The sequence below is a fragment of the Pedobacter alluvionis genome, assembly GCF_003664035.1.
Lineage (GTDB): Bacteria > Bacteroidota > Bacteroidia > Sphingobacteriales > Sphingobacteriaceae > Pedobacter > Pedobacter alluvionis.
Map to the genome: position 1 here is coordinate 1,672,475 of NZ_RCCK01000010.1, position 57,671 is coordinate 1,730,145.

Annotated in this window: 48 protein-coding genes and 1 pseudogene (1 of these 49 cut by a window edge); 27 read left to right on the plus strand and 22 right to left on the minus strand. The window is 38.6% G+C overall.

Annotated elements, in window-relative coordinates; translation table 11 throughout:
* Nucleotides 1-1,514, plus strand: partial view of an AAA domain-containing protein gene (locus tag BCL90_RS07330; protein ID WP_121283322.1) — the 3' portion only. The gene continues 400 nt to the left of window position 1, outside the view; 1,514 of the gene's 1,914 nt are visible here — the last part of the coding sequence; the start codon falls outside the window, past its left edge; it ends in the stop codon at nucleotides 1,512-1,514.
* A 1-nt stretch (nucleotide 1,515) separates the two neighbouring features.
* Here the strand turns inward: BCL90_RS07330 and BCL90_RS07335 are convergent, their stop codons facing one another.
* The gene (locus tag BCL90_RS07335; protein ID WP_121283323.1) at nucleotides 1,516-3,369 is read right to left on the minus strand and encodes a DNA topoisomerase 3; all 1,854 of its coding nucleotides are present in this window, start codon (nucleotides 3,367-3,369) and stop codon (nucleotides 1,516-1,518) included.
* 202 nt (nucleotides 3,370-3,571) lie between these two features.
* Here BCL90_RS07335 and BCL90_RS07340 point away from each other — a divergent pair, with 202 nt between their 5' ends.
* Nucleotides 3,572-4,024, plus strand: coding sequence for a hypothetical protein (locus BCL90_RS07340; protein ID WP_121283324.1), 453 nt, complete (start codon nucleotides 3,572-3,574; stop codon nucleotides 4,022-4,024).
* Here the strand turns inward: BCL90_RS07340 and BCL90_RS07345 are convergent.
* Nucleotides 4,021-4,806: a murein L,D-transpeptidase catalytic domain family protein gene (locus BCL90_RS07345; protein WP_121283325.1), complete on the minus strand. Its 786-nt coding sequence runs from the start codon at nucleotides 4,804-4,806 to the stop codon at nucleotides 4,021-4,023. The two genes, BCL90_RS07340 and BCL90_RS07345, sit on opposite strands and share 4 nt — an antisense overlap.
* 212 nt (nucleotides 4,807-5,018) lie before the next feature.
* Between BCL90_RS07345 and BCL90_RS07350 the strand changes: the two genes are divergently transcribed.
* Together BCL90_RS07350 and BCL90_RS26110 are read left to right on the plus strand one after the other, a co-directional pair.
* The gene (locus BCL90_RS07350; RefSeq protein WP_121283326.1) at nucleotides 5,019-6,467 is read left to right on the plus strand and encodes an SDR family oxidoreductase; all 1,449 of its coding nucleotides are present in this window, start codon (nucleotides 5,019-5,021) and stop codon (nucleotides 6,465-6,467) included.
* A gap of 37 nt (nucleotides 6,468-6,504) precedes the next feature.
* Nucleotides 6,505-6,627 carry a hypothetical protein gene (locus tag BCL90_RS26110; protein WP_255512125.1) on the plus strand — a complete coding sequence of 41 codons (123 nt, stop codon included), beginning with the start codon at nucleotides 6,505-6,507 and terminating at the stop codon, nucleotides 6,625-6,627.
* A gap of 37 nt (nucleotides 6,628-6,664) precedes the next feature.
* Here BCL90_RS26110 and BCL90_RS07355 read toward each other — a convergent pair whose 3' ends face one another.
* Together BCL90_RS07355 and BCL90_RS07360 are read right to left on the minus strand one after the other, a co-directional pair.
* Nucleotides 6,665-8,572 carry a DUF3857 domain-containing transglutaminase family protein gene (locus BCL90_RS07355; RefSeq protein ID WP_121283327.1) on the minus strand — a complete coding sequence of 636 codons (1,908 nt, stop codon included), beginning with the start codon at nucleotides 8,570-8,572 and terminating at the stop codon, nucleotides 6,665-6,667.
* A complete protein-coding gene (locus BCL90_RS07360) occupies nucleotides 8,573-10,534 on the minus strand; it encodes a DUF3857 domain-containing protein (protein ID WP_121283328.1) in 1,962 nt (653 codons plus the stop codon). It lies immediately after the preceding gene.
* 182 nt (nucleotides 10,535-10,716) lie between these two features.
* On the opposite strand from BCL90_RS07360, the gene BCL90_RS07365 reads away from it, so the two are divergent.
* The 3 genes from BCL90_RS07365 to BCL90_RS07375 all read left to right on the plus strand — a co-directional run bounded on the left by BCL90_RS07365 (nucleotide 10,717) and on the right by BCL90_RS07375 (nucleotide 14,004).
* Complete coding sequence (locus BCL90_RS07365; RefSeq protein ID WP_121283329.1) at nucleotides 10,717-11,670, plus strand: exonuclease domain-containing protein; 954 nt, start codon at nucleotides 10,717-10,719, stop codon at nucleotides 11,668-11,670.
* 48 nt (nucleotides 11,671-11,718) lie between these two features.
* Nucleotides 11,719-12,021 carry a GxxExxY protein gene (locus BCL90_RS07370; protein WP_121283330.1) on the plus strand — a complete coding sequence of 101 codons (303 nt, stop codon included), beginning with the start codon at nucleotides 11,719-11,721 and terminating at the stop codon, nucleotides 12,019-12,021.
* A 123-nt stretch (nucleotides 12,022-12,144) separates the two neighbouring features.
* Nucleotides 12,145-14,004, plus strand: coding sequence for a M1 family metallopeptidase (locus tag BCL90_RS07375; protein ID WP_121283478.1), 1,860 nt, complete (start codon nucleotides 12,145-12,147; stop codon nucleotides 14,002-14,004).
* Between the two features lie 476 nt (nucleotides 14,005-14,480).
* Here BCL90_RS07375 and queG read toward each other — a convergent pair whose 3' ends face one another.
* A complete protein-coding gene (gene queG, locus BCL90_RS07380; RefSeq protein ID WP_121283479.1) occupies nucleotides 14,481-15,416 on the minus strand; it encodes a tRNA epoxyqueuosine(34) reductase QueG in 936 nt (311 codons plus the stop codon).
* Between the two features lie 134 nt (nucleotides 15,417-15,550).
* On the opposite strand from queG, the gene BCL90_RS07385 reads away from it, so the two are divergent.
* Nucleotides 15,551-15,757, plus strand: coding sequence for a hypothetical protein (locus BCL90_RS07385; RefSeq protein WP_086545979.1), 207 nt, complete (start codon nucleotides 15,551-15,553; stop codon nucleotides 15,755-15,757).
* Nucleotides 15,758-15,820: 63 nt separating this feature from the next.
* Here the strand turns inward: BCL90_RS07385 and BCL90_RS07390 are convergent, their stop codons facing one another.
* On the minus strand, nucleotides 15,821-17,329 hold the full coding sequence (locus BCL90_RS07390) for a bifunctional GNAT family N-acetyltransferase/carbon-nitrogen hydrolase family protein (protein ID WP_121283331.1): 1,509 nt from the start codon (nucleotides 17,327-17,329) through the stop codon (nucleotides 15,821-15,823).
* Nucleotides 17,330-17,450: 121 nt separating this feature from the next.
* Here BCL90_RS07390 and BCL90_RS07395 point away from each other — a divergent pair, with 121 nt between their 5' ends.
* On the plus strand, nucleotides 17,451-17,834 hold the full coding sequence (locus tag BCL90_RS07395; protein ID WP_121283332.1) for a GxxExxY protein: 384 nt from the start codon (nucleotides 17,451-17,453) through the stop codon (nucleotides 17,832-17,834).
* A 144-nt stretch (nucleotides 17,835-17,978) separates the two neighbouring features.
* On the opposite strand, the gene ruvB is transcribed toward BCL90_RS07395, so the two are convergent.
* From ruvB to pdxH, 3 genes are all read right to left on the minus strand, one after another.
* Nucleotides 17,979-19,001: a Holliday junction branch migration DNA helicase RuvB gene (ruvB, locus tag BCL90_RS07400; protein WP_121283333.1), complete on the minus strand. Its 1,023-nt coding sequence runs from the start codon at nucleotides 18,999-19,001 to the stop codon at nucleotides 17,979-17,981.
* A 31-nt stretch (nucleotides 19,002-19,032) separates the two neighbouring features.
* The gene (locus BCL90_RS07405) at nucleotides 19,033-19,926 is read right to left on the minus strand and encodes a 3-hydroxyacyl-CoA dehydrogenase family protein (RefSeq protein ID WP_121283334.1); all 894 of its coding nucleotides are present in this window, start codon (nucleotides 19,924-19,926) and stop codon (nucleotides 19,033-19,035) included.
* A gap of 98 nt (nucleotides 19,927-20,024) precedes the next feature.
* On the minus strand, nucleotides 20,025-20,675 hold the full coding sequence (gene pdxH / locus BCL90_RS07410; protein ID WP_121283335.1) for a pyridoxamine 5'-phosphate oxidase: 651 nt from the start codon (nucleotides 20,673-20,675) through the stop codon (nucleotides 20,025-20,027).
* A 46-nt stretch (nucleotides 20,676-20,721) separates the two neighbouring features.
* Between pdxH and BCL90_RS07415 the strand changes: the two genes are divergently transcribed.
* Complete coding sequence (locus tag BCL90_RS07415; protein WP_121283480.1) at nucleotides 20,722-21,285, plus strand: YqgE/AlgH family protein; 564 nt, start codon at nucleotides 20,722-20,724, stop codon at nucleotides 21,283-21,285.
* 179 nt (nucleotides 21,286-21,464) lie between these two features.
* Here the strand turns inward: BCL90_RS07415 and purE are convergent, their stop codons facing one another.
* Both purE and BCL90_RS07425 read right to left on the minus strand, forming a co-directional pair.
* On the minus strand, nucleotides 21,465-21,971 hold the full coding sequence (gene purE, locus BCL90_RS07420; RefSeq protein WP_108198968.1) for a 5-(carboxyamino)imidazole ribonucleotide mutase: 507 nt from the start codon (nucleotides 21,969-21,971) through the stop codon (nucleotides 21,465-21,467).
* A gap of 85 nt (nucleotides 21,972-22,056) precedes the next feature.
* Entirely contained in the window at nucleotides 22,057-23,196 is a 1,140-nt protein-coding gene (locus tag BCL90_RS07425; protein ID WP_121283336.1) for a 5-(carboxyamino)imidazole ribonucleotide synthase, read from the minus strand.
* Between the two features lie 54 nt (nucleotides 23,197-23,250).
* On the opposite strand from BCL90_RS07425, the gene BCL90_RS07430 reads away from it, so the two are divergent.
* A complete protein-coding gene (locus tag BCL90_RS07430) occupies nucleotides 23,251-24,441 on the plus strand; it encodes a BaiN/RdsA family NAD(P)/FAD-dependent oxidoreductase (RefSeq protein WP_121283337.1) in 1,191 nt (396 codons plus the stop codon).
* A 245-nt stretch (nucleotides 24,442-24,686) separates the two neighbouring features.
* On the opposite strand, the gene BCL90_RS07435 is transcribed toward BCL90_RS07430, so the two are convergent.
* Nucleotides 24,687-25,403, minus strand: a complete 717-nt coding sequence (locus tag BCL90_RS07435) for a hypothetical protein (protein ID WP_121283338.1) — start codon at nucleotides 25,401-25,403, stop codon at nucleotides 24,687-24,689.
* 205 nt (nucleotides 25,404-25,608) lie between these two features.
* Between BCL90_RS07435 and BCL90_RS07440 the strand changes: the two genes are divergently transcribed.
* Nucleotides 25,609-27,804, plus strand: a complete 2,196-nt coding sequence (locus BCL90_RS07440) for a B12-binding domain-containing radical SAM protein (RefSeq protein WP_121283339.1) — start codon at nucleotides 25,609-25,611, stop codon at nucleotides 27,802-27,804.
* Nucleotides 27,805-27,957: 153 nt separating this feature from the next.
* Here the strand turns inward: BCL90_RS07440 and BCL90_RS25395 are convergent, their stop codons facing one another.
* The 4 genes and pseudogenes from BCL90_RS25395 to BCL90_RS26220 all read right to left on the minus strand — a co-directional run.
* Nucleotides 27,958-28,221 carry a hypothetical protein gene (locus tag BCL90_RS25395; protein WP_134380605.1) on the minus strand — a complete coding sequence of 88 codons (264 nt, stop codon included), beginning with the start codon at nucleotides 28,219-28,221 and terminating at the stop codon, nucleotides 27,958-27,960.
* Nucleotides 28,222-28,512: 291 nt separating this feature from the next.
* The gene (locus BCL90_RS07445; protein WP_166792192.1) at nucleotides 28,513-31,740 is read right to left on the minus strand and encodes an amidohydrolase family protein; all 3,228 of its coding nucleotides are present in this window, start codon (nucleotides 31,738-31,740) and stop codon (nucleotides 28,513-28,515) included.
* 15 nt (nucleotides 31,741-31,755) lie between these two features.
* On the minus strand, nucleotides 31,756-32,286 hold the full coding sequence (locus tag BCL90_RS26215) for a PDDEXK nuclease domain-containing protein (RefSeq protein WP_394341703.1): 531 nt from the start codon (nucleotides 32,284-32,286) through the stop codon (nucleotides 31,756-31,758).
* Nucleotides 32,287-32,352: 66 nt separating this feature from the next.
* Nucleotides 32,353-32,723 (minus strand): annotated as a pseudogene (locus tag BCL90_RS26220) (DUF1016 N-terminal domain-containing protein); the annotation flags it as partial.
* A 116-nt stretch (nucleotides 32,724-32,839) separates the two neighbouring features.
* Between BCL90_RS26220 and BCL90_RS07455 the strand changes: the two are divergent.
* The 10 genes from BCL90_RS07455 (at nucleotide 32,840) to rplT (ending at nucleotide 43,352) form a co-directional block, all read left to right on the plus strand.
* A complete protein-coding gene (locus BCL90_RS07455; RefSeq protein ID WP_121283340.1) occupies nucleotides 32,840-34,732 on the plus strand; it encodes a RecQ family ATP-dependent DNA helicase in 1,893 nt (630 codons plus the stop codon).
* A 110-nt stretch (nucleotides 34,733-34,842) separates the two neighbouring features.
* The gene (locus tag BCL90_RS07460; protein WP_121283341.1) at nucleotides 34,843-36,150 is read left to right on the plus strand and encodes an MFS transporter; all 1,308 of its coding nucleotides are present in this window, start codon (nucleotides 34,843-34,845) and stop codon (nucleotides 36,148-36,150) included.
* A 24-nt stretch (nucleotides 36,151-36,174) separates the two neighbouring features.
* Nucleotides 36,175-36,912, plus strand: coding sequence for a (Fe-S)-binding protein (locus BCL90_RS07465; RefSeq protein WP_121283342.1), 738 nt, complete (start codon nucleotides 36,175-36,177; stop codon nucleotides 36,910-36,912).
* A gap of 421 nt (nucleotides 36,913-37,333) precedes the next feature.
* Nucleotides 37,334-38,221 carry a hypothetical protein gene (locus BCL90_RS07470; RefSeq protein ID WP_134380608.1) on the plus strand — a complete coding sequence of 296 codons (888 nt, stop codon included), beginning with the start codon at nucleotides 37,334-37,336 and terminating at the stop codon, nucleotides 38,219-38,221.
* Nucleotides 38,222-38,410: 189 nt separating this feature from the next.
* A complete protein-coding gene (locus BCL90_RS07475) occupies nucleotides 38,411-39,502 on the plus strand; it encodes an acyltransferase family protein (RefSeq protein WP_121283344.1) in 1,092 nt (363 codons plus the stop codon).
* A 76-nt stretch (nucleotides 39,503-39,578) separates the two neighbouring features.
* Nucleotides 39,579-40,073, plus strand: coding sequence for a hypothetical protein (locus BCL90_RS07480; RefSeq protein WP_121283345.1), 495 nt, complete (start codon nucleotides 39,579-39,581; stop codon nucleotides 40,071-40,073).
* A 116-nt stretch (nucleotides 40,074-40,189) separates the two neighbouring features.
* Nucleotides 40,190-42,115: a threonine--tRNA ligase gene (gene thrS / locus BCL90_RS07485; RefSeq protein ID WP_121283346.1), complete on the plus strand. Its 1,926-nt coding sequence runs from the start codon at nucleotides 40,190-40,192 to the stop codon at nucleotides 42,113-42,115.
* A gap of 17 nt (nucleotides 42,116-42,132) precedes the next feature.
* Nucleotides 42,133-42,702: a translation initiation factor IF-3 gene (infC, locus tag BCL90_RS07490; RefSeq protein WP_056872808.1), complete on the plus strand. Its 570-nt coding sequence runs from the start codon at nucleotides 42,133-42,135 to the stop codon at nucleotides 42,700-42,702.
* Between the two features lie 29 nt (nucleotides 42,703-42,731).
* Complete coding sequence (gene rpmI, locus BCL90_RS07495; RefSeq protein WP_108198956.1) at nucleotides 42,732-42,932, plus strand: 50S ribosomal protein L35; 201 nt, start codon at nucleotides 42,732-42,734, stop codon at nucleotides 42,930-42,932.
* A 75-nt stretch (nucleotides 42,933-43,007) separates the two neighbouring features.
* Complete coding sequence (gene rplT, locus BCL90_RS07500) at nucleotides 43,008-43,352, plus strand: 50S ribosomal protein L20 (RefSeq protein ID WP_025144714.1); 345 nt, start codon at nucleotides 43,008-43,010, stop codon at nucleotides 43,350-43,352.
* A gap of 355 nt (nucleotides 43,353-43,707) precedes the next feature.
* Here rplT and BCL90_RS07505 read toward each other — a convergent pair whose 3' ends face one another.
* From BCL90_RS07505 to BCL90_RS07525, 5 genes are all read right to left on the minus strand, one after another.
* Nucleotides 43,708-45,159: a DUF294 nucleotidyltransferase-like domain-containing protein gene (locus tag BCL90_RS07505; protein ID WP_121283347.1), complete on the minus strand. Its 1,452-nt coding sequence runs from the start codon at nucleotides 45,157-45,159 to the stop codon at nucleotides 43,708-43,710.
* Entirely contained in the window at nucleotides 45,149-45,826 is a 678-nt protein-coding gene (locus BCL90_RS07510) for a 3'-5' exonuclease (RefSeq protein WP_166792193.1), read from the minus strand. Before BCL90_RS07510 ends, BCL90_RS07505 begins: the two co-directional genes overlap by 11 nt.
* 534 nt (nucleotides 45,827-46,360) lie before the next feature.
* A complete protein-coding gene (locus tag BCL90_RS07515; RefSeq protein ID WP_121283349.1) occupies nucleotides 46,361-47,101 on the minus strand; it encodes an MIP/aquaporin family protein in 741 nt (246 codons plus the stop codon).
* Between the two features lie 197 nt (nucleotides 47,102-47,298).
* Nucleotides 47,299-48,789 carry a glycerol kinase GlpK gene (gene glpK, locus BCL90_RS07520; protein WP_121283350.1) on the minus strand — a complete coding sequence of 497 codons (1,491 nt, stop codon included), beginning with the start codon at nucleotides 48,787-48,789 and terminating at the stop codon, nucleotides 47,299-47,301.
* A 14-nt stretch (nucleotides 48,790-48,803) separates the two neighbouring features.
* Complete coding sequence (locus BCL90_RS07525; RefSeq protein ID WP_121283351.1) at nucleotides 48,804-50,396, minus strand: glycerol-3-phosphate dehydrogenase/oxidase; 1,593 nt, start codon at nucleotides 50,394-50,396, stop codon at nucleotides 48,804-48,806.
* Nucleotides 50,397-50,554: 158 nt separating this feature from the next.
* On the opposite strand from BCL90_RS07525, the gene BCL90_RS07530 reads away from it, so the two are divergent.
* Together BCL90_RS07530 and BCL90_RS07535 are read left to right on the plus strand one after the other, a co-directional pair.
* Nucleotides 50,555-51,319 (plus strand): DeoR/GlpR family DNA-binding transcription regulator, encoded by a 765-nt coding sequence (locus tag BCL90_RS07530; protein WP_121283352.1) that lies wholly within the window; start codon nucleotides 50,555-50,557, stop codon nucleotides 51,317-51,319.
* A gap of 43 nt (nucleotides 51,320-51,362) precedes the next feature.
* A complete protein-coding gene (locus BCL90_RS07535) occupies nucleotides 51,363-51,752 on the plus strand; it encodes a response regulator transcription factor (RefSeq protein WP_025144721.1) in 390 nt (129 codons plus the stop codon).
* 66 nt (nucleotides 51,753-51,818) lie between these two features.
* Here the strand turns inward: BCL90_RS07535 and BCL90_RS07540 are convergent, their stop codons facing one another.
* Entirely contained in the window at nucleotides 51,819-52,832 is a 1,014-nt protein-coding gene (locus BCL90_RS07540; protein ID WP_121283353.1) for a zinc-binding alcohol dehydrogenase family protein, read from the minus strand.
* 297 nt (nucleotides 52,833-53,129) lie between these two features.
* Between BCL90_RS07540 and BCL90_RS07545 the strand changes: the two genes are divergently transcribed.
* Genes BCL90_RS07545 through BCL90_RS07555 form a run of 3 tightly spaced genes read left to right on the plus strand, consistent with a single transcriptional unit; the run spans nucleotide 53,130 to nucleotide 57,211 of the window.
* Nucleotides 53,130-54,911, plus strand: coding sequence for a hypothetical protein (locus BCL90_RS07545; protein WP_121283354.1), 1,782 nt, complete (start codon nucleotides 53,130-53,132; stop codon nucleotides 54,909-54,911).
* Nucleotides 54,912-54,966: 55 nt separating this feature from the next.
* A complete protein-coding gene (locus tag BCL90_RS07550; RefSeq protein WP_121283355.1) occupies nucleotides 54,967-56,169 on the plus strand; it encodes a PAS domain-containing sensor histidine kinase in 1,203 nt (400 codons plus the stop codon).
* Between the two features lie 10 nt (nucleotides 56,170-56,179).
* Complete coding sequence (locus BCL90_RS07555; protein ID WP_121283356.1) at nucleotides 56,180-57,211, plus strand: response regulator; 1,032 nt, start codon at nucleotides 56,180-56,182, stop codon at nucleotides 57,209-57,211.
* Nucleotides 57,212-57,671 lie beyond the last annotated feature (460 nt).

Here is a 57,671-nt window from a genome sequence, read left to right on the forward strand (position 1 = left end):
GTTACGACGAAATGCAGAGCGCCCTTAAACAGGCTACGCATCTGGCGGAGAATGAATCAGAAAATAAACTGATCCGTATTTTAACAGCAGGAGAAAAACCATCATTTCAGGGAGAAGAGAAATTTATCATTCCCAATACACTAAACGACTCGCAGCAATTAGCAGTGAATAAAATTGTAGCAGCCGATCATCTGGCTGTAGTTCATGGCCCGCCAGGTACCGGAAAAACAACAACGCTTGTTCATGCTATAAAATCATTGATTAAACACAGCGATCAAAAAATGCTGGTGGTAGCCCCAAGTAATACTGCTGTTGATTTACTTACGGAGAAGTTAGCTGCTGAAGGGTTAAAAGTAATCCGTGTGGGCAACCCGGCAAGGGTTTCAGAAAGATTGCTTGCAGCTACTCTGGATCATCAAATGGCCGATCATCCGGAGATGAAAACCATTAAAGCTTTAAAAAAACAGGCCAGTGAGTATAAAAATATGGCCCACAAATACAAACGGAGTTTTGGTAAAGCAGAACGCGACCAGCGTAAGGCACTGTTTGATGAAGCACATAAAATTGGAAAAGAAGTAGAAAAAACAGAACAGTATATTATGGACAATCTGTTTACTAAAGCACAGATTATTACTGCTACACTGGTAGGGGCTAACCATTATACCGTTCGGAATTTAAAATATAATACGATTGTGATTGATGAGGCGGGACAGGCCTTAGAACCAGCTTGCTGGATACCAATCTTAAAGGCGCAAAAAGTAATATTGGCTGGGGATCATTTCCAGCTTTCGCCAACTATAAAATCAAATGAGGCAGCCAGAAATGGTTTAAGTAATACTTTATTAGAAAAAGCGGTAAATCTTCATCCAGAATCAGTTGTATTGCTAAATGAACAATACAGGATGAATAAAGACATTATGGGTTATTCATCCCAGGTATTTTACAAAAATGAATTAAAAGCCCATCAATCTGTTGCAGATCATGTATTATTTACTGGCGATGAACCGATTCAGTTTATTGATACGGCAGGTTGTAGTTTCGACGAAAAGTTAGATGGAACCAGTACAACCAATCCAGATGAAGCCGCGTTTCTGGTTAAACATTTAGCACACCTGGTTGGCAATTTATCCGCTATTTATACAACAGATGCCTTTCCATCTATTGCTATTGTTTCTCCATATAAACAACAGGTTCAGATTTTAAATGTCCTGGTTCAGGAAAATGAAATTTTAATTCCATATCGACATAAAATTGCGGTAAATACCATTGATAGCTTCCAGGGGCAGGAACGTGATGTGGTTTATATCAGCCTGACCAGGAGTAATGCCGATGGAAGTATAGGGTTTTTATCAGATACGAGGAGAATGAATGTGGCCATGACGAGGGCCAGGAAAAAGCTGGTTGTGATTGGCGATAGTGCTACCTTATCGAAATCTAATTTTTATGCGGAGTTTATCCAATATGCAGAACAATTGAATGCCTACCGCAGTGCCTGGGAATTTATAGACCTTTAGGCTAAACCTTTTCCAGTTTCTTTTCTTCTGCGAGTTTGCCCGATATACTTGCCCCTGCAATTAATAGTTCGTGCGTAATGGTTTTAGTGTATTCTGTAATTTCAGATTTAAAATCTTTTACTGATGAACCGGAACGTATTTCTTCCAGTCTTTTTTCCCATTGTCCGGTAAGCTCTGCCTGCGCAATCTGTTTATCTTTAACCACTTCGTAAACAGCCAAACCTTTATTGGTAGGTACGAGATTTCGCTTTTCCCTTGTAATATATTCTCTGGTAATTAACGTTTCGATAATGGAAGCACGGGTTGCGGGCGTACCTAAGCCACTATCTTTCATGGCATAACGTAATTCTTCATCTTCAATCTCTTTGCCACAGGTTTCAAGCGCTTTTAATAACGAAGCCTCGTTATACATTGGCTTTGGTTTAGTCTGTTTTTCTAAAAGAGATTTTTCGGTGATAGGCAATTGTTCTCCAACGGCAACCTTTGGTAATGCTGCATTGTCTTCATCTTTTTTATCATCTTCAGGATCGTTAAAAACAGCCCGCCAGCCTGCAGAACGGATTACCGTTCCATTAGCCACAAAAGTAACTCCGGATTGAATGGTTATTTTGGTTAACTCTTTGATACATTCCTGATGAAATGCCTCGATCATACGTCCAACAACCATATCGTATACAGCTTGTTTATCCGGACTCAATCCATAAGCCTGTTCGCCGGTCGGTAACACAGCATGGTGATCGGTTACTTTTTTAGCGTTAACACTTCGTTTATTTAAAGCAATGGTTTGCAGAAACTGTGCCTGTTTTCCAAAATCAGCATGATCGGTAAATTTTGCAATCAAATCTGGAACACCGGCAAAAACATCATCGCCAATATAGCGCGATCCGGTACGCGGGTAAGAAACCAATTTGCTCTCATACAGGTTCTGCAAGATATTAAGTGTTTGATCGGCAGTATATCCTTTTTTCTTATTGGCTTCCTGCTGCAAACTGCTTAAGTCGTGCAGTAGTGGAGGGGGTTCTTTTCTTGGTTTAGCTTCTACAGCCGTAATGTTTCCACCTGTTGGAAAGCCAGAGGCCACATCCTCTACAAGCGCAAATAACTTTTCTACCTCTTCCTTTTCCTTATAATTCGAGGTTGATATAGCCTTAAAAACCTGTTCATCTTTAGCCAGTAAAATGCTAATCTGGTAATAGGTTTGGGGAACGAAATTTTTAATCTCTAAAAAACGGGCACAAATCATCGCGAGGGTAGGTGTTTGTACGCGTCCCAGCGAAAGAACTGTTCTATTGCCTGCAGAAATACTTAGTGCCTGTGTAGCATTCATGCCCACCAGCCAATCCGATTCAGAGCGACAATGGGCCGAATTAAATAAAGTATCGTAATCTGTTCCGGGTTTTAAATTTCTGAATCCATCTTTTATAGCTTCATCTGTTTGCGAAGAGATCCAAAGGCGTTTAAATGGTTTTTTGCATTTCAGGTAATAATAAATGTACCTGAAAATCAATTCACCCTCACGCCCCGCATCCGTTGCTACAATAATTTCACTCGCCTCATCAAAAAGTTTTTTTATCGTATCTAATTGTTTCCGAACAGCCGGATCTTCAACAAAACCATCTTTCGTTTTAATTTTCCTGACAGCAAGTTTAAACTTTTGTGGAAGCATGGGTAAATGTTGCTTCCTCCAGCCAATAAAACCATAATCTTGAGGAGGAGCCAATTGTAATAAATGTCCAAATGCCCAGGTAAAAGAATATCCTTTACCTTCAATGTATCCATCTTTTCTGGTGGTTGCTCCGAAAACTTTAGCAAGTTCACGACCAACAGAAGGCTTTTCTGCAATTACAATCTTCATGAATGGGCTTATCTTCTCAAGCGCAAAGATGATTAAAATATCGGCAACAGATTAAAAAAATTACTCACAATGCCTTTTAATACTCATTTTAGTAAACAATTATCAGATAACTTTGTCCATCACTTGAATCGTTAATTTTTATATCGGATTGATTAACAATTTAATAATATCACCATCTAACTGCTTGCAATTATTTTAATGAATGGATAAAATTTACGAACTGAAAGGAAATAAAATTAAAGTTGGACTTGAGCCTCAATTAATCCGTGTGTACAGCAATGCTCAACTTTGGGCTTATCTGGCGGGAAAAGCAGATGCAAGGCTTGAGCGGTTCGAGCTTTTGGTAAATACAATTAAAGCCGACTATGAACAGCATTTTGGTAAAACACTTGCCATTTCTAACGCTTCGCTTATTGTAGAAATCCTGGTACATGTGTACTGCGATTACCTGGGTTTATACTTTAACCGTATTGTACAAATAAGATGGATTCAGGATTTCGTTAAAAAACTGCTCAAACGTGCCGAGGTTGTAGATTGTGGTGAAAAAGAGGTAGACAGCAACCGTTGGGTTTGGGATTTGCTTGCAGGCAGCAAATCACTTTTCATTAACATCCTGCCGAAAAAACTAAATGCCAAAAATATTAAGCACCATTAATCCATTTGAGCTGCTAAAATCTGTTCCTGATTTAGTATAACACTTGCAGCAAGTGTTTCATTTAAAAATGATGAATTGTATTGCTGGTCTGAATTATTGATAAACAGCACCGTCCGGTCTGAAATGGTATTGATGACCTGATCGGCGAGTTTAGCAGGAACAGCAGGGCAACCCTGGCTTCTGCCCAATCTACCCAATTGATCGATGCTTTTTTGACTTACATAACTGGCGCCATGAACCACAATTGATCGTTCTCTGGCATTGCTGTTAAAACCTTGATCCATGCCATCCAACTTGATCGAACGACCGTGTTTGCCACTATAAATTTCGCCGGTTAAATAGAAGCCTAAACTGCTCTGGTTTGAGTTGATGTTATTCGAGAAAGATGAAGGCTTATCGCCACCACTGTTTTGCCCATGAGCTACCCAGGTATTTAATACCAGTTTTTTGCTTGCAAGATCGATAATGTATAAACGTTTTTTAGTGCTTTCCTGATCGAAATCAGCAATTGTTAAAATAGATTTAGCATGTAATAAACCAGAATATTTCATGTTATAAAACCCGGTTAATGCCTTTTCGAAAACCTGTTCATTTAATCCTGCAGAATCTAAATGAATTTCGTGGTATATATTTAAGATGTATTGATTGTACAGACTGTCTGCCGCTATATTTTTAATCGTATCTTGTTGTGTTTGGGGTCGATCTATCGCTTTCCAACTTGTTCCGACAATGCTCATGCCCACTAAAAAAATCGTAGCAATGTCCAGGATGTATTTCTTCATTCAGTATGGTTTAGTTTGATGTTAAGTTATTTATACGGTTGTTTTGCTTAAATGTTGCCCAAATCAATTCTGTAGTGCTACAATTACATTTGGTTTTACATTCTTGTGACTTAAGGCATGAGCATATAGCTTTTAGGAATTTAAATTTAACTGCTGAAAATGGATATCGCTAACAATCGCTTTTATTTTGTGTTATGTATTAAACCTGTATTATGAAAATTTTATTAACCGGAGCGAACGGTTATATCGGCACCAGACTAATCCCTTTATTGTTAGAAGAAAAGCATGAAATTGTTTGTATGGTTAGGGATAAGCGCAGGTTTGTTTCAGCTTCTGATTTAAGTGATCAGGTGAAGGTTATTACAGGTGATTTACTGGATGCAGAAAGCTTAAACGAAATTCCAACAGATATTGATGCCGCATATTACCTTGTCCATTCCATGTCTTCAAGTGAAACAGGTTTTTCTGATATGGAGAAAGCTTCTTCCGAAAACTTTTCGTCAGCGATAAGAAAAACCAATTGCAGGCAGATTATTTATTTAACTGGCATTGCCAATGACGAACATTTATCTAAACATCTGGGATCAAGGTTAGCGGTAGAAGAAGAACTTAAATCATCAGGAAAAGCATGTACGATTTTAAGAGCAGCTATTATTATCGGCTCGGGAAGTGCCTCATTTGAAATTATTAGAGATTTAACTGAAAAAATTCCTTTCATGATTACACCCAAATGGGTGGAAACGCTTTGTCAGCCTATCGGTATCCGCGATGTATTGTCTTATCTGGTAGGTGTTTTACATCATGAGAAAGCATTTAATCAGACATTCGATATTGGCGGACCTGATGTGCTAACCTACAGGCAAATGCTCTTGGGTTATGCTAAAGAACGTGGGTTGAAACGATGGATCATTACTGTTCCGGTACTAACACCCCGACTATCTTCTTTATGGTTGAATATGATTACACCTGTACCTTATTCATTAGCCCGTAGTTTGGTAGATAGCATGAAGAATGAAGTAATATGTAAAGATAACCGTATCCAGGAAGTTGTACCAATAAAATGTTTAAGCTATGCAGAAGCTTTGCACTTAGCTTTTGAAAAGATCGACCAGAATTCTATTGTTTCGAGCTGGAAAGATGCCTTGAACCGTGGTTATTTAAATTCTAATTTTATGGATCAGATTAAGGTGCCACAAAATGGAACCTTAGAATACAAAGTAAAAATGCCATTCGAACGTAAAGCAGAAGAGGTATTTGAAAATATCTGGAGTATTGGAGGGAATAGGGGTTGGTATTTCATGGATTGGCTGTGGCATTTGCGTGGCTTTTTAGATAAAATGTTTGGTGGAGTAGGTACCAGAAGAGGCAGGACCAGCAATACCGATTTACAGGCAGGAGATGTACTCGATTTCTGGCGCGTACTGCTTGCCGATAAAAAGAGTAAAAGATTGTTACTGTATGCTGAAATGAAAGTGCCTGGTGAGGCATGGCTTGAATTAAAGCTGGTAGAGTTTCATGGAAAAGCTTTTTTATCACAAATCGCTACTTTCAGACCAAAGGGGTTATGGGGTAGAATGTATTGGTATGCCATGTGGCCATTCCATATTGTTTTATTTAAGGGGATGGCCCGGGAGATTACCACTTACAAGCCCGATAATTAAATCTATTTGCCTATTTTTGCTGCATAAAGAATGTAAAATGCCAAACGAAGAAAATGATTACTCTTTCTGGACCAAATACAAGAGATTTGCTTCAACAGAAATTTTGATGTACCTGATCATGATCATCGGTATTGGCCTCGGGATTATTTTTTTAAGCTAAAGTCTGTTTTTTACGAATGTTACAGGTATATCTCAGCCTATTTTTTTAAGCTGAGCGCTAATTTTAAATAATCAGCAGCATTTACCTCATTAACGAATTTCGAAAACTCATTATACTGCGCTGCAGCAAATGTGCCATCATTGAGTATGAATTTCCGGTAATAGGTTAGTTTGTTGCCCTCTAAACTTGCCTTGCATACATATTCCCCGAAAGGGCCTTTATAAGATTTGTCTTGCCCAATAATCAATTCCTTAATTACATTATCTGGCAAGGTATAAACAATGGTATCTTCATCTGTATATCCGCGGTTAATGTAAACGGGTAGAGTTCTGTTCTTTATTTCAGGGATTGACCTCTTCTGATTAAAAGCATTGAGCTGTAAAAACATTTTATTCCCATTCACAGGAGCGTAATTTCTGATATTAATGCTTACTTCCTCTGTTAATTTCGGCGATATATCTTTTTTCTGCGCAAGAGAAACGGCCTCGAAATCGATATTATCAATGTTATAGGCTTCTTTTAATAATTTATGCTGTTCGGTTATCGATTTCCCAATTAAAGATTCCTGATTTTCATATTGTGAACCCGAATAAACAGTATTCATTTTTCCCGATACACTGCCGTCTAACTGAACCGTTAAGTCAGCCCTACGTATCTGCAAGTTCTCAGCGGTTGTTAATTTTGGCGTATGCAATAGTTTGCCTCCATCGGCAGTACAGGCCAGTACCAGTCTATCATCAGTAAAATCGCTTAAAAAGCCGAAGGGAATTTTTTGGCTCGTGCATTCTAACCAGGTGGTATCACCCTTTAATGGCATACATAGAATGATATGATTGCCTTGCACCATACTGGCGTAAGTTGGATCCATACTTTTCTTTTCGGAACCAGCTGATACTACGCAGTAATAAGAATCTATATTTGCTGCACTGAGCAGGCTTTGCATGTAATTTACCAAAGCTTTACAGTCGCCATAGCCCAAACGGTCTACTTCACTTGCTGCAATGGGTTGAAAACCACCGATACCAATCTGTACGCTGATATACCTGGTTTTATCTTGTAAATACTGATAGATTTTACGCGCCTTATCTTTGTCCGTTTTTTCATCTTTTACCAGATCTTTTACCATTTCAATGGTAGCAGGTGGCAGGGCTTTGCGTTCTGCTAACAAATCGTCATAAATCCATTTACCCAGCTCTTTCCAGTTGGTATAACTGCCTTTATGGTTGTAATAATAAAACGTTTGCGGCGCAATCTGGATATTGGTTGCATAGGTTTCGTGTGCCGGGCTATAGGGTTCTGTTCTAACGGCCAGAATATTATTTACTTTCCAGATTGTTTTTTTCTGTTTCTCATCAGTTAAAACTTCTGGTGTTCCGCAATAATTCTGGGTTTTAATTCTTACCTGGTCTATCGGCTTACAAATAAAAGTATAGGTACTTTTTTCCACTGAAACATCATCTGCTGGTTTAGGATTCCAATCAGGAATAATCAGATTTTGCTTATTTCTAATTTCATAATTGTAAACCAGGGTGTAAGGATATTGGTTTACTGATGGCAGGTAGTGTTTTACGCGGCTATCAACAAATAAGGAGAAACCATCGGCCGCACTCATATCAGCAAAATCATTCTGAGAAAACTTGTTGGTGAGTTTGCCAACGCTATTGTAAACTTCTCCTTTTATGCTTTTAATCGAAATATTTTTATCGTAATAAATGACCAAACGGGCCTCATCCTCTCCATTTTGGTTAAAAACTGTAATGGCTTTTTTTACATTGAGCATTACGTTATCAGGTGAGCGCATGTCGACAGTTATTTCCTCATTGCGGATGCAGGCATTGGCGCGGTTACGAAGGTTGGATGGAATTAAATCAACATCATAATTGTCTTGTGCAAAGCCAGCAAAAGAAACTAAAAGGAAGGAAAACACGGTAAATAGGAATCTCATTTAATTCGCCTTTTTTAATAAAAACTCTGTTTTCTGGTTCTGGATAATTTTGCTATAAAATTCCTTTAAGAAAAGATATTCTTCAGGCTGATAAATAGCATTGTTAAACTGTAAAACCTGACTTATTGAAATGGTGTTTTCATCTAAACCCGTTTGGAATAAATATCTTCCACCTACATTAGGCAATGCTATGGCCATGTCTTTTGGTTTTTCCAGCAATTGATATTTTTCTGGTAAAAACACATTGATGATAATCCGTTCATCAGACGCTGCACCTAAATCAACAGGGTAGGTACGTTCGTTTAAATTAAACGGATTTTTTGAAATGGTATTGATAAAAAACGGGCTGAAATAAAACTGGTCTTTATTGGTGCCATCATTTATGGTAAACTCTACCTCATATTTTTCTATCAGAGAATTTTCTACACTATCCAGGTTCGAAATTTGATGATCCAGGATCTTAATTCGGGTTAACCGTTCATCCAGTTTCTCTACATATTCATCAGGAGAACTGTAACGTAGAATATCTTTACGTTTGTTATATGCCGCATAACCCATTGTATGGGTGGTTAAAGTGCCAATAATTTTTCCATCGGTAGTCATTTTTCCCGTAAGGATATAACTGGTAATTGCTTTCTGGCTCGCCGTTAAATCGATCCAGTAAGATGGTTTTTTTAAGTTGATTACCCTGCCTTGATCGTTAATACACCGTAACGGTAATAATCCGAAGGGTAGAAGTGGTTCAGTAGCATCCAATAAATAACTTTTATCGGCAATATTTACTTTGGCTACCAGGTAATTAAAATCACTCATAACCGGATAAAGCTTATTTACTGTTCCATTATCACGGGTAGAAAGGATAACAGCCTCTGCATCTAAACCAGCTGCAGAAAGTGCTGCAATTAAGCTCAGGTTAACATCTGCTACGTTGCCCGATCTGTTTTCTAATGCCTTTTTGATGTTATCTTCTGCGTACTTTCCGTAATAATTATTCCACTTGATCTGTTTTTTAATGTAATTATAAATGGTTTTTGCTTTATCCAAATCGGTAGTAGTTCCTTTTGTGATTTCTGGAATAAGGTCTTTAAAAATGTCTTTCCTTTTCATCTGGTCGCCCAGTGTTTTATAGGATGACAGCTCATAATCAATATCTTTCCACGTTTTGGTATAGGACGTTTTACTACCATTTAAATTTTGAACATCCGAAAGCTCGAAATAGATGGCCGATTTGAAGTTACTCGGAGCAGTCATGTTATCTTCCTCAATAAACGCCGGAATATTTTTCATCACGTAGGTGATTTTTGAGCAATCAATAGCAACGCCTGACAGCCTTAAACATTCTTTGCTCAATTCTGATTTTTGATCAGTCAGTTTTTGAAATCCACGTAAAGAAACGTTATAGTTGTAGATCCCTGGAATATAAACCAAATATTCGCTAATCACCTTTGGAATGTCGCCTTGAAACTCCCATGTTCTGAAATTAAATAGGTTGGGCGATTTTAACCTGTAACTATATTCAATTATTGAGCCTTCTTTTAGGTTTGGAAGGGTAAACTTGGTCAGTCTGGTGTATTTTGACCGATTTTCGGTGAAAATGGCTTTTCTATCCATAACCGTTTCTACAAAATTATTAAAAGTAGAAGCTTTTAAATCACTGATCGTTTCTTCGCGGGATTCATCTTTATAGGTTGGAATAACAATATTAGCTTCCTTAAAGCCTTCTTTATTGTAGATTTTAATTTTTACATGGTGTTCAAAAATCAACTCTAAACTGCCTGTATTGTCGTCGCGTTGAATTGATGCGGTACCAAATTCTTTTAAAACAATGGCATTCGCATTACTGTCTATTTTTTTTCTGTCGAATTCGTAATCATCGTAGGTAATTGCTCCGAAGTTAAAGTTTTGAGCATGAGTAGTTAATGATAAAGACAGGAGGAATAGTATGGGAAATATTTTATTCATTTGAGCGTGTATAAATTGTTGCAATTTAACCCTACAAAGTAACATTCTAAAATAATTTGAAAATTAAATTTATAATTAATAAAGCTGTTTTACAGAACTAATGAAACCTTTTTAGCATTTTTGAAAAAAAGAATTTGACATTCCGATTCAAATCTAATGTCGCCAATCTCACATCATAAGAAATGAAATTAAATTTAAAGCGCCCTTTAGCATTTTTTGATTTAGAAGCTACTGGAGTTAATGTTGGAGCTGACAGGATCGTTGAAATAGCGATTTTAAAAGCCATGCCAGATGGTTCTGAACTTGTTAAAACCTGGCGCGTAAATCCTGAAATGCCAATTCCTTTGCAAACTTCATTAATACACGGTATTTATGATGAAGATATTGCAAACGAGCCTACCTTTAAAACTTTAGCAGCAGAAATCGCTGAATTTATTGGAGAAAGTGATCTGGCAGGATACAATTCAAACAAATTTGATATCCCTATGCTTTTAGAAGAATTTTTAAGAGCTGAAGTGGATTTTGATATGAACAACCGAAAGTTTGTTGATGTACAGAATATATTCCACCAAATGGAGCAACGTACCTTAAAAGCAGCTTATAAATTCTATTGCCAGGAAGATTTAATTAATGCGCATGCTGCAGAAGCAGATGTTATAGCAACCTATAAAGTTTTACTTGGACAATTAGAAATGTACAAGGAAACCGAGTTCGAAAGCAAACAGGGCGTAAAAAGTATTCCGGTTGTAAACGACATCGATGCATTACATATCTTCACCAACATTAATAAACCTGTAGATTTTGCTGGTCGGTTGGTTTACAATGATAATGATGAGGTATGTTTTAACTTTGGTAAACACAAAGGTAAAACCACTGCTCAGGTATTTTCTGTTGAGCCCAGCTATTATGCCTGGATGAAAAATGGCGATTTCCCTTTGTATACAAAAAAGAAATTAGATGAGGAATGGGCAAAGTTCAATGCGAAGAAAAACGAGAACAGGGCAGCACGACCTCAGAATAATACGCCAGCCAATAAGCCTCAATATCAACAGAAACCTCAGCCGAAGCCAGAAAAACCTGCAAAGCCGATCGATACGGATATGTTGGAACAATTGAAGATGAAATTTGGCAAGTAGATAATGTTTAACCACAGATAAAAAGGATAAACACAGATAATTTAGTAATTGGAAGAGCTTAATGCTATAACAGAGAAGATTATTGGAGCTGCTTATACAGTCTCAAATACGCTTGGTTGTGGTTTCTTAGAGAAAGTTTATGAGAATGCAATGTTCTTGGAAGTAGTAAAGTCTAACTTATCTGTGCTCAAACAACAGCCATTACATGTTTTTTACGATGATCAAATTGTAGGTGAGTATTTTGCAGATTTAATGGTTGAAGAAGAAATTATTTTTGAAATTAAAGCTATAAAGGAATTAAATGAGATTCATCAGGCGCAGCTGATGGATTATTTGGTTGCTTGTAATTAAAGATGTGGATTGTTAATCAATTTTGGTAAGCCAAGAGTAGAAATTAAGAGAATGCTAAATGGCTATTAAACTTTGTATAAAATCTGTGTTTATCTGTGTCCATCTGTGGTAAAAAAATACATCATGAAATCTATAAAAATATTTTGCCTTCTATTGTGTACTACAATTTATGTAAATGCGCAAACCACTTTACCGATAGAACCGGTATTTCAGAAAACCTATCAGAAAGAAACCAGAAATGCGAATGGGAAACCCGGTAAGAATTATTGGCAAAATACTTCAAAGTACGATTTGAATGTAGATTTTAATCCTGACAGCAGGTTATTAAAGGGGAAAGTTCAGGTAACTTACACCAATAACAGTCCTGATACTTTGAAGGAAATCTGGTTTAAACTTTATCCAAATCTGTACAAAAAAGGGACACCAAGAAAATCAAACCTGTCAGAGTCTGATCTTGGTAATGGGGTTGCGATAAAAAAAATGGTTGCGAACGGAAAATCAATCACAGATTTTAAAATTGATGGAACAAATATGACCGTTAATGTTCCTGCGGTTATACCAGGCAAAACCATTAGCTTTTCTATTGATTACAGCTATACTTTAAATAAGGGATCACATGTACGAACAGGTCAGGTAGATGAGGGTTCTCATTTTGTAGCCTACTTTTTTCCCCGGATAGCAGTTTACGATGATGTTGATGGGTGGAATAAATTTCCTTACACAGGTGCTGAAGAATTTTACAATGATTTCGACCAGTTTAATGCTTCAATTACGGTGCCGGGAGGTTACGGTGTTTGGGCAACAGGAGATCTGAAAAACCCTTCGGAAGTTTTCCAGAAAGATATTGTTTCTAGAATGTTAGCTGCTGAAAAGAACGATGCTGTAATAGATGTGATTACAGCTAAAGATTTAGCCGATAAAAAAGTAACGCAGCCTAATGCTTATAACACTTTTAAGTTTGAAGCCAAAAATGTAACCGATTTTGTATTTGCTTTGAGTGATCACTACTTATGGAAATCGAGCAGTTTAGTGGTTGATCCTAAAACGAAAAGACGAACCCGTGTGGATGCTGTTTTTAACCCGAAACATAAAGATTATTATGAAGTAATCGATTTTGCCCGTAAAACAGTAGAGTCTATGAGCTATACTTTTCCAAAATGGCCTTTTCCTTATAACCATGAAACGATATTCGACGGTTTAGATCAAATGGAATACCCAATGATGGTGAACGATAATCCTGTTGACAATCGCACAGATGCCATTACCTTAACCGACCATGAAATTTTTCATACTATGTTTCCATTTTATATGGGTATAAACGAAACTAAGTATGGCTGGATGGACGAGGGCTGGGCTACAATAGGCGAGTGGTTGATTTCTCCAATGATTGATTCTACCATTCTAGATGAATATGGTGTTCAGCCTACTGCTTCTTCTTCTGGTGGAAAAGACGATACTCCGATTATGACCTTGACACCTGATTTAAAAGGATCAGGCTCTTTTACCAACTCTTATCCTAAACCTGGGTTAGCTTATTTGTATGTTAAAGATTATCTGGGAGATGAATTGTTTACTAAGGCTTTACACACTTATATTCAAAACTGGAATGGAAAACACCCAATGCCCTACGATTTCTTTAACAGCATAAATGAGGGGGGTGGTAAAAATTTAAATTGGTTTTGGAAAGCCTGGTTTTTTGAAGATGGTGTTACTGATATGGCCGTTAAAGCTGTAGATAAAACTTCAGATGGATATACGGTAAGCATTGAAAATAAAAGTGTTAAGCCTTTGCCTGTTGATTTGACGCTAACTTATGAGGATGGTTCTGTTGAAAAGAAACACAGTACCATCGGCGTTTGGGAAAAAGGTGATCGACAGGTGAAAATAAATATAACAACTAATAAAAAGTTATCTAAAGTAGTGATGGGGAACCCGCACACGCCGGATAAGGTTAAAAGTGATAACAGTTTTTCGGTGAATTAGAATAGGATTTCAAGGAAGTCAAGTTTTCTGGACAATTTGTTTATTCAAACTTGACTTCCTTTGCATAGGCAAATTATTACAGAGATGTGTATTTATATTTATCGTCATCCTGAACTTGTTTCAGGATCTATTTAACCTAATTCTTAATGAATAGTTGTTGCTATGAATCGTCATCTCGACTGGAGCAAAGCGGAATGGAGAGATCTATATAGTACTAGGGTGTTCGGGTTCACGATTGACAGATTCCACTAGAATGGATCTTCATTGCGAGGAGGAACGACGAAGCAATCTTTATAACATGATCACTAGCATCAAAGATTGCTTTGTAGGCTGAAAAAGCATTCTCGCAATGACGATATCCTTATGTTGCTCATTCTCTTAAAACTATGTCAATTATATTAATTTTATAAGTAAATTATCCCGCCGACTGACTATTGATATAGATTTCTCGACTTCGCTCGAAATGACGGTAAACATTATTCAGGTTTCAGAAAATCGATATTCCTTTTCAGTCCGTTAAATTTGGTACGCTTAACTGCCGAGCCTTTAAAAACCTTTTTAAAAACATCATCTGTAATTTCGGTCAGGTCTTTTGCGTTCAAATCCAGTAAGCCATTCTCAGGTTTAAAGGCTTCTTCATTGTGTGCTTTAGAGAAACGGTTCCACGGGCAAACATCCTGACAGATATCGCAGCCAAACATCCAGTTGCTCATTTTATCTTTAAACTCATTTGGGATTTCATTTTTGAGTTCAATGGTGAGGTAGGAAATGCATTTCGTTCCATCAACAACCTGTGGTGCAATAATGGCATCAGTAGGGCAGGCATCTAAACAGCGGGTGCAGCTTCCACAGTAATCGGCCTGGTATGGATGATCGTAATCCAGTTCCAGATCAACAATCAATTCAGCAAGGAAGAAAAAAGAACCATCGGTTTTACTGATCAGGTTGGAGTTTTTACCAATCCAGCCAATTCCCGATTTTTTCGCCCAGGCGCGGTCTAAAACCGGGGCAGAATCAACAAATGCTCTTCCGGAAACTTCCCCAATATTTTCTTCTATAAAATGAGTCAGTTCTTTTAATTTCTCTTTGATTACGGTGTGGTAATCCTGTCCGTAAGCATACTTGGAAATTTTCGGTGCGTTGGGGTCTGACTGTTTTTCTTCAGTATAATAGTTTAGCGATAAGGAAATTACAGATTTAGCGCCATCAACCAGTAATCTGGGATCGAGGCGTTTATCAAAATAATTTTCCATGTATTTCATTTCGCCATGACGGTTTTGGTTGAGCCAATTTTCCAGTCTTGGCGCTTCCTCTTCAAGGAATTCAGCTTTAGCAATGCCACAGGCCATGAAACCCAGCCGCAGGGCTTCATCTTTGATCAATTGGCTATATTTCGCATAATTGTTATACACCGGTCTGCAAAGATAAGGCTTAGGAATTAAAACATTTTCATTAATCACTTGTTCTAGCTACAGAAACTAAATTAATTAATTATGGTTCGCCCTGATTGGTGTAACACTATACAGGAGAGCTTAAAGCATTAGCTATGGAAAATATAGATCCACAACATACGGAATCAGGAGCAGCTCCGAAACCGATTGAAAAAGATTATGAAAGTCATAAAGAAGATCCCGGACCAGCAAAACCAGCGGTTACAGAAAAGGACGAAAACGGAGGAGGACAAGCTTTGAAATGGGTGCTACCTCTGGCTGTAATTATTGGCCTGATTATCTGGTTTGTAATGAGAAAATAATTAGCTTTAGATTAAAAATGAAATGCCGGTACATTAATTTGACCGGCATTTTTTATATGGTAATTATTTTAAAAGTTTAACCTGGTAAAGATCTTTACGCCTGTCTTTTAACACCTTTACTGTTCCATAATGATGTAGTTCGTCTAATAAATGTAAGTCAACGTCTACTACCAGTACCATTTCGGTATTTGGCGTTGCTTCTGCTTTGATCGCGTTGGTAGGAAAAGCAAAATCGGACGGGGTAAACACTGCTGATTGAGCAAACTGAATATCCATATTATTCACCTTAGGTAAATTACCTACGCAACCTGCAATAGCCACGTAACATTCGTTTTCTATTGCTCTTGCCTGCGCGCAGTGGCGAACACGGGTATAACCGTTCTGTGTATCGGTTAAAAATGGTACAAATAAAATCTGCATCCCCTGCTCAGCATAAATGCGGCTCAATTCTGGAAATTCAACATCATAACAAATCAAGATGCCTACTTTACCACAATCGGTATCGAAAACCTGCACCTTATCGCCACCAATCATGCCGTAATATTTTTGCTCATTTGGTGTAATGTGGATTTTCCTGTACTCATCTATTTTGCCGGTACGGTGACAGAGGTAAGTGGCATTGTAAAGTTTACCATCCTCAATAAGCGGCATACTCCCGGTAATAATGTTTGTATTGTAGCTCAATGAATATTCATGCATTTTTTGTACAATCTCTTTCGTTTTTTCGGCAAGCTTTCGCATCGCCTCAATTTCTGGTAAGTGATTGTATGGTTGCAACAGGGGGGTATTAAATAACTCAGGGAACATCACAAAATCTGATTTGTAACCGCTCAAAGCATCAACAAAAAATTCTACCTGTTCGTAAAATGCATCCATATTTGGGAACAAACGCATTTCCCATTGCACTAAACCTAAACGGATTGTCATTGCCGAACGTGCCGAAGCATCAATGCCCTGGTAATAAATATTATTCCACTCAATTAAGGTGGCATATTCTTTTGATTCTTTATCCCCTGGTAGATAATTCTTTAATACTTTTCTGACGTGAAAATCATTCGAAATCTGAAAAGTTAATGTAGGATCGTAGATCTCTTTTGCCTTTACCTTATCTATATATTGTCTCGGGCTTAACTTCTCTGCATACTCATGGTAACCAGGAATTCTTCCGCCGGCAATAATGCTTTTGAGGTTAAGGCTTTCACAGAGTTCTTTCCTGGCTTCGTATAATCTTCTGCCTAAACGCAGGCCCCGGTAATCGGGGTGCACAAAAATTTCGATGCCATACAGAGTGTCGCCATTTGGATCGTGTGTTGTAAAAGAATAATCACCAGTGATCAGTTTATAGGTGTGCCGATCGCCATACTCGTCGTATTCTACAATAATAGCCAATGAACAGGCCACAACTTTGTCATCAACTGCTATACAGAGCTGCCCTTCAGGGAAAATATTTATAAGTTTTGCAATACTGGATTTCGGCCAGATGGAACCACCCATACTGTCGTAGGCCTGGAGCATTGATTCTTTAAGATCTTCGTAATCTTCGAGCGTTAGTTTACGTAATTCAATATTCATAATGTTTGATTTGTAGCTATTGAACACAAAAGCTGCGTTAATGTTTTCTTGAAAATGTTAATAGGTTGTGAGGTTGTATTTTTGAGTATTCTTTTCTGGAATAAATTATTAAATTTAAGTAATGACGGAAAATAAATTATCATATATCATTCGAGGGAGTATTTTTAGAGTTTATAATACGCTTGGACCGGGCTTACTCGAATCTGCTTATGAAGCTGCCTTAAAATATGAAATTGAAAAGGCAGGGTTATTTGTGCAAAGACAAGTTTCATTGCCAATGCACTATGAGGAAATTACCATTGATGTTGGGTATAGATTAGATCTTTTAGTAGAAAAAAAGGTGGTTGTTGAATTAAAATCAGTGGAGTTTATTATGAATGTTCATCATAAACAGTTGCTTACTTATTTAAAGTTATCGGGTTATAAATTGGGATTATTAGTCAATTTTAATACTGATAATATTGCTGATAGTATTTTCAAAAAAGCTTATCGTTTAGATCTTTAACGACCATGTCCCATTTTCCCCACAGATTTAGCAGATCAAGCTCGCAGATTTAAAATGATTTTTTTTGATCTGTAGGTCACATGTGCTATCTGTGATGATCTGCGTTTTTTATCATTTGGATCTGCGGGAAAAAAGCATAAATTATTAAAACAACTTCCCGGTTTGTCCAGGATAATTTTTCTTTAAGTGCTTGTAAGCCGCTTCGGTAACTTCTCTACCGCGTGAAGTACGCATGATATATCCTTCCTGAATTAAAAACGGTTCATAAACTTCTTCAATAGTACCTTCATCTTCTCCAACAGCCGTCGCAATGGTTTTTAAACCTACCGGACCACCCTTAAATTTGTCGATAATGGTAACCAGAATCCTGTTATCCATCTCATCTAAGCCATGTTCATCCACATTTAATGCATTTAAGGCATAACGGGCTATTTCGGTATCGATATTTCCATTTCCTTTAATCTGCGCAAAATCTCTTGTTCTGCGTAAAAGCGCATTGGCTATCCGGGGCGTACCACGGCTACGGCGGGCAATTTCATATGCACCTTCATCACTAATCGGTGTTTTTAATATATCAGAAGAGCGTAGCACAATTGTAGTGAGTAGCTTAGCATCGTAATAAGCCAAACGGGCATTAATTCCGAAACGGGCTCTTAAAGGCGCTGTTAACAAGCCGGAACGCGTAGTGGCACCAACCAACGTAAAAGGATTAAGCGATATCTGTACGGAACGCGCATTCGGGCCGGTTTCGAGCATAATATCGATTTTAAAATCTTCCATGGCAGAATACAGGTACTCTTCCACAAGGGGAGATAAACGATGGATCTCATCAATAAAAAGGATATCGCCTTCATCCAGGCCAGTTAATAAACCAGCGAGGTCGCCAGGTTTATCCAATACCGGACCAGAGGTTACTTTGATACCAGTAGCCATTTCATTGGCAATGATATGAGAAAGTGTAGTTTTGCCTAATCCGGGAGGACCATGCAAAAGAACATGATCTAAAGCTTCGCCACGGAGTTTCGCCGCCTGAACAAAAATCTTCAGGTTTTCCATCACTTTTTCCTGTCCCGTAAAATCTTCGAAAGCCTGCGGCCTTAAAACCCTTTCAATATCACGATCGGTAGGGGTCAGGTTGCTTGCTTCAGGGTCCAGGTTCTCATTCATACGGCAAATATAAAATTAAATGCTAAAAAAATTAGGATCTTTTAAATTTATCAGAAATGACTAGTTCTTTTGATCCTGCTGTGTATTGATAAAAGCCTTCGCCGCTTTTAACACCTTTTTTACCTGCGGCAACCATATTTACCAGTAAAGGGCATGGCGCATATTTAGGGTTACCAAAACCATCGTTCAATACTTTTAATATGGCCAAACAAACATCCAGACCAATAAAATCAGCTAACTGCAGAGGTCCCATAGGGTGTGCCATTCCAAGTTTCATCACGGTATCAATTTCATACACACCAGCTACACCTTCATAAAGCGTGTAAATGGCTTCATTGATCATCGGCATTAAAATGCGATTGGCCACAAAACCAGGATAATCATTTACCTCAACAGGAACTTTCTCCAAACTTTGAGAAAGTGACATAATGGTATTGGTCGTCTCATCACTAGTGGCATAACCTCTTATTACTTCTACTAACTTCATTACCGGAACCGGGTTCATAAAGTGCATTCCGATTACCTGATCACCTCTTCTGGTTACGGCAGCAATTTGCGTAATGGAAATAGAGGAAGTATTGGAAGCAAGAATAGCATGTGCAGGCGCATACTCATCTAAATCCTTAAAAATTTTTAATTTTAAGTCTACATTTTCGGTAGCAGCTTCTACAATTAAATCGGAACTTTGAACACCATCCTTAATTGATGTGTAGGTAGAGATGTTATTCAGAGTGACCGCTTTCTGATCTTCTGTTAAGGTTCCTTTGGCAACCTGCCTGTCTAAATTTTTGGTAATGGTTTGTATGGCCTTGTCCAATGCAGGCTGATTGATATCAATCAGGTTGACTTTATAATTGAATTGTGCGAAGGTATGGGCGATGCCATTTCCCATGGTGCCAGATCCTATAACTGCAATTTGTTTCATCCTTTAGGAGATTAGAAAAAGAGAATTTACGAGTAAACGATTAGTTGAAATAAAGATCTTGCTGTAAAGCCGATCTCTTTTGATTTTTATAAATAACCTTATGGTGCTAACCTGGTTTTAGTCCAGAGGCCTTTTATCAATTCGAAGTTTATCCTATCGTGTAACCTGCTTCTTCTTCCTTGCCAAAACTCTATTCTTGTCGGTTTTACAATATAACCTCCCCAGTGTGCCGGTTTCGCAATGCTTTTATCGGAACTTTTAGCTTTAAGCTCTTCAACTTTTTCTTCCAAAAATGTCCTGTCCGGAATAATCTGGCTTTGTGGTGAAACTACCGCTCCAATCTGACTGGCAATCGGTCTGGTGTTGAAATAGGCTTCCGATGTTTCTTTATCCAATTTTTCTACTGTTCCTTCAATTCTCACCTGTCTTTCAAGCTCCGGCCAGAAAAACACCAAAGCTGCATAAGGATTGCGTTTGAGTTCTTTTCCTTTGGCACTCAGGTAATTGGTGAAAAACCTAAAACCGTCTCCATCAACCCCTTTTAACAGCACAATACGGGCATCTGGCCGGCCAGCTTTATCAGCCGTAGCTAAAGTCATTACATTAGGCTCATATATCTGGGCATCAACTGCGTGTTGAAACCATTTTTGAAACTGGACAATCGGATCTTGGTCAACGTCAGATTCGTCCAGCGAAGCGCTTTTGTAATCTTGGCGCAGGTTTTGTAGAAATTCATTTGTAACTTGCATTTAACAAAAATAGGCATCTTTTACGGTGTAACAAATGATTATCATCATGCTGAACAATATAAAACCAAAAACTGGCCGCTTGCTCATCTCAGAACCATTTATGGCCGATCCGAATTTTAAAAGATCCGTTGTGTTGTTAACCGAACATGGTGATGATGGAACAGTAGGTTACATTCTTAACCAGGTAGGGAATCTGATGTTGAACGACGTAATTCAGGACTTATGGGATGCAAAAAATTACATTTATTTCGGCGGACCTGTTGCTGCAGATACTTTGCATTTTATTCATAGGTGTTACGATAAATTACAGAGTGGGGAGCCAATTGGGAATGGATTGTATTGGGGAGGTAATTTTGAAACCCTTAAAATCCTGTTAAATACCAATGCCATAAGCCAGGAGGAGGTGAAGTTTTTTATGGGGTATTCAGGCTGGGATCATGGACAACTTGACCAGGAAATTGATCAAAATGCATGGATGGTGAGCGACACCTTTAACCCTGATCTCATTTTCAGTAATGATGATGAAAAACTTTGGCGGGATGTAATTGTAAACCTTGGCCCGAAATATGCACACATCAGTAATTTTCCGGTAGATCCAAGTTTGAACTAATCAGTTTTCAGTTGGTAATTGGCAGTTTTCTGTTGACATTTTTTATATAAAGTAGTCGTCATCTCGATCCGATAGCTATCGGATGAAACGCAGTGGAATGGAGAGATCTGCCTAGATAGATTTCTCGACTACGTTGCACTCCGCTCGAAATGACGACTCTTTCAGTTTATAATTGACGTTTAAGACTCAAGACTATCAGCGCTTTCTTCAACTTTTCTTCTCAACTCATCTTTATAAGCCTGCATTTTAACCGTTAAAGATTCATCAGCAGTTGCTAAGATTTGAGTTGCTAATAAACCTGCATTTTTAGCCGCGTTTAAAGCAACTGTGGCAACAGGAATGCCATTTGGCATTTGTAAGATTGATAAGATACTATCCCATCCATCAATAGAGTTTGATGATTTAACCGGAACACCAATAACAGGCAATGTTGTGATAGAAGCTACCATTCCTGGCAAGTGAGCGGCACCACCGGCACCGGCAATAATTACTTTTAAGCCGCGGCCTTGTGCTTCTTTAGCGTAATTAAACATGCGTTCTGGTGTTCTGTGGGCAGACACAACCGTGATCTCGTAGTTTATTCCAAATTCTTTTAATACATCAGCAGCATCTTGCATCACAGGTAAATCTGATTTGCTACCCATGATAATTCCTACTAATGCCGAATTTGAATTTCCTTGACTCATATCTATTTATATTTCTTTTTTAACTTCTTTTAAAATTTTGTATTTCCACCTCGCTATTAGTTCCCCCTTCAGGGGGCTAGGGGGCTTATGCGATTACCTTCAATGTTTTTTGTACAAACCTTGCTTTTTCGATTGCTTTTTCCCTGTCAATATCTACAATGGTTACATGGCCCATTTTGCGGAAAGGTTTTGTGTATTTCTTGCCATATAAGTGAACATAAACGCCATCAATGGCTAATATTTTTTCCAGATTTTCATACCTGGCTACACCTTCAAAACCTTTTTCGCCAAGTAAATTAATCATAATGGCATTGGTAATGCTGTTGGTATCGCCTAATGGTAAGTTATAAATTGAGCGTAAATGCTGTTCAAATTGAGAAACATAGTTACCTTCAATAGTCTGATGACCGCTATTGTGCGGACGGGGAGCAACCTCGTTAACCAATAATTCGCCATCTTTGCAAACAAACATCTCAACCGCTAAAATTCCGGTAATATTCATCGCAGAAGCTATGTTTTTGGCAATATTTTCGGCTTTTTGCTGCAAACTTTCAGCAAAAGTTGAAGGGGAAATTAAAAATTCTACCAGGTTGGCTTCAGGATTAAATTCCATCTCAACCATTGGGAAGGTTTTCATATCGCCATTGGCGTTACGTGCCACAATTACGGCTACTTCTTTTTCAAAATCGACCAGTTTTTCAATAATACAAGGTGCATTAAAAGCATTGTCAAGATCTGCCGCGCTATTGATTTTCATTACTCCTTTGCCGTCATATCCATCTTTTCGAAGCTTTAAAATGTATGGAAAAGGGATGCTACTGTTTTCCATATCTTCTTTCGTATTCACAATCTGGAAAGGAGAGGTTGGGATATCGTTTTCCTTAAAAAACTGTTTCTGTACACCTTTATCCTGTATTAAGCGGATCACCCTTGATTGCGGAAATACCTTTTTACCTTCTTTTTCCAGCTGCTCAAGCGCATCAATATTTACCTTTTCAATTTCAATGGTAATAATATCAGCTTTCTTTCCAAAGTTGTAAACGGTGTCAAAATCGGTTATGGAGCCATTTTCGAAATAATTTGAAATGTGTTTGCAGGGAGCATCAGGATCCGGGTCTAAAACTAATGTAGTTACATTGTAATTGATTGCTTGTTGAATGAGCATTCTGCCCAATTGTCCGCCACCTAAAATACCTAATTTTAATTCGCTAATCTGTTTTGCCATGCGCTTGAAAATAATGCTACTTTTGTGCAAAAGTAACCATAATAAATTTTATTGATGAATGCTGATGCAATAATTATTGGTGCAGGTGCCTGCGGATTGATGTCTGCCGTGCAGGCAGGCTATTTGGGTAAGAAAGTAATTGTGCTTGAGAAAAACGAAAAACCTGGGGCCAAAATTTTAATTTCTGGTGGCGGCCGCTGCAATTATACCAATCAATTCACATCAGCTGAGCAGTTTATATCTGCCAATCCACATTTTGTAAAATCGGCATTTACCCAGTGGACGGTTGACGATACCATTGGCTTTTTCGAGACTTATGGCATAGCAGGCAAAGAAAAAACTTTGGGTCAATTATTTCCTGATGATAAAAACGCGAAAGATGTGGTACAGGTTTTTACCTCCATTTGCGAAGATTTCGGACAAGAAATTAGGTGTAATGCCGATGTAAAGGATATTGAAATACTGCCTGATGGCTTTAAAGTAAGTTATGAGAAAAATGGTAAAACCGTAATCTTAATCGCCGAAAAGCTGGTAATTGCCACCGGAGGCTTGCCTATCCCAAAAATGGGTGCTACCGATTTTGCTTTACGTTTCTCCAGAAAACATAACTTAAAAATTATTGAAACGGCTCCGGCTTTGGTTCCTTTAACCATTACCGGGAAGGATGAAGAATGGTTTGCACAACTTTCTGGTAATTCTGTTTTCTGCGAAGTAAGCAACGATGAAATTTCCTTCGAAGAGAATATCCTCTTTACCCATTGGGGATTAAGTGGACCTGCTATTTTGCAAATCTCTTCTTTTTGGAGAAGAGGTGAAACTGTTAACCTTAATCTGTTGCCACATCAACATATTGTCGCACTATTGGACGAAGAAAGGAAAAACAACGGTAAAACTTTATTATCTACGCTGTTGAACCGGATTTATACCAAGAAGTTTACCGATGCCTTAGGTAAGTTTTTGCCTTTAAATAAGCCTGTTGCTGCATTAACCAAAACAGAACTCGATTTAATTGAACAAACGATCCATCATTTTAAGGTTAAACCCGCAGGCGATAAAGGTTATGATAAGGCTGAGGTGATGCGCGGCGGAATTGACACCAACGAAATTTCTTCTAAAACGCTGGAGTGTAAAAAAATCCCGAACCTGTTTTTTGGTGGCGAATGTTTAGATGTTACCGGTTGGCTGGGTGGTTATAACTTTCAATGGGCCTGGGCCAGTGGCTTCGTGATTGCGCAGAATATTTAACGGTTGCTAAACCTATCAGGTTTTTAAAACCTGATAGGTTTGTAAGTCGCTCAGGTGGTTAATATTATTTTGGGAATGAGCGGTTGTAATACTTCGGATTTGCAGCCCTGCTATCGTTCCAAGTCCTCACTCGTTCCTCGCTCCGGGCTTTCCACTTTATCAGGTTTATTTAACCTAAAACAGCGGTTCTTAGGGGCGAGCTAAATAAACCTCGCAGGTTTTAAAAACCGGCGAGGTTTGCTCCGTTACAAATAAACATTCGGCATAATTTCCCATGCCCAGGGTTTTTTAAAAGTCTTAAATGTTCTCAGTTGAGAAAAATATAATACCTCACTTGTTCTACGGTTCGCAATATCTCTTCTGTGGAGGTTACCAACAGTGGTAAATAATTCACGTGTTTTAAAATCGTAAACCCTCTCGGTCATATCGCCGTTGTTTTGGTTGTAATAAAGGTTAATCGCACTGGTTAAAAACCAATCTTTGTTTTCGAATTTAAAAGTATAGCCCAATTCCCAGCGCCACTCTGATCCTCCTTGAAAACGGAGATAAAGTTGTTGATCTTTAATCGCAATCTTTTGCAGTGGGTCGCCCAGTTTACCACCTTCTTCCGAGCGTAAGATAAAATCGTTGTTCTGTGTAGATAAGCTTAAAACACCTGTCGATTTATCTTTAAAAAATATGGCCAGAATCCTCGGTTTTTGTGTTTCCTTAATAATTGCGCTGCTATTGTCGCCATAAACCCGGGTTTCATCAATTGCTTTATTATATTCAAAAACTACTGCTAAATCGGCTAAACCATCATTGTTCAGGTCGCCGTTAACCTGGTCGATAATCATCCAGTTGGCTGGCGTAAACTGTTCTACAGAAGATCCTTGTGTTTTAATTTTAGGGAAGATAAATGTTTTTTGCGCAAAGCTGAGTTGCGCGCAGAGCATCAGGATGTAAAAACAAAAAACTTTCATTCAGATAGAAAAGGTGTTGATGTGAGTATAAAACGTGTTTATCGGGGTTTTAGTTTGTCATTAAGTTCAAAGACAATTAACAGCCACGGAATCACAGAAAACACGGAGGATTAATCGCAGTTCATTTTCAGTTAGTGCAATAGTGTTAAAATTACAGCCTTAAACTTCTAAAATTCCCGTACTTTTGCAGAAAAAACAATTTCTTTTGAAAACCGAAATCCTTGCCATTACGCCGCCATTTACCCAACTGAATACCCCATATCCAGCAACGGCGTATATAAAAGGTTTTCTGAACACCAAAAATATCAGCACTACACAGGCCGATTTAGGAATTGAAGTAATTTTGGAATTGTTTTCTAAAAAAGGACTACAAGATTTATTTAGGGTAGACAATCAAAAACCTAAAAGCGACAACGCTAAACGTATTTTTGCTTTACAGGATGAATATTTAAAAACCATTGATGCCGTAATCGCCTTTCTTCAAGGGAAAAACCCAACTTTGGCCTTACAGATCTGTAGTGATGATTTTTTGCCTCAGGCTTCACGGTTTGCTGCTTTAGAAGAATTAGACTGGGCCTTTGGGGCAATGGGTACGCAGGATAAAGCAAAACATCTGGCCACACTTTATCTCGAAGACATATCTGATTATATTGTAGAGTGCATCGACGAAAATTTTGGCTTTAGCCGCTATGCCGAACGTTTAGGCAGAAGTGCGAATTCTTTTGACGAGTTATATGGTGCCTTATTAAAAGAACCTACTTACATCGATCAGATCCTGATTTCGGTTTTAAAAGAGAAAATTGAAACGGTTGGGCCTCAATTATTTTTGATTTCTGTCCCTTTTCCGGGCAATTTATACAGTGCTTTTCGTTGCGCGCAATGGATAAAAGCCAATCATCCTGAAATCAAAATTTCTATGGGCGGCGGTTTCCCAAATACCGAATTAAGGTCGTTGTCAGATGTACGGGTTTTTGAGTTTTTTGATTACATTACATTGGATGATGGCGAGCTGCCAATCGAATTGTTGTACCATAACATTACGCATCCTATCCCAGCTGAAGCCCACTTTTATAAAAGAACTTTTCTTCTTGAAAATGGTAAAGTAGTTTACCGTAATGATGCTTTCAGAAACGATTATAAGCAAGCAGACGTAGGCACACCCGATTATACAGGCCTGCTTTTGGATAAATATATTTCAGTAATTGAAATTGTTAACCCGATGCACCGCATGTGGAGTGATGGACGCTGGAACAAGCTTACTATGGCCCATGGCTGTTATTGGGGCAAATGTACCTTTTGCGATATTTCACTTGATTATATTAAAGTTTACGAGCCTGTAGCCGCTAAGTTGATTGTGGACCGCATTGAGGATTTATATGCCAAAACAGGACAGAATGGGTTTCATTTTGTGGATGAGGCAGCACCGCCTGCACTGATGCGTGAAGTAGCTTTGGAGATTATCAGAAGGAAATTAGCAGTTACCTGGTGGACGAATATCCGCTTTGAGAAAAGTTTTAGTCAGGATTTATGTTTGTTGCTCAAAGCTTCCGGCTGTATTGCTGTTTCAGGTGGATTGGAAGTGGCATCCGATCGTTTGTTAAAACTGATCGATAAAGGTGTAACCGTAGAACAAGTAGCTAAGGTTACCCGTAACTTTACCGAAGCAGGAATTATGGTTCATGCTTATTTAATGTATGGTTATCCTACGCAAACTATACAAGAAACGGTTGATAGTTTAGAAATGGTACGTCAATTATTTGAAGTAGGCATACTACAATCGGGTTTTTGGCACCAGTTTGCCATGACGGCACATAGTCCGGTGGGGATGTATCCTGAAAAATTCGGGGTGGTAAAAGATACAGAAGTGATTGGGAGTTTTGCCAATAACGATATCAATTATACCGATAAAACAGGGATTGATCACAATAAATTCAGCTATGGATTAAAGAAATCACTCTTCAATTTCATGCATGGCATCTGTTTTGATTATGAGCTGCAGGATTGGTTCGATTTTAAGATCCCAAGGACAAAAATTCCAGCAGATTTTATTGAAAAGGCTTTGAATGATGATGATCATTTTAATACCAGGCCTACAGCCAAAGTGGTATGGATAGGAGGAAAGCCTTCGGCAGATTATTTCACCAAATCCAAAAAGGGAAATACATGGGAAATGGCCTCACTCACCTTCCACGATAAAAAGGAAACTTTTATCGTTCAAACCAATAAAAAAGAAGGAGAGTGGTTAACTGCTATCTTGAATAAAATTTCAATCTCTAATGAAAAAGTATATACTTTTCAGGAAATTAAGACCGATTTTGAGACAGAATTGGAAAACTTTGAACTTTTCTGGTATTCGAAACCCATAAATACGTTAAGGGAATACGGTTTGTTGGTTTTATAAGCTACTGTGAGCTTTAAAATAGCGATAATATGTTACGAAAGCTCGTCATTTCGACCGCAGTGGAGAAATCTGTCTTGATAGATCTCTCCATTTCGCTACGCTTCAGTCGAGATGACGATTATCTATTAAAAAAGAGCGCAACCATCGCTAAAATTACATTTTCATTTTAAAATGCGTGAGAAAATAGATAATACAGATGAGTATAATCGAATTTATGATCAACAACAACCACAAAATAACAGATTTCCGGTTTTTCATTACCGCGATAAAAGAAGTGATGTAAGACATTGCAATCAACGCGAGGAATAAATTTACGGTTTGGATGCCCAGGATGTAGTAACCACTATAAGAGAAAACGATCACACTGAGTAGTAGGAATACAATTGATGCGATAGTGTAAAGTTTGTTTGGTTTCATGCTATGTATTCTAAATTAATTGTTTTTCTAACCTTTCAGTACCTAATCTATTTCGATCTTTTTGCTAGATAGTCGGTTAATTTTAATTACTTCTCTTCTAATTGATACTTTAAGTGTTGTTCATTCGAAACGTGAACCTGTAAGAAAATAATATTAATACAATATCTCATTACTACTCATAATCTGTTGTAATATTTTTGACCGTATAAGGAATGTAAGATCATTTAAGCTTATATGTACCTCACGTGTCTTATATGGTCAAAAAATGTTTCCGAAATTTGCGGATTAGTTTTAATCACAGTGCGGAACGGTAAAAGTCCAGGTTTCTGATTCTCCATTTGGAATGATGTAGCCATTTCCCCTGATATTCTCGAACCACAATTTGCCACGAAGTTTTTCTCTTGTACCTACTTCATTTAAGGTAGCACTATCATAAAGGCGGCCATTGATCATCACATATTTGATTTTTTCAGAATTTCTAATGTCATCCAAAGGGTTAGCATCCATAATCACCATATCTGCCAGTTTACCTACCTCTAATGAACCAATTTCTTTGTTCATGCCCAAATAGCTCGCGCCATTTAATGTTGCAGCCCTAATGGCCTGCAGCGGACTAAAACCACCCTGAACCAACATCCACAATTCCCAATGTGCCCCTAAACCCTGGATCTGTCCGTGTGCGCCAAGGTTAACCTTTGTACCACCATCGGCAATCTGTTTGGTCGCTTTTGCAATACCAATGTGATTATAATCACTGTATTCTGATGTGGTCCTGCGTCTTGACCTCGCGTCTATAATGGATCGTGGGGTGTAAGTCATTAATTTTTCGTTTTCCCAGACGTTGGTTCTATCGTACCAATAATTTTCGCCCCACTGACCGCCATAGGCCACAATCAGCGTGGGAGTGTAGCCCACTTCGGTATTGTTCCAGAGTGTGGTTACATCTTTATAAACTGGTAAAACCGGAATACTATGTTCAATTCCGGTGTGCCCGTCAGCAATCATATTCATATTGGTGAAAAAAGTAGAACCTCCTTCGGGTACAACTTCCATTTTTAGCTGTCGTGCGGCTTCTAAAATCTGTTGACGCTGCTCCCTACGCGGTTGGTTGTACGATTTTACCGAAAAGGCCCCAACTGCTTTTAACCTGCGTAAATTGGCAAGAGCATCATCTAAACTGTTAATCACTACCTTAAAATCGCCATCGGCACCATATAAAATGGAGCCTGTAGAATAAACCCTTGGACCAACCATTCTACCTGCCTTAAGCATTTCGCTCTGGCTAAAAACCATTTCGGTATTGCTCGATGGATCGTGTGAAGTGGTTACACCAAAAGCTAAATTAGCCATATAACTCCAATCGTTCTGTGGTGTTATCCCATCCGGGCTGGTGCGCAAGTGGGCATGAACATCAACAATGCCAGGCATAATGGTTTTGCCGTTTACATCAATTACTTTGGCATTAGCAGGGATGTTTACCGCATCAGCTTTTCCTATTGCCGTAATTTTATTTCCATCGGTAATGATGATTCCATTTTCAATTACTTCATCACCTTTCATTGAAATGATTCTGGCACCTTTAAGTGCCACTATCCCGCCAGGTACATCAGATTTTAAAACCAGATTGATATCGATAGATGAAGCTTCTGTTTTAGGCGTAGTGCCATCAAAATTGAAAGCACTGTTTACATCAATGGTGAAATATTTCGGTCCTAATGTCCAATGCAGGCTTTTACTATCGTTGCTCCATTGAATGTATGTTCCACCGTCGGTAGTTACTTTGGTAACCGGAATAGCATTATTACCTGCCGATGCATCCTGTGCTGTACCAATATTGATCATCGGTGTGATGTAAACGTTAAATAATTCGTTAAAGGCCACCCACTTATTGTCAGGACTGATGACGAACTGATTGGCATATTGTGAAGTAAAGTGTGTTCTTTCGTTAGCGCCGTTTAAATCGATGCTTTTTAATGCCTTTTTACCATCTGCATAACTCTGGAAATAAATACGGGTATCAGTATTATTAAACTGTGGACGGATACCGTTATCAGAAACTAAAGTTTTTGACCCTCCATTGGCTGGCATGATGAAAATTCCGGTTCCACGGCCATAATTATAACCTAAAACGTCGTTGCCACTTCCTTTTCTGAAAACGATTTTATCCCCCTTTGTTGAATATTTAGGGGAGTAATAAAAACCTTTTTCGTCGGTCAGGGTGATGGTTTTACCTGATTTGAGGTCAGTTCTTTTTATTGCTCCACGTAATTCATCGCTCCAGGTGGTATAAACAACATATTTTCCATCCGGACTAAAAGCCGGTTCGAATTCGAAATCCAAACCATTCGTTAATCTTTCTGGTGTACCAGTTGGTAATTCTTGTTTGTATAGATATCCTGCCGCATTAAAAACGATGGTTTTTCCATCTGGGGAGGTGCTAAGTTGCCTCAACATTTTGGACGAAAACTCATTGCTGAAAACCTGCTGTTCAAAATGTAAAGCCTGTTGTACAGTTTGAATGGTATTGGCCTGAAAAGGAATGGTACTATTGATCAATGTACTTATTTCGATTTTCCTGATTTTTCCTTTTGCATAGTAAACGATGCTTTTGCTATCCGGAGTCCAGGCGAAATTCGGATAAACGCCAAAAATCGCCCAGGTTTCCTGCTGATCGTGGGATAAATCTTCATTGACTGGCCACTCTTCGCCCGTTTTAATGTTCTGAACATATAAAGTAGATTTTAACCTTACCCGTTTTACAAATGCAATTAAATTTCCATCAGGAGAAACCTGCGGACGACAAGCACCTCCTTGCTCATCAATTAAGGTCATTAATTTACCTGTCGTTAAATCCAGCTGGCGAATGGCATAAATAGTCCCATTAGGATCTTTACTGTATTCGAAATTTGGACCAGGGCTCACATCTTCGCTAAAATAAAGATATCTTCCGTCCGGCGAAACGTTGGGTTCACCAGCATCCTGCTGATCATTTTTACGTTTGGTTAACTGCACACCATCGCCACCATTTATGCTATACATCCACATTTCGCCGGCGCCTAACGATCGGCTGGCCGTAAAGTGTTTTCTAGCCACCAGATATTCGCTATTGGGCATCCAGGTAGCATTATTCAATAACCTGAAACTCTCTTTGGTAACCTGTTTTTTACCCGAACCATCACGGTTCATGATCCAGATATTATCGCCTCCACTTTTATCGCTCGTATAAGAAATGTACTTCCCGTTAGGGCTAAACCTTGGTTGTACATCCCAAGCCACACCTCCGCTGATCAGTTTAGCTACTCCACCGCTAATGGGCATCACGTATATATCGCCCAGTAAATCAAAAACAATTTCCTGTCCGTCGGCACTTACATCGAGGTTCATCCAGGTACCTTCATCCGTATTTAAAGTGAAGTTTTTTGTTGTGCCCAGGTATTTTTCGATATCCCATTTTTTTTCCTGGGCATAAGAACTGAAAAATAATAGTGAAAGAGCGGATAAAAAATAGAGGTGTTTCATTATGTATTAGGATGGTTATTTGAATAATTCGTGTATTTTTCTTTGAAGTAATTTTTTATCTGGTAGTTGTGTTTTGTATTCTGCGACTAAAGTCGGAGATAGACTTCTGCTCAATGCATATTCTACCACTTCGTTATCTTTATCTTTGCAGAGGAGAATACCAATACTTGGGTTTTCATTTGATTTTTTAACATCTCTATCTAAAGCTTCCAAATAGAAATTTAACTGACCTAAATGTTCAGGTTTAAATTTATCTACCTTTAATTCAAATGCAACTAAACATTGTAAGCCACGGTGGTAGAAAAGAAGATCAATATAGAAATCGCTATTACCAACCTGTATTTTATATTCTTCACTAATAAATAAAAAGTCTTTTCCGAGTTCAAGAATGAAATTTCTCATTTCTAAAACTAAGTTTTTCTGTAGATCGTTTTCGCTGTGAGGTTCGGAAAGATTAAGGAATTCAAATACATAAGTATCTTTGAATATGGTTTCAATCTCGTTTTGTAAAACTCTCACCACTGGCGAGAGTTTTGTATTTCCCATTATAGATCTTTCGTAATGACTAGCAGATATCTGTCTTTCAAGCTCTCTCTTACTATATTTTTCTTTTAGACAAAGTTTTAAATAGAATTCTTTTTCCTCAATTGATTTTAACCTGGAAAGAATAATCAGATTGTGAGTCCAGCTAATTTCTCTCAGCAGTGTTGAGAGTTTTGGATAATCTTTATAACTTTCATAAAACTGTTTCATTCGCCAAAGGTTTTTATCCGAAAAACCTTTTAAGCCAGGTTCATTCTTTGATAAAATTCTGCTAGTTGCTTTACTACTGATTGTCCCCATTCGGCGTTTTTAACTCGGTTGTGTATATATTCACCAATATTCCAATATAGGTTTATTAATGTAGAATTAACAGTTTTCAATGCCACTGCCCGGGCATTTTTAATTAAGCTGACAATATCTGCAAACTGCGTTTCTAACATTTAATCCTTCTTATTTAGCAAAGTTAATAATCTTTTCTAAAGATGATTTTTTTCAATTTCCAACAATAATAAGTGGTGATTTTGGATTAAATGTATAGTTTTGATACTGCCGATTTATGACAGCAATAGAGATTTTACAAAAATATTGGGGACACCAGGCTTTTAGACCTTTACAGGAAGATATTATTGCTTCGGTTTTAGCAGGAAAAGACAGTCTAGCCTTGTTGCCTACCGGTGGGGGAAAATCAATTTGTTTTCAAGTTCCGGCTTTGGTGAATGAGGGGATTTGTATTGTAGTTTCTCCCTTAATTGCCCTGATGAAAGATCAGGTAGAAAACCTTAAATCGAAAGGGATTGAAGCCATTGCTATTTACGCTGGTATGGGAAAACGGGAAATCGATATTCTCCTTGACAACTGTATTTACGGAAAAATTAAATTCCTTTACTTATCTCCTGAGCGTTTATTAGCTGATTTAGTGCGTGTTCGTATTTCCTACATGAATGTGAACCTGATTGCGGTTGATGAAGCGCATTGCATTTCGCAATGGGGCTACGATTTCCGTCCGCCGTACCAACAGATTGCTAAACTCCGCGAAATTTTGCCTAATGTTCCGGTGCTGGCACTTACGGCCACAGCAACTGATTTTGTAAGGAAAGATATTATCGAGAAACTGGAAATGAAAGACCCGCATGTTTTTGTTAAAAGTTTTGGGAGAGACAATTTAAGTTATGTAGTTTTCGGTAATGAAGATAAGTACAAAAAGCTGATCGATATCTGCCAGAAGGTAAAAGGTACAGGCTTGGTTTATGTACGTAACCGGAGAGAAACTGCCGAGGTTGCTAATTTTATAAACAGGAATCAGATTAAAGCTGATTTTTACCATGCCGGGTTGGAACGTGATGTCCGCTTCTTGAAACAGGAAGAGTGGAAGAACAACAAAACCCGTATCATGGTGGCCACAAATGCCTTCGGCATGGGCATAGATAAAGCAGATGTTCGTTTTGTAGTGCATTTAGATTTACCAGAAAGCTTAGAGGCCTATTACCAGGAAGCAGGTAGGGCAGGGCGAGATGAAAAAAGAAGTTACGCCGTTCTTTTAGCCAATCAGTCTGATGTTTTGGGGCTAGAGGCCAGGTACCTCGATAGTTTTCCATCTCCTGATGAAATCCGAAAAACATATCATTATTTAGGAAATTATTTTCAACTGGCATTTGGTGCCGGCGAAGGGCTAACCTTTGCTTTCGATATAGCTGATTTTTGTAAAAGATTTAATATCAGTGTTTTGAAAACCATTTCTGCATTGAAATTTTTAGAGCATGATGGTTATTTAACCTTATCAGAAAGTATTTTTTTACCATCGAGAATAATGTTTATTGCCAGTCATGAAGATATTTACCGTTTTCAGATTGAAAATAAGGCTTACGATGGGATTATAAAGACGATTTTGCGTTCGCATGGCGGCGCTTTCGATGGTTTTGTTAAAATTAATGAGGCGGATTTAGCCAAAAAAACAGGACTGTCTTATCAAGAGATTATCGCTTTGTTGAATAAGCTGCAGGCCATTGAGTTGCTGACATATATTCAACAGACCGATCAACCACAGTTGCAGTATATTAGACCAAGGGTTGATATGGATCATTTTGATCTGGATGTGAAATACCTCGGGCTGAGAAAAGAGATTTTACACAAGCAGATTAATGCGGTGGTGGCTTACGCTACGTCTAATTTGTGCAGAAGTGTTCAGTTGCTGAATTATTTTGATGAACATCACGCTACAAAATGTGGCGTCTGCGATGTTTGCTTAGCTGAAAAAAGAGCCGAAAACCAGAACCAGGTGGGTGAAGAAATTGAATTTGAAATTATTTCTTTACTACAAAAGCAAGCGCTAAGTCTTGATGATCTGGCTACTAATATTAAAAATGGTACTGAAGCTGAAAGAATTGATGCCATCAGGGAGTTATTAGATGCAGGTAAGATTAAAACTGATGGGAAGAAGTATTATCTTTAGATGTGAGAGAAATGCCTATCAAGTTAGCAATAAAATATTAGTTTTGTAATGAACTATTTAATCAGTAGTATCCAAACAATCAGTTTAGTCTTCCGAGAAGCGAAAAACAAATGATAGAAAAAGATAATAAGAAAACCATACGCTCCTGGGCTTTCTTCGACTGGGCAAATTCTGCCTATAATTTAGTGATTACCTCAACCATTTTTCCTGTTTACTATGTTGCAATTACTACAACAAAATCGCATGGTGACGAAGTGATTTTTTTTGGTAAAACCTTTATCAATACCGTTCTTTCTAATTATGCGCTTGCTTTCGCTTACTTATTAATGGTGGTTTTGTTGCCTGTACTATCTTCCTATGCGGATGCAAAGGGCAAAAAGAAATTCTTCATGAAATTGTTTACCTATATCGGATCTTTTGCCTGTATGGGTTTATTTTTCTTCAAGCTGGAAACTTTAGAAGCCGGAATTATTTGCTTTGTGCTGGCTGCAATGGGCTATGTGGGCGGTGTAATGTTTAACAATGCCTATTTGCCCATAATTGCTTCAACCGATAACCAGGATAAAGTAAGTGCCCAGGGATTTTCATACGGCTACGTGGGTAGCGTGATATTGCAGTTAATCTGTTTTGTTTTTGTGCTAAAACCCGAACTGTTCGGAATTACGGATAAATCATTGCCTGCTCAAATATCATTTTTGTTGGTTGGTATCTGGTGGTTTTTATTCGCTCAGATTCCTTTTAAAGCTTTGCCTAAAGATGTGCCTAACGCAGGCTCTGTAAACAAGGGGATTATTAAAAGCAGTTTCGGTGAATTTGCAAAAGTGTGGAACCAGCTAAGGCAAATGAAGTTTTTAAAAACTTATTTAATTGCCTTCTTTTTTTATTCGATGGGTGTACAAACCATTATGCTTGCTGCTGCGGGTTTCGGCGCCAAGGTTTTAAAAATGGAATCGGGCAGCTTAATTGCCGTTATCTTAATCATTCAATTGGTGGCAATCTTAGGCGCATGGATGATGTCGCTTTTAGCCAAAAAAATGGGTAACATTAATCTTTTAATAATTGTAGTTTTGGTTTGGGTAGGTTGCTGTATTTATGGCTATTTTATAATTAATTCTACTCAATTTTATGCCTTGGCTGCCATTGTCGGCCTAATTATGGGTGGAATACAATCTTTATCACGTTCTACTTATTCTAAACATATTCCGGAAAATACAACCGACACCGCTTCATTTTTTAGTTTCTACGATGCCACAGAGAAATTGGCAATCGTAATTGGCCTGTTTAGTTTTGCATTTATCGAAGGTTTAACACACAATATGCGCCAATCCATCATCGCTTTGGCATCATTTTTTATAGTGGGATTGGTGTTTTTAGTATTCCTGAAAAAAATCGAGCGCAATGAAACCGCAAAATTGTAAGTTTGCAGACTAAAGAATTTGTTGATGAAAGTAGAATTGTTTGTTCCCTGTTTTGTAGACCAGTTATATCCCGAAACCGCTTTTAATACTTTAAGGTTATTAGAAAAATCAGGGTGTAAAGTAGAATACAACTCGAAACAAACTTGCTGTGGTCAGCCGGCATATAATGCGGGTTATTGGGATGAAGCTAAAGAAGTGGGCACAAAATTTCTGAACGATTTTAACGAAAACACCTATGTGGTGGCCCCATCGGCATCTTGTGTAGGGATGGTAAAAGGTGGATTTAACGACCTTTTTACCAATACCATTGTACACAACAAATGCCGTAATTTACAATCGAATATTTGGGAATTATCTGATTTCCTGGTAAACATAGCCAAAAAGGATTATTTCGGTGCAGAGTTAGAAGGTAAAGCCGTTTATCACGATTCGTGCAGTGCTTTACGCGAATGCAAAATAAAAGATGAACCTCGTCAACTGCTGTCTAAAGTACATGGTTTAGAAATGATCGAGATGGAAGATACCGATATGTGCTGTGGTTTCGGAGGTACTTTTGCCGTAAAGTTTGATGCCATTTCATCTGCAATGGCCGAGCAAAAAGTTAACCACGCCTTAGCACAACAAGCTGATTATATTATTTCTACCGATTTATCCTGCCTTTTACATCTTCAGGGTTATATTGATAAAAATAATCTGGCGATTAAAACCATGCATATAGCCGATGTATTATGTAATGGCTGGTTGGAAAGTACAGAATACTAATTTAAACCTCGCAGGTTTTTAAAACCTGTGAGGTTTAACTCTTATTCCATTGTCTGTGGGACACATACCGAGGAGAATGGTTTTGCGCGATAAATCCGCGTTAGGGATTGTAAGGGTTCAGTACCGATCCTTCATCGGTACCGGAGCGCAGCGCAGCCCTGAAAAGCCCGACCTTTGCGCAGCTTAGGGAACGCCCAAATTAATTTGCATTTTACGGTTTTTATTAGGGCTCATATCAAAACCACTGCAATTGCTTTTCAAAAACAAGCTCTATTGTAAAAAACAAATTACATCTTCCTTTAAACACCCTATTCAGCCATTGATTTTAACACATTTAACAAACTTTACGTTACAATCAGCAATACCTTTGTTAAACCTTTTACAGGATTTCTTATCTAAAGAACAAAACAAAATCATCAAAATGAAAAAAATATTCATCGCTTTATTAGGAGTAATGTCGATTGCAAGTGTTGCAAATGCACAAAAAAAGACTTCTGGAGCAATACAATTCGAAAATACCATAGATCCGGCCGCTATGGCATCTGCCAGCGGTATACAGTTAACCGACCAGATGAAAGCCAGAATGCCTTCGTCTAGCAAAACCAATTTCGAGTTATTATTTACCGCTACAAATGCCAGTTATATGCCTGTTGAAGAAACCGAAGATAGCAATGGTGCGGGTGGCGGTGGAATGGGCCGTATGATGATGCGTTTTGGTGGTGGCGGCGGAAACCGTGAATACTACTATACTTTCGCGGATAAAGGCCTTACCGAGGTGTTCGATTTAAACGATACCACTTATTACATGCCGAGTAAATTAACCTTATCTACTTCTGGTCCGATTGGTTCGATGAGGATGGGTGGTGGCAACCCCAGAGATACCACGAAGGCGCAAGCTTCTCCGGCACCAAAAATAGAAGTGGTGAAAACAGATTCGACAAAACAGATTATCGGTTTTACTTGTCATCAGGCGATTGTAAGATCTACACGAGCGATCAAGATATTGGATATGGATAAAAATGTTGTGGAAGAAACTAAAATCTGGTATACAAAAGATTTAGGTTTTGATTTTTCTCCAAACCCAAATATGTGGACAGAAGGTGCCGTTTTAGCTATCGAAGGTAGAGGTAACAGTTCAATTGCTAAAAGTATTGAGTATAGAAATGTGAGCACAAAAGATGTAACTGCACCTAAAAAAGCAAAATTGATCACCGATGAAGAATACAAAACTAAAATGGAAAGTATGATGAAACGTTTTAGGCAGAACAGACCTGGCGGTGGTCAGAGAAGAGCATTTGGAATGAATTAATTCATTCTGCAAGACTTCCGAAATTTGTGCTTTCGGCCAGCCTGAAGGCTAACTTCTGAAGTCTTATCATAAAGCCTTGAAAATATCAGTTTTCAGGGCTTTTTTGTATCATTTTTGAAAGGGTTCTCTTTAGTTTTTGCAACTAGATGGAGAATAGCTATTATTGAGGTAAGATAATAATTAGCCAAATTGATTACAGCGGAAAACAAAACAAACTTATTAGCAACCCGGCCACATTTCGAAATTTTAGACGGATTGAGAGGCATAGCTGCCGTTGTAGTGGTAATTTATCACTTTATGGAAATCGCCATTACCGATTACAATAAGAATTTTCTTTCCCACGGTTTTTTGGCGGTCGATTTCTTTTTCTGTTTATCGGGTTTTGTAATTGCTTATGCTTACGATACAAGAGTAGAAAATATCGGACTGTTGCAGTTTTTTAAGCTAAGACTGATCCGTTTGCATCCCCTGGTTGTTATTGGCTCTATTTTAGGTTTGTTAACCTTTTTATTTGATCCTTTTAGCGATTTTTATAGCACTTATGGCTTCGGTAAAACGGCTTTGTTATTTTTAACTTCAGCTTTCCTGATTCCTTATTCGCTAATGCCAGAGCGTTATACCAATCTATTCTGTTTAAATGCACCGGCATGGTCACTTTTTTGGGAATATATTGCGAATATCTTTTACATCCTCATACTTTACAAACTGAATAAAAAAGTACTGATTGCATTTGCATTAGTTGGGGCGGCAAGCCTTATTTATATAGGTGTAAAGGTTCCCAACGGCAATTTAGGTGGTGGCTGGGGCGGACAAAACTTTTGGGATGGAGGAGCGAGAGTAATGTACTCATTTACAGCCGGAATGCTGGTTTACCGTTTCAATTGGATCATTAAAAATAAACTTGGTTTCCTGGGGATGATAATCCTCTTGCTTATAGCCTTCCTTTTTCCTTATAGAGATGCTTATAACTGGATTACCGAGCCGATCATTGTGTTGTTTTACTTTCCGTTTTTGGTTGCCTTAGGTGCTGGGGCAGCACTAAATCCTGATTCAAAAAATATCTGCAAACTTTCTGGAGAAATATCGTATCCCTTGTATATGACGCATTATCCGTTTGTTTGGGTATTTTTAACTTATGTAGCCGTGGTTAAACCTGCAATGTCAACCTTGTGGGTAATTATTCCTGTTTCGGTATTGATTTTAATCGTGCTGGCTTATCTCATTATGAGGTTTGTAGATATTCCATTGCGTAAATATTTGAAAACCAAACTTTTGCCTTAATGTTATGATTAGTTACGGAGATACGAAACAAGGCGGTAGTAAATACTTAAACAAAATTTTTAAATGATAAAAGTATATGAGAAATTTAAAGCTTGCTTTACTCTTTTTCCCACTAAGTTTATTATTCAGTTGCACATCATCAACCAGTGATTATGCCTATAACGAAAAAGTAACTTCAATTTTTTTGCGTCAGATGAGGCAAATCGACGAAACTGACAGCGTTTTTAAAGATACTGCGAAAGTTTATATCAAAGGATTCCCGGATTCTATTTCATTATCGCATAAAGCAGAAAACCTGATCAATAATTCAAAAATGGAACTTGCTGATATTGCAGATCTGAAACCAAGTAAAGCAGCCGAAAAGTTTAATGAAGGAGTTGTAGCCTACCTAACCGCTATAAACGATTATGGGGAAAAGGCGAAGAAAATGCTGCAGGCAAAAACGACTGCCGAAAAGAAAAAACTACATAATCAGCTGATGTTGAAGTATGAAGAACTCAATACTTACCCTGATCGTGTATTGGAGATACAGAAAACATATCTCGATGAGGTGGGGCTTCAGCCAAAGTAGAATTTTAAGACACTCAGTTTAAATAGCAGGATAAAATTCGTACCTTTGCACAAAATAAAATCACATTGTAAGTGATCTTTAAAACTTTTTATTCAAACTTTAAATCATAGTTGTAGATGATTAACATTACTTTACCTGACGGTTCTGTCCGTCAGTACGAAAAGGGCACTTCTGCCCATCAAATTGCATTGTCAATTTCTGAGGGCTTAGCCCGTAACGTATTAGCCGCTGAGGTTAATGGCGAGGTTTGGGATTCAACAAGACCAATCGAATCTGATTCATCAGTGAAATTGTTAACCTGGAATGATACTGCCGGGAAATCAACTTTTTGGCATTCATCAGCCCACTTAATGGCTGAGGCTTTAGAAGCGCTTTACCCAGGCACCAAATTTGGTATCGGTCCGGCAATTGAAACCGGTTTCTATTATGATGTAGACTTTGGCGACCGCGAATTTTCTTCGGATGATTTCAAAGCCATTGAAACCAAAATGATCGAACTGGCCAAACAAAAGGAAACTTTTGTACGCGAAAGTGTAAGCAAGGCTGATGCGGTAAAATACTTCACCGAAAAAGGTGATGAGTATAAATTAGACTTAATTGATGGCCTGGAAGATGGTAAAATTACTTTCTATACCCAGGGCTCATTTACCGATTTATGCCGCGGTCCACATATTCCGAATACTGGTTTTGTAAAAGCAGTAAAACTGATGAATGTGGCTGGCGCTTACTGGCGAGGTGATGAAACTAAAAAACAGTTAACCCGTATTTATGGGGTAACTTTCCCTAAGGCGAGCGAGCTTACTGAATATCTTTTGATGATTGAGGAAGCAAAAAAACGCGATCACCGTAAATTAGGAAAAGAGCTGGAATTGTTTGCTTTCTCTGAAAAAGTAGGGATGGGCTTGCCTTTATGGTTGCCTAAAGGAACTGCTTTGCGCGAACGTTTGGTTAATTTTTTAACCAAAGCACAGGCTAAAGCAGGTTACGAACAGGTTGTTACTCCACATATTGGTCATAAAAACTTATATGTAACTTCCGGACACTGGGAGAAATATGGTAAAGATTCGTTCCAGCCAATTAAAACTCCGCAGGAGGGAGAGGAGTTCTTCTTAAAACCGATGAACTGCCCGCACCACTGCGAGATTTACAAAACAAAACCGCGTTCTTACAAAGATCTTCCGGTTCGTTTTGCAGAGTTTGGTACGGTTTATCGTTACGAACAAAGTGGCGAATTACACGGTTTAACCCGCGTACGTGGCTTTACTCAAGATGATGCACACTTATTCTGTATGCCAGAGCAAGTGAAAGAGGAGTTTAAAAAAGTGATCGATTTAGTGCTTTATGTGTTTAAATCATTAGGTTTTGAAAGTTACACTGCTCAAATTTCGTTAAGGGACCCGGATAATAAATCGAAATACATTGGTTCTGATGAGAACTGGCGACTATCTGAAAATGCAATTATCGAAGCAGCTGCAGAAAAAGGCTTAAATACTGTTGTAGAATATGGCGAAGCTGCGTTCTATGGCCCTAAGCTGGATTTTATGGTAAAAGATGCTTTAGGTAGAAAATGGCAATTGGGTACTATACAGGTTGATTATAACCTGCCAGAGCGTTTCGAACTGGAATATACCGGTAGCGATAACCAAAAGCACAGACCGGTAATGATTCACCGTGCACCGTTTGGTTCATTAGAAAGATTTATTGCCGTTTTAATCGAACATTGTGCCGGCAACTTCCCGTTATGGTTAAGTCCGGAGCAATTTATTATTCTTCCTATTTCAGAAAAATATGAAGAATATGCAAAAAAAGTTTTAGATGAACTAAATAATTCCGATATTCGCGGGCTGATTGACTTTCGTGATGAGAAAATCGGTCGCAAAATACGCGATTCGGAAGTTAAAAAGATCCCATACATGCTCATTATCGGTGATAAAGAAATGGCAGAAGGAAAAGTTTCTGTCCGTAAACATGGTGAGGGAGATTTAGGCGAAATGACGTTGGAAGAGTTCAACAATTTATTAAGAAAAGAAATAACAGTTTAAATTAAAATAGTACAAATTTGGCATTAGGAAGACCAGGATTTAACAGGGGACCACGTCCGCCTTTTAAGAAAAAAGAAGCAGAGCATAACATTAATCAGTATATTAAATCGCCTGAAGTGCGTTTAGCTGGCGATAATGTTGAACCGGGGATTTATCCTTTGGCAAAAGCTTTGGCACTTGCTGATGAACTGGAATTGGATTTGGTAGAAATATCTCCAAATGCCGTACCGCCAGTTTGTAGAATTATTGATTACAGTAAATTTGTTTACGAGCAAAAGAAAAAGCAGAAAGAAATTAAATCTAATGCGAAACAAACTGTAATTAAGGAGATTCGTTTTGGTCCTAACACCAACGACCACGATTTCCAGTTTAAATTAAAGCATGCAGTAAGCTTTTTAGAGAACGGTGAGAAAGTTAGGGCTTACGTGCATTTTAAAGGTAGAGCAATTGTTTACAAGGAGCAGGGAGAGATTTTATTATTAAAATTTGCCCAGGCTTTAGAAGATGTAGGAAAAGTAGAGTTATTACCTAAGTTAGAAGGTAAACGTATGTTCCTTACAGTTGCGCCTAAAGTAGCAAAAAAATAAAAATAGGTTTATAAATTAAAAAACAGGTTATGCCAAAAATGAAAACCAATTCCAGTGCTAAAAAGCGTTTTTCGCTTACTGGAACAGGTAAAATCAAAAGAAACAACGCATACAAAAGTCACATCTTAACAAAGATGAGTACTAAACGTAAACGTGCCTTAGGTCAAACAAGTATCGTATCTGATGCTGATATGGGTAACGTTAAACGTATGCTTTGCATCGGAAAGTAATTTATTAATTCACCAGGTATCAGGCTTTAAGCTTCCGGTTAAACGGAACGCCGCTTACCAAAAAACAACAACAACATGCCACGTTCGGTAAACGCAGTAGCTTCGAGAAGAAGAAGAAAAAAGATCCTTAATTTAGCCAAAGGTTATTGGGGAGCAAGAAGTAAGGTTTATACTGTTGCTAAAAACACAGTAGAAAAAGGTTTGCAATATGCATACCGTGACCGTAAAGTTAAGAAAAGAGAATTCCGCGGATTGTGGATCCAACGTATCAACGCTGGTGCACGTCAACACGGTATTTCTTACTCTCAATTAATCGGTAAACTAGCTTCAAAAGAAATCGGTTTAAACCGTAAAGTATTGGCTGATTTAGCAATGAATCACCCAGAAGCTTTCAAAGCTGTAATTGATGCAGTAAAATAGAAATTTTCGCTTAGGCGATAATCATATTTAAAAAAGGTTCCGATGCAAATCGGGACCTTTTTTTGTTAAACAGACTTACGAGGTCTACCTGCACTATGCTCACCAGAGCTCGTAAGTCTTGCAACGCGAATAATGGCATAATAGGTACTGAAAGTGGTTCTATATGATGGATTTATCCTAAAGCTGTCGTCATCTCGATCCGATAGCTATCGGATGAAGCGCAGCGGAATGGAGAGATCTATCAAAATAGATTTCTCGACTTCGTTGCACTCCGCTCGAAATGACGGAGACTTATGGATAGACTTACGAGGTCTATTTGCACATTGCCCATCAGACCTCGTAAGTCTGAAAACGCTTAACCTAAACTATTCGTAAATCTCATTCTGATTCCGCTTTGAAAATTGAGGATAATTTTAAAGATTTCAATCAGCGTTACTTTTTCAATTTTAGTCAAACTATCAATTTCAATAAAGTTATTGGGAGCAGCCTGGTCATTAATAATGAGACTGGCCTGGTGTTTTAATCTTAAACCCATCAGGTAATAGTACGATTGCGAAAGTTCGTTAAATTGCTCTTCGCTAAAAACACCCAGTTCTTTTAAAGCCTTTAAACGCTCGCCGGTATTTTCTTTCTGAAAAATCCTGTTTTGTAAAGCATAAACCCTGGCTAAGTCTACAATAGGGGTCATGGCTGTTTTAATATCAAAGACTTCTTTTTTATGGATTTTTTGCGTTCTAATATTTCTAAAATAAGTGAGGGGCGGCTCGTAGAGTAAGGCATTTTTGGCCAGGTATACGTAGAATTTTTCGATAGGTTTTTGTAGCTCCTCATCAACAAAAGACCTTAGACTTTCCATAATTGCCAAATCACCATAAATGGCTCTGCAATCGAAAAATGCAGCAAATTTTACAGCAGCCTCAGGTAAAGCCTCTTCTATCCAGTTTTTGTAATTATACTTCCAGTGTGATAGTGAATGCGTCCAGTTAGGGTTGGTGGCCATATAATCACCATCGCAATATACAAAACCCACAAAATTTAATTTATCAGATACCTGGGTAGCAAAGTCTAGAAAATAAGTACGTACAGCTGCTCTATTGTCTTCTCCGGTATCTTCATAAATAATGGCGTTGTCCTGATCGGTTTTTAAGCTAAGTTCTTTTCTCCCTTCACTACCCAAAACCATAAATACAAATTTTGCAGGTGGCGGACCTAATTTGGCAATTACCTCTTCAATAATTTTAAAAGAAATGGTATCGGCAATAGTGGTAATTACCTCGTTTACAATTTTCGAATGTACACCTCTGGTCAGCAGCTGAGAAACTATGCCTGGTACTTTCTGCCATTTTAGTTTTAAATCGCTGGTATTTACGGCCGATTTTACCGATTGGATAAAAACTAACGGAGATTCTGCCTGCTCGCTTAACAGGCGATTCCTGCTTAGAAAACCTACGTAATTACCATTATCGTTGACCAATAAATAGCGCGATTTTTTGCTGAACATCATCAATATCGCCTCATACACATAGGCATCAGGAGTTATGATGACAATGTCAGTGTCCATTACTTCGTCAATCGGCAAATTTGCATTCAGTTGTCTGGCAATTACATTATCTCTTAAAGTAATATCGGTTACGAAGCCCAGATAAACGTCCTGATCATTTTTAATAAATAGGCAGCTGGTTTTCTGTTCAGACATTTTAATTGCAGCTTCAAAAATAGGTGTGCCAGGACTGCAACTCACTATCTTTTTGAAAGTAATGTCTCCAATACGGGCGGTATAAATTTGATCAGCTAGTTTATCTTCCATTAAAAAGTCCCTGTAAAATTCTTTTAAACGAAAATTCTTTTTCCTTTTTCTTCTCCAGGTTAAAAGTATGTTCCTGATGGTACACTGAAGTTAAGCTAATTTTCCCTGTTTTTAGAAGATGAAAGAAAATCTTTGCTGTGTTTATCGTATCAGATAAAGCATTGTGGATATTTTCGGGTACTTCATTAAATAAAACAGTGTAAAATTTATCCAGTTTTAAATGACTGATCACCGTATTGGTAATATAGGGCGCGCTTGCCTTCATCGTACAGAAAAATGTCAGGTTTTTAAATATGTTTTCTTTTCCGATGCGGTATAATTCAACATTTACCATGTGATAATCGAGTTCAATAAAATGCCCGATCACTAGAGGTTTATATTTTTCTATATCTTCAGAAAATTTCAGCATTACATTTTCTTTTTCCTCACCGTACTCATTCAGGTATTCGGGGGTAATTTTATGGATTTTTAATGCCGCCTTATCAATGGTGAAACCGGTATTTTTAATGTAGTGATTCTCCCGTTTAATTTCCTGATAAGATTGATCATAAATAATCCAGGCAATTTGGACAATATAAGGCCAGTTCTTTTCTTTAGAATAAGGTGCCGTCCAATTTTTAGGCAGGCCTGAAGTTTCGGTATCAACGACGAGGAAGTATGCTTGCAATTTTGAATGGTTAGCGTATAAGATTGATCTATTTCAAAGGTAATTATTTAAGAACATAAACTATAATTATTCACGCATCCTTTCAATAAAGGCGATTTATAAGTAATGGGAAATATTTAAAAGGGGCTATTTGGATATACTTAGGAGATGAGCAAGTGGGTAGAGCTGCTTTTCAGTAATTCTTCAGAACCGTCATTTGTTCGTGATGTCAGATGTTACCATCTGACATCAAATAAGTTTTGTAACTGAAATTCTTTAATTCTAGTTTTTGGTTAATGAATCTAGATTTGTTTATAGTCAGATGGTAACATCTGACTACACAACTAAAGCTGTATTCGTGATGTCAGATGTTACCATCAGACCCTAAATAAGTTTTGGAATTGAAATTCTTCAATTCCCATTTTTGGTCAATGAGTTGAGACTTTTTATAGTCAGATGGTAACATCTGACTACGCAACTAAAGCTAGAATCATAAAAAGAGAGTTGTCAACTTTAATAGCTTTTTCGCCAGAAAGTTGACAAACTCAAATGCCATTATTTGCTAATCAGTAAAAATGCCACAGCGGCCAATATCGATCCGATAATTGGACCAACAATGGGTACCCAGGCATAACTCCAGTCGCTACTTCCTTTTCCCTTCATTGGGATTAAAAAGTGAACAATGCGCGGGCCTAAATCTCTTGCCGGATTTATGGCATATCCAGTTGTTCCTCCTAAACCCAAACCAATTACCCATACTAAAAATGCTACCGGCATTGCGCCAATTGAGCCTAAGCCAATAGGAGTGGTAACGGTTTCTTTCGTACCCATACTGGCATCTGTAAAATAAAAAATTACAAATATTAAAACGAAAGTGCCGATAATTTCTGATAACAAGTTAGAGGAGACATTTCTGATGGCAGGAGCGGTTGCAAAAGGAGCGGCCTTTAAACCCTGATCATCAGTGGCATCGAAATGGTCTTTGTAAATGAGCCAGACCAAAAAAGATCCTGTCATTGCACCAGCTAACTGCGCCATGATGTAAAATGGAACCAATGCCCAGCTAAAACCTTTTCCGATAGCAAGTCCGAGGGTTACAGCTGGATTTAAGTGTGCCCCACTATTAGGGCCGGCAACAACAACTCCTACAAATACGGCAAGTGCCCAGGCCGTTGTAATCACAATCCAGCCACTGTTATTGCCTTTAGTACCCTTTAACACTACGTTTGCCACTACACCATTCCCTAAGAGAATCATTAAAGCGGTACCAATAAATTCCGCGAGATATACGTTCATTATAAAATTTTAAGCGATTTGTAAATTAATATATTAGGTTCAATTAGATTAACAGCAATTTGTAATAAGCCCAAGGCCCTGCTTTAAATGTCTTACAAGGCATTTCGATACTTCATCAAGCTCAGTACAGGCTGAGCTCAACGTGACAAATTCGATTGAATTACAATTTATGTTACAGTCTCGGCGACAGTTATTTATTAACCCTCAGCATTAACCCTGGCCGCTTTTACGGCCCTGTTCCAGCCTTTTATTCTTTCGCTGTTATCAATTCCTTCCTCAGCAACAAAGGTTCTGTTAATTTTCCATTGGGAACGGATTTGATCGATGCTTTCCCAGAAACCGATAGCCAATCCGGCCAGATATGCAGCACCAATGGCAGTAACCTCTGTTACATCTGGTCTGATTACTTTACAGTTTAACAGATCGGCCTGAAACTGCATTAATAAATCGTTGGCCGTAGCACCGCCATCTACGCGGAGTTCGGCAATATTTACACCTGCATCAGCCTCCATGGCTTTCAATACATCCATGGTTTGGTAAGCAATGCTTTCTAAAGCGGCCCTTGCAATGTGCGATTTATTTGTTCCGCGTGTTAATCCGGTTATCGTTCCACGGGCGTGTTGATCCCAGTGTGGTGCACCTAAACCTGCAAAAGCGGGCACTACATATACACCATCGGTATCTTTTACCTTTTTGGCGAGGGTTTCTACATCTGCAGACCTTGAAATAAAGCCCATTTCGTCCCTAAGCCATTGCACAACCGCACCGCCTATAAAAATACTTCCTTCAAGTGCATAATTAACCTGGCCGTTAATTTGCCAGGCAATGGTGGTTAAGAGATTGTTGGCAGAAATTTTTGGCTTTTCTCCTATATTCATCAGCATGAAACAACCTGTGCCATACGTGTTTTTTACCATGCCGATTTCGGTACACATCTGACCAAAAAGTGCCGATTGCTGGTCGCCTGCCATGCCTGCAATTGGAATTTTAGCTGCCAGTATTCTTCCGGCGGTTTCGCCATAAACCTCGCTTGATGATTTTACCTCCGGCAGCATTGCTTTTGGAATGGAAAATAATTCGAGTAGTTCTTCATCCCAACTCAAGGTGTGGATGTTATAAAGCATGGTACGTGAGGCATTGGTTACATCAGTAACATGTTTTTCGCCTGCTGTCAATTTCCAGATTAACCAGGTGTCTATCGTGCCGAAAGCCAGTTTTCCTGCTTCAGCTTTTTCGCGTGCACCTTCTACGTTTTCCAAAATCCACCGGGCTTTGGTTGCAGAAAAATAGGCATCGATAATGAGGCCTGTTTTCTCCTGGATTTTACCCGCCAGACCTTTGGCTTTAACTTCGTCGCAATAGGCAGAAGTACGCCTGTCTTGCCAAACAATAGCATTATAAATGGGCATTCCGGTTTCTTTATCCCAAACTACTGTGGTTTCGCGCTGATTGGTAATGCCTATGGCGGAAATATCGTGTACTGTTAGACTGGCTTTTACAATTACTTCGGTAACAACGGCTAATTGTGTCGACCAGATTTCCATCGGATCATGTTCTACCCATCCGGGTTTGGGGTAAATCTGCGTGAATTCTTTTTGCGCAATTGCAACAATTTCACCGTCGTGGTTAAAAATAATGGCTCTCGAACTTGTGGTTCCCTGATCTATAGACAAGATGTATCTGCTCATAATTAAGAATTTGGTTAGCGGGCTAAAGCTAATTCAGCTATTTCAGGAGCTGAATGATAAATATAACCATCTGCTAATTTATTAAAAGTTTCAATTTGATCGGCCTCCCAGTTTTCATCTGCCGATAATTCTTTGGCTAGGAGCGAGGCAACCCGTGGTGCCATATCCTTTGCAGCCTGTGCATCGATAAATAATACCCTCAGCCTTCTGCTTAAAATATCTTCTACGGTTTCGGCCATTTCGTTTCGTGCAGACCAAATTACTTCGGCTTCAACAAAAGGAAAAGATGGATGTAACTGCTGTCCGAGACTTGGATTTTGTTTAATTAATGTCTCAATTTTATCACGGTCTGAGCCATATATCGATAAATGATGATCTTCTTTAATCATTTGGCTTCCATGGATACTGAGATTTTCAGTTACACATGCTTTCGGTTCTAAACCTGCATGGGTAATGGCCAAATCGACCGTTTCTTCAGCCATGCGGCGGTAGGTAGTCCATTTACCACCGGTAATTGTAATTAATCCTTTTGCAGAAACAATCAGTTTATGGTCTCTGCTAATTTCTTTTGTACTATTTCCATCACCATTGGTAGGAGCGGCCAATGGGCGCAGGCCTGAAAATACGCTTAAGATATCCTTTTCCAGGGGCTTACGGTTAAAATAATCCGCTGCTGTACTCATGATAAAGTCTACTTCTTCTTTTAATGCCCTCGGCTCAAGGCTGTGCTCATCCAGTGGGGTATCGGTGGTGCCTACTAATAAATGTTCATGCCATGGAACCGCAAATAATACACGCCCATCGGAAGTTTTCGGGATCATTAAGGCCGATTCACTGTTTAAAAAGCTTTTTTCCAATACCACGTGCACCCCCTGACTGGGGCGTACCATCTTTTTCGAATCCGGATTGTTCATGTGCAGGATATCATCTACAAAAACACCCGTGGCATTAACAACTACTTTGCCCTTAAACTGTGTTTTTAAGCCTGTAATGGTATCTTCCGTCTCAATTCCTATAACGGTTTCGCCATTTTTTAATAAACCGGTTACTTTGGTGTAATTTAATAATGCAGCACCTTTTTCGATAGCGGTCTGAGCGATATTGATCGCTAAACGGGCATCATCAAACTGTCCGTCATAATACCTGATGCTTCCTTTTAAACCCTTCTCTTTGATACCAGGCATCATACTTAAGGTTTCTTTTTTAGAGAAAAATTTAGATTTCCCGAAGCTATATTTCCCCGCCAGCCAATCGTAGAGCGTAAGTCCGGTTAAATATTTTATAATAGAAAACCAATCGTAGCATGGGATCAGGAACGCTTCTTTATGTACTAAATGTTTAGCGTTCTGTTGTAATAATCCACGTTCTTTAAGGGCATGCCTTACCAGTCTAATATCTCCCTGCGCCAGGTAGCGTACGCCTCCGTGCACCAGTTTTGTGCTCCGACTCGATGTTCCTTTTGCATAATCAGCCTGTTCTACCAATAAGGTTTTGTAACCACGGCTGGCCGCATCAAGCGCTGTGCCCAGGCCCGTTGCCCCGCCACCAATGATGATCAAGTCCCAATTTATGTTTTCTGCTACCAGCGGCTGATGTAATCTTTTCATTTTTATATTTAAAAGTAATAAAACGAAACAATTCGCAATTATAAGAAATAGTAAGCGAAATAATATAATATGTACGTTAAAAATTTATTAAATATTTGTATAAAATATTTTAAAGCATGTTTTTATTACTAATTTGCAGCACGCTAATTAAATATATTATGATGAATTTGGCTGAGAGGCACCAGTTTATTTTAAGTCGACTGCAACGTGATCAGTACATCAATGTGGTTGATTTATGTAAGGAACTGAAAGTGTCGTCGGTAACAATAAGAAAGGACTTAAAACTACTTGAAGATAAGAGCCTTCTATTTAGAACACATGGAGGTGCAACCGTAAACAATCCATATACAGTAGATCGTCCGGTTAATGAGAAAGAGAAAATACAATCTACCGAGAAGAATAAAATCGGAATGGCTGCCGCCGCATTGCTAAACGATAACGATTCTATTGTGATTGCATCGGGTACTACAGTGCTTTATTTTGCTAAGAACATAGCACCGGCAACAAACTTAACCGTGGTTACGTCTGCATTAAATGTGGCTTTAGAATTAATGCGCGAGCCGAGTATTGAAGTAATCCAGTTGGGTGGCCTGCTAAGGAAAAGTTCTTCCTCCGTAATGGGCGCTTATGCCGAACAGGTTTTACAGGATTTTTATTTCAACAAATTATTTTTAGGGGTAGATGGCATTGATCTGGATTTCGGATTAACCACCACAAATGCTATGGAGGCGCATTTAAACCGCAAAATGATTGGTGCTTCACAAAAAACAATTGTACTGGCCGATTCTACCAAATTCGGTAAAAGAGGTTTTGGCAAGATCTGCGGATTAGAAGAAATTGACCATATAATCACAGATAAAGGAATTTCTGAACAAATTGTAAAACATTTAGAGGGCTTGGGTGTTACTGTAACTATCGTGTAGCGCGTTCCACGCGAACGGTACATCCCAAACATATAATTTGAACATGGAAAAAAAACGAATACACATTTTAGAAGACGATCAGGAGATCAGAAACGTGATTGAAATCTTGTTAAAGGAAGAGGGTTTTGAATTACAGCTTTCCTCATCTTTTGCAGAGCTGAAGAAAAATATCCAGGATGCAATGCCTGATCTTTTCTTGTTAGATGTAATGTTACCAGATGGAAACGGAGCAGAAATCTGCGAAGATTTAAAAACGGATATTTTTACCAAACACATCCCGATTATTGTAATGTCTGCACAGAACAATAGCGAGCAAAAAGCGATTGATGCATTTGCAGATGATTACATCAGCAAACCTTTCGATATTTACGATGTTTTAGAACGCATTAATGCACAGTTGAAAAGAAGTTCAGAAAACCGGACCAAAGTTTAACCGAAACAAAACATAAAAAAAGAGAGAAGCTTAACCGGCTTCTATCTTTTTTTGACTAAGATTTTTCTAGTATTCGATTACCACCTTACCAATGGTTTTACCACTTTCCAATAAACGGTGGGCTTCTTTTAAGTTTTCTACATTAAATCCCTTTAGTGTTTGGTTTAGGGTCGTTTTAAGTGTGCCATTGTCGAATAATTTGGCCAGTTCATTTAAAATGTGATGTTGCTGTTCCATATCATCAGTTTGATACATGGAGCGGGTGTACATCAGTTCCCATGAAAAGGTAACGCTTTTGTTTTTTAATTTGTTTAGCGCGATTGGAGTGGCTGAGCCTGTTATCGATACGATATGTCCCTGCGGTTTAATCAACTCAACCAGGTCATCCCAATAACTGTTCAGGTCTACAAAATCGAGAATAAAATCCACTTCCTTAAAACCTGCCGCACGTACTTCTTCAATCAGGTTTTTATGATTTACCACTACATCGGCACCCATGGCTTTACACCAATCTTTTGTTTCTGGTCGCGAGGCTGTGGTAATCACTTTTAAGCCGCTTATTTTTTTCGCCAGCTGTATGGCAATGGAGCCAACGCCTCCTGCACCACCAATAATCAGGATGCTTTTTCCTTTATCTTTTTGCTCGCTGATGCGGATGCGGTCGTAAAGTGATTCCCATGCCGTAAGTGCGGTTAATGGCATAGCGGCTGCTTCAGTGTCAGTTAATGATGTAGGTTTTAAACCTACAATACGTTCATCAATCAATTGATATTCGGCGTTTGAGCCGCTTCTCGTTAAATCTCCGGCGTAATACACTTCGTCTCCGGTTTTAAAAAAGGTAACGCCTGCGCCAACTGCTTCAATTGTGCCAACAGCATCCCAGCCAATTACTTTGGGTGTATCCAGTACCATGTCTTTCGCGCTGTTCTGGCGGATTTTAAAATCAACCGGATTTATGCTGATGGCCTTTATTTTTACGAGCAGGTCGCGTCCTTCTGGTTGTGGAACAGGTGTTTCAAATGTGATAAAACTTTCGTTTTCGCTTATTGGCAGTGAGGTTTTAAATCCTATAGCTTTCATTGCTGATTAATTATTTAGTTAAAGATATTGTTTTTGTATAGCAAATATAAACTGATATAGTTTTGTAAAACGTTGGCTTTTTTAAATCGCAAAAGGAAATGATCCTTAAAGCCATAGAAGCTCATTTGTGAGGTGAAGTATTAACAGGATGCATTAACAAGCATTAACAAAAAAGTGATCGCGCTCATTTTTTGCTTTGAGCCTTATCATCACTCTATCCATTAAAGCAAGGTAGTTTTGCTGTAGAAATTATTTGATCCTTAGTCATATCGGGATCATTTTATAGCAAAAAATACCATGTTACACTCTTTCCATATTCCCGTTTTGGGCCTGGGTTACTCTATCGATACCCCATTAAAAGTTGCCAGGTATGGCATTTCTTCCGTACTCTCTATTGTTGATGATGAACTGGTGGAACGGATGCGTGCTTATCACTCACAAAACAGATCCATGGATTTCGAGGCGATTGCTAAAGGTGAAACCGATAGTCGTAGCCGACGCATTACCGCATACCTCAACTTTTTATCCGATTGCATTGACCACGATTTTAAAGCTTTAAAACAGCAGGATTTTAAGCAGGGGAATGATATCTGCCGCTATTTCGAACTTTTGCCCGATAACTCAAAATTAAAGCATGGTTACGAATTGATGATGGAGTATACTGAAGGGGAAACCAAACAAAGCTTTCAATCCGTACTGAAAAATGCCATGCGCATGGGCAACATTGATGTTAACATTATGGCCAAGGTGGATAAAATGAACTATGTTAATGGCGAATACACTGGTGATGTAAATACCGATGCACTAGCGGCTTTACGCGGTTTTGCAGAAAGTAAACTCAATGCCTCAGTAGTACTTTCCGCAGGAATGAACCCCAAATTATACAGCTATATGGAGCATTTTACCGACTTTTTTCCAGGTGAAAATGCTTCATTAAAAAAGAGGATTATCTTAAAAGTAAGTGATTTCAGGTCAGCTTTGATCCAGGCTAAATTTTTGGCCAAAAAAGGATTATGGGTATCAGAGTTCAGGATCGAATCCGGGTTAAACTGTGGTGGCCATGCCTTTGCTACAGAAGGGTATTTACTGGGACCGATTCTGGAGGAATTTAAAACTAAAAAAAGCGACATGTACCAGGAACTTTTTGAAATGTATCAGCTTGCCTTGATGCAAAAGGGGATTTCAGTCGAAAAGGAACTTAAACAAAAGATCACGGTGCAGGGTGGAATCGGAACCGCTGCAGAACATCAATTTCTACTGCAGCATTACCATCTTGATGCCACAGGCTGGGGAAGTCCTTTTTTATTGGTGCCGGAAGTGACCAATGTAGATGCAGATACCTTATTACAACTTACCGGCGCAACAGTACAGGATTTTTATTTAAGCAATGCCTCTCCACTGGGGATCCGTTTTAATAATTTTAAGAACAGTACCATAGAACAACAGCGCACCGAGCGGATTGAAAAGGGCCGGCCCGGAAGTCCCTGTACCAAGAAATACCTCTGCAACAATACTGAATTTACTGAAGAGGCCATTTGCACCGCATCGCGGGAATATCAGCACTTAAAGATCAAAAGCCTTAAAACAGCCGGACTAACTGCCGATGAATACGAAAAACAATTTAACGATGTTACAGGAAAAGTATGTCTTTGCGAAGGGCTCTGTTCTTCCACGTACCTGAAATATAATATCCTTAAACCCAAAGAAAATAAGGCGGTGGCCATCTGTCCGGGACCAAACCTGGCCTATTTCTCTGATGTATATTCTTTTGATGAGATGGTTGGGCATATTTATGGTAAAATTAACCTTCTGGAGCAAGTAGAGCGGCCGCACGTTTTTATCAAAGAGCTTAACCTCTATATCGATTACCTCCAGGAAGATATTAAGCAGCAGTTGCAGCATTTCAGCGATAAAAAGATAAAGCAGTTAAATGGTTTTAAAATGCAGTTGGCGGAAGGGATCAATTATTATAAAAAACTCTTTAGCGAAATGGCAGATCATGCTTCTGATGAGTTTAAGCAATTATATGAACAGTTGGCAAGTTCGAAAAATAAACTCGATACACTGATTATTGGCTAAGAAAAAAGATCGGCAATACTTTTATCTATATTTACGGGGATATACTTGAAGCATAATGGATAGATCGAAATTTTTGGATGCAATTATTGAAAATGCTATTGATGGGATTATTACCATTGATAACAGGGGGATTATTGAACATTTAAACCCCGCTGCGCTTGAGCTTTTCGGTTATGGCAGAGAAGAGTTGGTAGGGAAGAACATTTCGGTTCTGATGCCTGAACCCGATCATTCGCGTCATGATGGATACCTGTCCAGGTACGAACACACGGGGCAGAAACACATTATCGGCATCGGGAGGGAGGTTTCGGGCAAGCGTAAAGATGGCTCTGTATTTCCGTTCAGGCTCGGGGTGAGCGAAATTAAATTTAGCGACCGTAAAATTTATACAGGTTTTATCCACGACTTGAGCAAAGAAAAAGCCAACGAAGAGCAGATTAAAAGTTATACCGAAAAACTTGAAGTTAAGATAAAGGAACGTACGCAGGACCTGGTTAAGCTCGTGTCGGAACTGGAAATGGCCAAAGAAAATATGCGTGCACTTTTTCAAAAGGAAAAAGAACTCAATCAGCTTAAAACCAGGTTTGTTTCTATGGCTTCGCATGAGTTTAGAACACCGCTCAGTGCGATTCAGCTTTCAGCATCACTCATTGATAAATATACCACCAAACAGGATGTGGCCAGTGTGGAGAAGCATACTTTAAAAATCAAAAATTCCATCAATAACCTCACTACAATCTTAAACGATTTCCTTTCGCTCGAGAAACTCGAGGCCGGTAAAGTGGAGGCATCGGTCCAAGCTTTTAACATCATCAGCTTTGCCGAAGAAATAGCTGAAGAGATGCAGATGATGACCAAACAGAACCAGCATATTATTTACGAACATACCGGAACAACCGCAGAGGTTTACCTGGATCCGAACCTGTTGAAGAATTGCATCATCAATCTGATTTCCAATTCGATCAAATATAGTGGCGAGGATACGCTCATCCAGTTCAATTCAATTTTAAAGGATGATGAACTGATTTTAGAGGTTAAAGACAATGGGATTGGTATTCCGGCAGCCGATCAGGGCAATCTGTTCGAACCATTTTTCAGGGCGCACAATACCGGCGATATCCCGGGAACGGGACTGGGGCTAAACATTGTAAAAAGATATGTTGGCCTGATGAATGGCACGGTAACCTGCGATAGCGAGCAGCATTCGGGTACGGTATTTACACTTACCTTTCCCTTTAAAAATAATTTTATAATTTAAGATCTATCCCATGAACAAGAAAGTTTTAATTATTGAAGATAATGACGACATCAGGGAAAGTACTGCTGAAGTGCTTGATCTGGCAGGTTATAAAACTTTTATGGCTAAACACGGAAAAATCGGTGTTGAAATGGCTGTTAATCATCTACCTGATGTAATTCTGTGCGATATTATGATGCCTGAACTGGATGGATATGGGGTTTTGTACTTGTTGAACAAAAATCCTAAAACGGCCAATATTCCTTTTATTTTCATCACCGCAAAAACAGAGCGGGCAGATATGAGAAAAGGCATGGAAATGGGCGCAGACGATTACCTCACCAAACCCTTTGATGATACGGAACTTTTCAGGGCGATAGAAAGCAGGTTTAAAAAAAAGCAGCAGGCCACCAGTTTTAGTTCAACAGAAAGTAATAGTGAAACGGTAATGGACGAACTGCGCAAAAAAGGTAAACCGAGAGCGGTAAACAGCAAACAGGTGATTTATATTGAAGGCGATGAACCAACACACCTCTATTACATTAATAAAGGGCAGGTGAAAACCTACAAACGTTTTAAAGATGGGAGGGAACTTTCTTCAGGGCTTTACCATGATGGAGATTTTTTTGGTTACGAAAGTTTATGCAATGGCGATTTATACGCAGAAAATGCTGCAACGCTAACCGAATCAGAAATTATCCATATTCCCAAAGCAGATTTTATGGAATACCTGCTCAGTCACCAGGCCGTATCTAAAACATTTATTGATCTGTTATCCGGAAATGTACGCGATAAAGGAAAACAGATGCTTCAGCTAGCCTATTCATCTGTAAGAAAACGCGTAGCCGAAGCCTTATTACAGGTTGCAACAAAATTTGGAGATGGCACGGCCGATAGCTGCACCATCCGCATCTCCCGCGATGACCTGGCCGCACTGGTAGGTACCGCCAGTGAAACTGTAAGCAGAATGCTGGCTGATTTTAAAGATGAAAAACTGATCGATAAAACCGGTAATGCCATTAATATTTTATCTATCGAAAAACTCAGGAATATTAAACAATAGCGTTCATTGGTTCATTAGTGAATTAGTTCATAGCCACATTCTTCATCCGATAGCTATCGGATGCGAGGCTGGGCAAGCGGGAGCCGAAGCAATCTCCTGAGAATAAGTTCATTGATGATTGGTTCTTACGGAGATCGTCATTTCGACCGCAGTGGAGAAATCTTTTAACTTAACTCAAAGATTTCTCTATTTTGTTACGCTTCATCCAATAGCTATCAGGTCAAAATGACTACCGAATTGGTGTGGTGCTTTAAGATTCCCACCTGCGTGGGAATGACGATCGCATTATAAAAATTGGCTGAGTTTTAATTAGTTCAAAGCCACATTCTTCATTACGAGGCCGGGTAAGCGGGAGGCGAAGCAATCTTCTTAACATTAGTTCATCGGTCATATGTTTCTTTTTAAATCTGTTCATCCACTCCAAACGCCAAACTCTACACCTAAAAAGTAACCAGTATCA

What these genes read in the sequence shown, in the direction of transcription:
- BCL90_RS07335 (WP_121283323.1), bottom strand. Translation starts at nt 3,369, where the DNA reads ATGAAGATTGTAATTGCAGAAAAGCCTTCTGTTGGTCGTGAACTTGCT.
- BCL90_RS07340 (WP_121283324.1), top strand. Translation starts at nt 3,572, where the DNA reads ATGGATAAAATTTACGAACTGAAAGGAAATAAAATTAAAGTTGGACTT.
- BCL90_RS07345 (WP_121283325.1), bottom strand. Translation starts at nt 4,806, where the DNA reads ATGAAGAAATACATCCTGGACATTGCTACGATTTTTTTAGTGGGCATG.
- BCL90_RS07350 (WP_121283326.1), top strand. Translation starts at nt 5,019, where the DNA reads ATGAAAATTTTATTAACCGGAGCGAACGGTTATATCGGCACCAGACTA.
- BCL90_RS26110 (WP_255512125.1), top strand. Translation starts at nt 6,505, where the DNA reads ATGCCAAACGAAGAAAATGATTACTCTTTCTGGACCAAATACAAGAGA.
- BCL90_RS07355 (WP_121283327.1), bottom strand. Translation starts at nt 8,572, where the DNA reads ATGAGATTCCTATTTACCGTGTTTTCCTTCCTTTTAGTTTCTTTTGCT.
- BCL90_RS07360 (WP_121283328.1), bottom strand. Translation starts at nt 10,534, where the DNA reads ATGAATAAAATATTTCCCATACTATTCCTCCTGTCTTTATCATTAACT.
- BCL90_RS07365 (WP_121283329.1), top strand. Translation starts at nt 10,717, where the DNA reads ATGAAATTAAATTTAAAGCGCCCTTTAGCATTTTTTGATTTAGAAGCT.
- BCL90_RS07375 (WP_121283478.1), top strand. Translation starts at nt 12,145, where the DNA reads ATGAAATCTATAAAAATATTTTGCCTTCTATTGTGTACTACAATTTAT.
- BCL90_RS07385 (WP_086545979.1), top strand. Translation starts at nt 15,551, where the DNA reads ATGGAAAATATAGATCCACAACATACGGAATCAGGAGCAGCTCCGAAA.
- BCL90_RS07390 (WP_121283331.1), bottom strand. Translation starts at nt 17,329, where the DNA reads ATGAATATTGAATTACGTAAACTAACGCTCGAAGATTACGAAGATCTT.
- BCL90_RS07395 (WP_121283332.1), top strand. Translation starts at nt 17,451, where the DNA reads ATGACGGAAAATAAATTATCATATATCATTCGAGGGAGTATTTTTAGA.
- ruvB (WP_121283333.1), bottom strand. Translation starts at nt 19,001, where the DNA reads ATGAATGAGAACCTGGACCCTGAAGCAAGCAACCTGACCCCTACCGAT.
- BCL90_RS07405 (WP_121283334.1), bottom strand. Translation starts at nt 19,926, where the DNA reads ATGAAACAAATTGCAGTTATAGGATCTGGCACCATGGGAAATGGCATC.
- pdxH (WP_121283335.1), bottom strand. Translation starts at nt 20,675, where the DNA reads ATGCAAGTTACAAATGAATTTCTACAAAACCTGCGCCAAGATTACAAA.
- BCL90_RS07415 (WP_121283480.1), top strand. Translation starts at nt 20,722, where the DNA reads ATGCTGAACAATATAAAACCAAAAACTGGCCGCTTGCTCATCTCAGAA.
- purE (WP_108198968.1), bottom strand. Translation starts at nt 21,971, where the DNA reads ATGAGTCAAGGAAATTCAAATTCGGCATTAGTAGGAATTATCATGGGT.
- BCL90_RS07425 (WP_121283336.1), bottom strand. Translation starts at nt 23,196, where the DNA reads ATGGCAAAACAGATTAGCGAATTAAAATTAGGTATTTTAGGTGGCGGA.
- BCL90_RS07430 (WP_121283337.1), top strand. Translation starts at nt 23,251, where the DNA reads ATGAATGCTGATGCAATAATTATTGGTGCAGGTGCCTGCGGATTGATG.
- BCL90_RS07435 (WP_121283338.1), bottom strand. Translation starts at nt 25,403, where the DNA reads ATGAAAGTTTTTTGTTTTTACATCCTGATGCTCTGCGCGCAACTCAGC.
- BCL90_RS25395 (WP_134380605.1), bottom strand. Translation starts at nt 28,221, where the DNA reads ATGAAACCAAACAAACTTTACACTATCGCATCAATTGTATTCCTACTA.
- BCL90_RS07445 (WP_166792192.1), bottom strand. Translation starts at nt 31,740, where the DNA reads ATGAAACACCTCTATTTTTTATCCGCTCTTTCACTATTATTTTTCAGT.
- BCL90_RS26215 (WP_394341703.1), bottom strand. Translation starts at nt 32,286, where the DNA reads ATGGGAAATACAAAACTCTCGCCAGTGGTGAGAGTTTTACAAAACGAG.
- BCL90_RS07455 (WP_121283340.1), top strand. Translation starts at nt 32,840, where the DNA reads ATGACAGCAATAGAGATTTTACAAAAATATTGGGGACACCAGGCTTTT.
- BCL90_RS07460 (WP_121283341.1), top strand. Translation starts at nt 34,843, where the DNA reads ATGATAGAAAAAGATAATAAGAAAACCATACGCTCCTGGGCTTTCTTC.
- BCL90_RS07465 (WP_121283342.1), top strand. Translation starts at nt 36,175, where the DNA reads ATGAAAGTAGAATTGTTTGTTCCCTGTTTTGTAGACCAGTTATATCCC.
- BCL90_RS07470 (WP_134380608.1), top strand. Translation starts at nt 37,334, where the DNA reads ATGAAAAAAATATTCATCGCTTTATTAGGAGTAATGTCGATTGCAAGT.
- BCL90_RS07480 (WP_121283345.1), top strand. Translation starts at nt 39,579, where the DNA reads ATGAGAAATTTAAAGCTTGCTTTACTCTTTTTCCCACTAAGTTTATTA.
- thrS (WP_121283346.1), top strand. Translation starts at nt 40,190, where the DNA reads ATGATTAACATTACTTTACCTGACGGTTCTGTCCGTCAGTACGAAAAG.
- rpmI (WP_108198956.1), top strand. Translation starts at nt 42,732, where the DNA reads ATGCCAAAAATGAAAACCAATTCCAGTGCTAAAAAGCGTTTTTCGCTT.
- rplT (WP_025144714.1), top strand. Translation starts at nt 43,008, where the DNA reads ATGCCACGTTCGGTAAACGCAGTAGCTTCGAGAAGAAGAAGAAAAAAG.
- BCL90_RS07505 (WP_121283347.1), bottom strand. Translation starts at nt 45,159, where the DNA reads ATGGAAGATAAACTAGCTGATCAAATTTATACCGCCCGTATTGGAGAC.
- BCL90_RS07515 (WP_121283349.1), bottom strand. Translation starts at nt 47,101, where the DNA reads ATGAACGTATATCTCGCGGAATTTATTGGTACCGCTTTAATGATTCTC.
- glpK (WP_121283350.1), bottom strand. Translation starts at nt 48,789, where the DNA reads ATGAGCAGATACATCTTGTCTATAGATCAGGGAACCACAAGTTCGAGA.
- BCL90_RS07525 (WP_121283351.1), bottom strand. Translation starts at nt 50,396, where the DNA reads ATGAAAAGATTACATCAGCCGCTGGTAGCAGAAAACATAAATTGGGAC.
- BCL90_RS07530 (WP_121283352.1), top strand. Translation starts at nt 50,555, where the DNA reads ATGATGAATTTGGCTGAGAGGCACCAGTTTATTTTAAGTCGACTGCAA.
- BCL90_RS07535 (WP_025144721.1), top strand. Translation starts at nt 51,363, where the DNA reads ATGGAAAAAAAACGAATACACATTTTAGAAGACGATCAGGAGATCAGA.
- BCL90_RS07540 (WP_121283353.1), bottom strand. Translation starts at nt 52,832, where the DNA reads ATGAAAGCTATAGGATTTAAAACCTCACTGCCAATAAGCGAAAACGAA.
- BCL90_RS07545 (WP_121283354.1), top strand. Translation starts at nt 53,130, where the DNA reads ATGTTACACTCTTTCCATATTCCCGTTTTGGGCCTGGGTTACTCTATC.
- BCL90_RS07550 (WP_121283355.1), top strand. Translation starts at nt 54,967, where the DNA reads ATGGATAGATCGAAATTTTTGGATGCAATTATTGAAAATGCTATTGAT.
- BCL90_RS07555 (WP_121283356.1), top strand. Translation starts at nt 56,180, where the DNA reads ATGAACAAGAAAGTTTTAATTATTGAAGATAATGACGACATCAGGGAA.